The organism is Paralcaligenes ginsengisoli, from assembly GCF_054781135.1.
The window spans coordinates 402267-457457 of sequence record NZ_BAAGUZ010000002.1 but is presented as its reverse complement, the minus strand read 5'-3'; the positions used below and the strand labels follow the sequence as shown (position 1 = coordinate 457457).

Here is a 55191-nt window from a genome sequence, read left to right as displayed (position 1 = left end):
TCGGCCTTCTTTGCACGAACCCTCAGATAGGGTTTGATGTCGTTAAGCATTTGCAAACGAAGGCCGTCGTGGTGTCGCGCGCATGTCGATTATTAGGGGTAAGTCGCTCTGGGTATTACAAGTCCCGCCAGGCACCGACACGCTCGATTCGAGATGTACGCGAAGAGGTCTACGTACGGGCTGCTTTTAACGCCAGCCATGAAACCTACGGCAGTCGCCGTATCGTCTTGGCCGTACGCAGCCAGGGACTGAGCATTGGGCGCTATCGAGTCCGTAAGCTCATGAGGCAGGCACAGTTAACACCTCGCTGGAAGCGTCGGTTTGTCACCTCCCCTAACAGCCACCCGAATGTACGAGTGGGCCAGAACCTCCTTAATCGGCAGTTCTCAGTACAACAACCCAATCAATCATGGGTCTGTGACATTACGCATGTGGGCACCGGACGAGGATGGCTTTATCTGGCGGCGGTGCTCGATCTGTACTCACGCAAAGTCGTCGGATGGGCCAGCTCCACCAAGCTGGGCGGCAGCCTGGTCATACAGGCCTTGGATATGGCCATGGTTCAGCGCCATCCTCCTCGTGGCCTGGTACTGCATTCTGATCGAGGCTCACAGTTCACCGGTGATGCTTACCAACAGTATTTGCACCGATACGGCATCCAATGCAGTATGAGCCGAGCCGGAAACTGTTGGGATAACGCCGTAATGGAACGGTTCTTTTTAAGTCTGAAGCGTGAATGGCTCTGGCCGCAACGCTATGCCAATCAAAGTGAGGCCGCTAAAGATATCGCTCGGTATATCCATCTGTTCTATAACCCCATTCGTATGCATTCCACATTGGGTTACTTGGCGCCCGATGTTTATGAGAAAGTAGAAGCCAGAAAAACTCGCCTGAAACTGTCCACTAAAACTTGACCACTACAAACAACCGCTCCCTTGAATCCCGATCCAGGCTGCGGCCGCGGCGGACTCAAGCTCGCCCACCCCGCCTGGGCCGCCACCCCCGCTTGCGTTGACGTTTTTTGTGCGGTCGCAGGCTGACGTTTTTTGCATGACCACAGGCCGGTGCGACCATGAGGGGATTGCGCGGGTGCCAAGCCCGCTTCTAAGCGGTGTCTTTCAGGATGGCTTGCAGAAATAGGCGGGTGCGGGCTTCCTTGGGGTTTTTGAAGATCACGTCGGGCACGCCGGCTTCGATGACGCGGCCGCCGTCCATGACGACTACGGTGTCGGCAACTTCTTTGGCGAAGGCCATTTCATGAGTGACGACCATCATGGTCATGCCTTCTTTGGCCAGCAGCTTCATTACCTGCAGCACTTCGCCCACCAGTTCGGGGTCGAGCGCCGAGGTGGGCTCGTCGAACAGCATGACCTTGGGCTCCATGGCCAGGGCGCGGGCAATGGCCACGCGCTGTTTTTGCCCGCCCGATAAACTGGCCGGCATGGCCGATGATTTTTCCGCCAGGCCGACCTTGGCCAGCAGCGCTTCGCCCAGCTGTTCGCTTTGCGCGGCGCTCATGCCGCGCAGCGTCTTGGGCCCGATGCTGACATTGTGCAATACGCTTAAATGCGGGAACAGGTTGAACGACTGGAATACCATGCCGACTTGGGTGCGCAGGCGATTGAGGTCTTTCTCGGCCAGCATGGTGCCGTTGTTGGTGAGGCGCTGGCCGCAGATATCGATGGTGCCTTGCTGGGCGATTTCCAGGCCGTTGCAGCAACGCAGCAGGGTGCTTTTTCCCGAGCCGCTGGGGCCGATGACCACCACGACCTGAGACAAATCGACCTCGAGGTCTATGCCTTTCAGTACCAGGTTGCTGCCGAAGGATTTATGCAACTGGCTGATTTTAATCATGGCGGGCGTGGTCATTGCACCATTCCTCCGGCTTTGAGGTGGAGTTCGATACGGCGCAGCGCCAGGGTGGTGACGGAGGTCATGACCCAGTAAACCAGGGCGATGACCAGGTAGGTTTCCAGTGATCGATAGGAAACGCTGATGATCTTTTGCCCTTCGTGCATCAGGTCGTGGATGGTGACCAGCGATACCAGTGCCGAGTTCTTGATAAGCGCAATAAATTCGTTGCCCAAGGGGGGAATCATGCGCACGAAGGCTTGGGGCAGGATGATTTTCATCATGGCCTGGGTCGACGACATGCCCAGGGACCGCGCGGCTTCCATTTGCCCGCGGTCGACCGATTGGATCGCACCGCGCACGACTTCGGACACATACGAAGCGGAATACATGCCCAGTCCCAGCATCCCGCAAGCGAAGGCCGGCAGCAGTATACCGAAGCGCGGCAAACCGAAAAACCAGATGAAGAGCTGGACCAGCAAGGGGGTGCCGCGAAAGCAGGACAGATAAACGCTGCACACGCCGTACAGCACCTTGCGTTGCGGATTCAAATGGCCTATGCCGATGAGCAGCCCCAGCACACAGGACAGCAGCAGGGCGCATACCGTGACCTCGACGGTGACGGTGGCGCCATGCAGCAGCGATACCCAGTCGGTCAGGACCGGGGTGAAGTCGAAGTTCATTGAGCGGCCTCGAACCACTTGTCGACGATTTTCTTGTAGGTGCCGTTGGCCTTGATGCGTTTCAAGGCTTCGTTGAAGCTCTTGGTAAGCTCGGGCTGGTCTTTGCTGACGGCGATGCCGTATTCCTCGGTGGTGATTTGCTCGGGTAGAACCGTCAGGGCGGGGTTGTGCTGCGCATAGAGCTTGGCCGCGGGCTTGCCGGTGACGGCGGCATCGGCGCGTCCGACATTGACCAGGTTAAACATTTCTTCGTTTTTCTCGACCTCGACGCGCGTTACCTTGGGGTAGTTGTCTTGCAGGTATTTCACCGATTTGGTGCCGACCTGCACCGAAACTTTTTTGCCGTCCAGGTCTTTGAGGGTTTTGATCGGGCCGTCTTTTTTCGTTAGAACGACCAGGCCGCCGGCGTAATAGGGGTCGGTGAAATCGACCACCTTTTTACGCGCGTCGGTAATGTAGATGGCCGACTGGGCGGCATCGGCACGGCCCGACACAATCGCCGGGATCAAGCCCTTGAAGTCAATGTCGGTCCATTCGATTTTCTTGCCCATTTCTTTGGCCAGGGCTTCGGTAATCTCGATGTCGAAGCCGGTTCGATGGCCGTCTTTGGTGAATTCCATGGGTGGAAAGGTGGGGTCGGTGACGATGCGGATGGTATCGGAGGCGGCTTGGCTGACGGCCGCAAAACAGCCGAGTGTCAAGGTCAGGAATGCGGCAAGCAGGGTTTTGCGGGATGTCATGGTGGCTCCTTGGGCAAAGAACAAATCAATAATGTGCAAGAAACGAATAAAGAGTTTTACCGCCTTGTGGATATGCATGGCAAGGCAATTCCTTTTCTACTGGTCCGCGCTTGGGCGCTGTTATTTAAATAATCGGCCGGCAAAGCATAAGCTTAGCCAGATTTCCTGGAAAAGAAGAGCCTCATGCCTGAAAGAATGATGTAAATGGGATAAACCCCTAGGCTGGACGCCAGGATATTGAGGGACGCGGGGGATCTTGAGAATGTGCTGGCAAGGGGCGACCTTTTTTGCGGTCGCCCGCCATCGACGCGCCTATCGTTTGTCGTCGGAATGAATATCCAGCGCTTCCAGGAAGCGCGAGACCATGTTGTAGGTGGCGATGGTGGCGGTGAGCTCCACAAGCTGCTTGGCGTCGAAATGGGGCTGGACCGCGCCGAAGACTTCCTTGGGCACCTGCACATGGCGGGTCATGGCATCGGTGTAGGCCAGCACCGCGCGTTCGCGCTCGCTGAACAGCGTCGAGCTTTCCCAGTCGTTCAGGGCGTCGAGCTGGGCCTGGCTCATGCCTTCTTTCAACGCGATGGGCGCGTGCTGATCGGCTTCGTAGGGCGCGCCGTTGAGCAGCGCCACGCGCATGATGATCATTTCGCGCAGTTGGCCCGGGATCGAATTGCGCAGCCGGATACCTGTCAGGTGATTGAGCCAGCCTCGTGCTATGTCGGGGCTGTGCAGCAGCATTTGATACAGATGCAGGACACTGCCGCGTTCGGCAACGATTTGATCTACCAGTGGGGCGGCTGCCGGGCTTGTGAGGTCGGCATAGGGAAGGCGGGCCATGTCTGTCCTTTCGATGGGAATATATAGGGTAAGAAGAATTGATTGCGTTGGGTCCGCGCCGGCCCGGTCAGCCCCTGCCGTGTATGCGCCGTACACCCAGGGATACCGTATAGCAAATAATGAAATAGACCAGTCCGGCGAAGAACAGGGCCTCTACCACGTCGCCATTGCGTTCGCCGATTCCGTAGGTTTGTCCGAAAAAATCGGCCAGTGCTATCACGTACACCAGCGAAGTATCCTGGAACAGGATGATACCTTGGGTGAGCAGCAGCGGCACCATGTTGCGAAAGGCCTGAGGCAGGACGACGAGCCACATCGACTGCCCGTAGGTCATGCCCAGGGCGTAGGCGGCGTGTTGCTGCCTGCCCGAGACGCTTTGAATGCCGGCGCGGATTATTTCCGAATAATAGGCGGCCTCATACAGGGCAAAGGCCACCAGCGCCGACACCATGCGCATATCGGTTGCGGCCGATATGCCCAGCAGCGACTGGAACAGGTCTGGAACGATCAGGAAGAACCACAGCAGCACCATTACCAGGGGCACCAGGCGAAACACGGTAACGTAAGTGGCGGCCGCAACGTTCAGTATTCGGTAGGAGGACAGCCGCATCAGCGCAACCAGCGTGCCCCAGACAATGCCCGCCGCCATGGCAACGAAGGTGATCTGCAGCGACACCAGCATTCCGCGGCCAAGCAGGTTGAACGCGTTTGGATTCAGCCAGGTGAAATCGAGTCCGAAAATCATCGAGGTTTATTTCCTTAACGACATGCCAGGGACGCGGCACGCTCTTTCCACCATCCACATGACGGCCATCACGCATACGCTGATGACGGCGTACAGCAGCGTGACGGCGGTGAACGATTCGTATGAGTGCGCGGTGTAATCGACCAGTTGACGGCCTTGCGCGGCCAGTTCCATGAGCCCTATGGTTGAGGCGATCGCCGAGTTCTTGAAGATATTCAGGAACTCGGAGGTAATGGGAGGAAGGACAATGCGAAACGATACGGGCAGCAGTATGTAGCGGTAGGTTTGCATCATGGTCAGGCCCATGGCCAGCCCGGCGTATTTCTGGCCGCGGGGCAGCGAATTGATGCCGGACCGGACCTGCTCGCAGACGCGTGCCGCCGTGAATACGCCCAGGCATGCGACGGCGGCGATGAATTGCTGGGTAAAAGGGGGCAAGTGCTTGAAATCGACCCCGTACGGCATGATTTCGGGAATGGCAAAGTACCAGATGAAAAACTGCACCAGCAACGGCACGTTGCGAAACAGTTCGACATAAGCAGCGCCGATTGCGCGCAAGCTGCGGCTGGGCAGAGTGCGCATCACGCCCAGCAGGGTTCCCAGCGCCAGCGCAATAAGCCATGCCGACAGGCCCAGCGCCAGGGTTACTTCGAACCCCGATAGCATCCAGTCGAGAAAAGTTTGGTTCTTGGAGGCGTGTTGCAGGAATACACCCCAATCCCAGTGATATGACATAGTGCGCTCGCAATACGGTACGGTGCCGGACCCGCCCGGCACCGGTGACAGGATGTTGTCTGTTTAGTTTACGGCTTTGTCGTTGGGTTCGGCATAGGCTTTCTTGACCAGATCGCTCATGGGCATATTGAAGTTCACGCCCTTCGGAGGCACCGGGTTCATGAACCATTTGTCGTACAGCTTGGCCATTTCGCCGTCTTTCATCATGCCGGTTATCACGCCGTCGACTTCTTCCTTGAAGACCGGATCGCCTTTCTTCATGAAGAAGGCGTAGGGCTCGACGGACTGCGATGTGCCCACGACTTCCCAGTCGTTGGGGTTCTTGGCCAGCGTGCGCGCGCCCGACAGCAACACATCGTCCATCATGAAGGCCGACACGCGTCCCGACTGCAGTATGAGAAAGGCCTCGGCGTATTCCTTGGCGCTCTGTATGGTCATGTTGGCGTTGTCGTCGTCATTCATTTTGCGCAGAATCTTTTCGGACGTGGTGCCAGCCAGCGTCACCACCGACTTGCCATGGATGTCCTTGAAATCCTTGATGCCGCTTTTCTTGTTGACGAGCAGACGGGTTCCGGCGACGAAATAGGTATCGGCGAACTGAACCTGTTCCTGGCGCGACTTCAGGTTGGTTGCCACGCCGCAGGCCAGATCGACCGTGCCGTTCTGGACCAGCGTAAGGCGGTTCTGGGGCGTCAGCGGCATGAGGCGCACCGGCAGGTCCGGCTTGCCCACATCGGTCTTGATCTTGGCGATGATCTTGTTGCAGATGTCTTGCGCGAAACCGATGGGTTTCTGGTTCTCGTCATAATAGGAAAAGGGGATCGACGAAGTTCGGTGGCCGATGACCAGAATGTTATTGCTTTTGATCTTGCTGAGTGTGGGGCTTTTGCTGACATCTATCGCGGCCTGGGCGCAGGCCGCAACGGAGAGCAGGCCTAGCGCTGTGCCCAGCAATGCCGCCTTGAAGGATGATTTTGCTGCGTTCATGGTTTGTCTCCTGTTTTACGGAAAGTAAATTCTTTGGATTTGTTGCCGTGTTGCACGGCTTTATTTCTGCGGTAAGACTTCTTTTATCGTCTGGGTGAGGCGATTTACGATTTCACTGATGTCGGCGCCGGTGCAAATAAAGGGAGGGGCAAGCAATACGTGATCGCCTTGTTTGCCGTCGATGGTGCCGCCGGACGGATACATCAGCAGGCCGTTGGCCATGGCCTGGGTTTTTAGCAGGGCATGGAGTTTCTGTTTCGGGTCGATCGGGGCCTTGGTGTTTTTGTCTTGCACGAACTCTATTCCCGTGAAGAGTCCGCGACCGCGTATATCGCCCACATTGGGGTGGGCATCGAGCGCGTCGTGCAGTTCGGCGCGCAGCTGAGTACCGCGTGCCTGTACGTTGGCCAGGAGATTGTCGGCCTGTATGGCCCGTTGAACCGCCAATGCCGCGGCGCAGGCGGTGGCGTGGCCCATATAGGTGTGGCCGTGTTGGAAAAAGCCGCTGCCGGCGACGATTGCGTCGTAGATCCGGTCGCTGGCGACCATGGCGCCTATGGGCTGATAGCCTGCGCCCAGGCCTTTGGCAATAGCGATGATGTCGGGCACGACCTGGTCTTCGGCGCAGGCAAACAGGTGGCCGGTGCGGCCCATGCCGGACATGACTTCGTCGAGGATCAGCAGGACGCCATGGCGGTCGCAGACTTGCCGGATGCGCTGCAGATACGTCTTGACCGGAGGCAGGGCGCCGGCGGTGGCGCCCACCACGGTTTCCGCCACAAAGGCCGCCACGTTTTCAGGGCCGAGTTCAAGTATTTTTTGTTCCAGCTCATCGGCCAGGCGCGCGGCGTACTGCTCTTCGGTTTCCGTCGCGAGCTGGTCGCGGTAGGCGTAGCACGGCGAAACGTGATGGGCGGGAACCAGCAGTGGCAAGAACGGTTCGCGGCGCCAGGCGTTGCCGCCAATGGCCAGGGCGCCCAGGGTGTTGCCGTGATAGCTCTGCCGCCGTGCGATGAAGTGTTTGCGCGCAGGCTGCCCGATTTCCACAAAATACTGCCGGGCGAGCTTGAGGGAAGCTTCTACGGCTTCCGATCCGCCGGATACAAAGTAAACATGGTTCAGATCGCCGGGCGAGTGCTGTTGCAGGAAATCGGCCAGCTCTTCGGCGGGCCGCGTGGTGAAAAATGAGGAATGGGCGTAGGCAAGCTGGTCCAGCTGCTGTTTGATGGCCTTGATGACGGCGGGGTGGCCGTGGCCGAGGCACGATACCGCGGCGCCGCCGGAGGCGTCGATGTAGCTTCTGTTGTGCTGATCGAATAGTTCTATACCTTGGCCCCGAACGGCAAAATCGAGTTGTTGTTTGGGATTTCGGTGGAAAACGTGCGTCATGATTTGCTCTAAAGATGAATTCAACAATTGTTTCTTATATAATATATAAAGAAACAAATAAATCAATACGATTAATCCCTCGGCATATGCGGCCTGCTCAGTGACGGGTGCAGGTTGTTACGATTTTGACGGCGGCATTTTTATGCGCTCGACTCTAATAGCGCTATCGCTTGCACCTGTTCAGGCGATTCGTGGCATGCTCATTGCACCCGCTTTCGCGTGGGCTGGTTTTGCCATGGAGACGACAGCCATGGCTCGATATTCCGGGTTTTTTCGCCAACCGTTGTTTTTTTACATATCTTATGAACGAGAATAATCCACCGCAACATCTCGACGAACTGGTTGCATTGGTGCAGCGGGAATTCCCGCGCATGACGCAGCAATTTCAGGTGGGCGCGAAGTATCTGATCGATTTTCCCGCCGAAGTGCCTATCGCCTCCATGCGCAAGATTGCCGGGCAGGCGGGGGTGCAGCCGGCTACGCTGGTGCGCTTGGCGCAGCATCTGGGATTCGAGGGCTGGGAACCCCTGAAAGAGGTGTTTGTGCAGTCTTTTCGGCAAACGCCCAAGCTTTATACGATGCAGGCCAGGAAAGTGGTCCGGTCCAAGAATCCGCGCACGATGGTGGGCAAGACTTTGGCTTCGCAAGCGCGCAATCTGGCCTTGCTCGATGAATTGAACGGTGAGCGGCTGCCGGGGGCCGTCGACTTGTTGCTCAAGGCTCGTCGAGTGCATGTGGCGGGCTTCAGATCCTGTTTTGCGCCGGCCTTTGCATTCCATTATTTGTACCGCTTGTTCCGTCCCTCGGTGCTTATGTTGCGCGGCGATGCCGGCACGCTGGAAATGGAAGTCCGTGCGCTGGATGCGGCGGACGCGGTCGTAGTGATAAGTTTCGCGCCGTATTCGCAAGAGGCGTTGCAGGTGGCGCAGGCGGCGCACAAAGCGGGTTGCAAGGTGCTTGCGATATGCGATAGCGTACTTGCTCCCATGGCCCACGAGGCTGATGGAGTGTTGTTGTTTTCAACCGAAACACCATCGTTCTTCCCTTCTGTGGCAGCCGCGCAGGCGCTGATCGAGGTGCTGATCGAACAGTTGATGGTCAAAAGCGGCAAACAGGCGGTCAGCGAGATCGAGCTGGCCGAAACACAATTGCATCAGACCGGTGCCTATTTATAATATTTACAGGTTACAAGCGGGTTTTTTTTTATGTTGTCCTTGATTCAGCTGTCGGGTTCTCCTTATGACGTGGGCCAGTCGCTGGGGAAGTTCGGCGCCGAAGCGGCACACGCCCATCTGGTTTCGTCCCATGCCTGGCAAAGTGTAATGGCATGGAAAGGCACGCTGCAGGCGCGCGCCATGTCGGCGATGGTGCGAGAACATTTTCCTTCGATCTGGAATGAGCTCGACGGATTGGCCGCAGGGCTTGAGCTGCCGCTCGAAGAAGTGGTGTTGTGGAATTGCCGCGGCGATGTCTGGGCCATGGCTCCCGATGGCTGTACTACGGTGCAAGTACCTTTGGCGCGCGGCCCGCGCATTACTCATAATGAAGACGGCGATCCGGCGTTTGCGGGGCATTGCGCTATTGCCGAAATCGCAATCGACCAGGGCTCGCATTTTGCGTCTTTTGTGTATCCGGCTTCTATTCCCGGACATACTTTTGCGGTAACGGAAACCGGCCTGGTCATGACGGTGAATAATCTGCGCTGGCGCCAGGTGGCCGTGGGCGTACCGCGCATGGTGTTGACACGGGCGGTGCTGGATCAGGGCAGTGTGCCTGCGGCGCTGAGTTTGTTGCGCACCATCCCTCGGGCGGGAGGCTTCCATTTAAGTCTGGCGCAGCGCGGGCAGCCGGATTTGCTAAGCGTGGAGTTCAGCACGATGGGTGTTTCCAGCCAGCCTGTGCAGATTCCCTCTTTGCACGCCAATCATGCAATACATGCTTCGATGCGTGATTTTCCGCAGATTATTACGAAGTCGTCGCTGTGTCGCCAGCAGTCGGGCGATGCAATGCTGGACACGGTACAGGATCCTCTGGCGATCCTGGCGGATCAGCGCAACGCGGACTTTCCTGTTTATCGCAACGCGCTCGATGACAGCGACGGTGAAAACACCATGGCCACTGCCGATATGCACGTCGGGGCCGATGCGGTGCGCTGGCAGGTTTATGAACGTCCCGGAGGGCCGGCGCGTTTCCAGTTGATCGATGCCCGGATCCGCTAAGGGATCAATCTCGGTATCTACTGTTTGGCCAGGCGGCCCAGGGCGTCTCCCGTGACCCTGACGATACGCCAGTCGGGCAGGATTTCGGCGCCATGGCGTTTGTAGAAATCGATGGCATTCTGGTTCCAGTCCAACACCGTCCATTCGAAGCGGCCGCAATCCAGTTCGATGGCAAGCCGAGCAAGGTGCCTTAAAGCCATGCTGCCCAGGCCTATTCCCCGATGCGCCGGTTGAACGTAAATATCTTCGAGATAGAGACCGCGTTTGTCGAGAAAACTGGAGTAATTGTGAAACCACATAACGTAGGCGACCGGCCGGTCCGGCTCGGCTTCGGCATGGATGACCAGACAGTTCGCCGCGGGATGCCGGCCGAAAAGACTGTTGCGCAGGCTGTCTTCGTTCGCTTTGAATATTTCAGTCAGTTTCTCGAATGTGGCCATTTCGAGCATCAGCGCGTGTATGTGAGGGATGTCCTGTTCGCGGGCGGGCCGCAGATGGTAATGCTCCTGCATTGATCCGTGCTTGGCCGGCGCGTAGCTGGCCGGCGCCTGAGGCTGGTAACCGCTGTTTACGTCTTTCACACCTGTTCCTTTGTTTGGCGCTATGCTTGGGTTGAGGCTTGTTTTGTTATTGTATTGGAAGGGCGCGATCTTCCGTTCGTCGAGTCGGCAGGGAACCGTTTTCCGGCGCGCGAGTCATAGCAGGGGCGGCTCTTGTGTCCGTCCATGGCTTATACAACAAGGAGTTTAAAGTATGTCTTTATCGAATCGTGGATGGCAGCAGGCAATCGCTGCCGGTTTGGTTCTGACTTCGGCTTATTCCGTGACCGCAATTGCCCAGGAGGCCAGTGCTTCGGGCGAGGTGCGCCGCGTCGACGCCGCCGAAGGGAAAATCACAATCAAGCATGGTGCGATCGCCGATCTGCAATTACCGGCCATGACGCTGGTGTATCAGATCGATCCCGCCTTGCTCAAGGGCATACAGGCGGGGGACAAGGTCAGCTTTACCGCCAAGCGCGACAATGGCAAATATGTGGTGACGAAAATCAAGAAGTAAGCGGCACCGCAAAAATCATCCCCGCCTCCGCCGTGCCTGGATCGTCGCGGCGCAATGGGCGGCGACCCAGGCATCCAACTGATCGGCTACAGCACATACCGTGCCAGGTCCTGGCTGTTCGCGGCTTCTTCCAGCTTGTCGTTCACGTAAGCGGCATCGATGGTGACATTGCGGCCGCTGCTTGCGGTGGCGTCGAACGACAAGTCTTCGAGCAGCTTTTCCATGACGGTATACAGGCGTCGGGCACCAATGTTCTCGGTGCGTTCGTTGACGTCGAAGGCCAGTTCGGCCAATCTTTTTACGCCTTCGTCAGTGAACGTAAGCGTAACGTCTTCGGTGGCCATCAGCGCGCTGTATTGCTTGGTCAGCGAGGCGTCCGTGTCGCACAGTATGCGCACGAAGTCTTCCGCCGATAAAGAATCGAGCTCGACCCGGATCGGAAAACGGCCTTGCAGTTCCGGTATCAGGTCCGACGGGCGCGACAGGTGAAAAGCGCCCGAAGCGATGAACAGAATGTGGTCGGTGCGCACTACGCCGTATTTGGTGTTGACGGTGGTGCCTTCGACCAAAGGCAGCAGATCGCGCTGCACGCCTTGGCGCGACACATCCCCGCCCGCGTGCTCCTGGCGCGAAGCGATTTTGTCGATTTCATCAAGAAAGACAATGCCGTTCTGTTCGGCATTCGTGACGGCAACCGTGCGCAGATCTTCTTCGTTGATGCGTCGCGAAGCTTCTTCTTCGGTCAATAGCTTGAAGGCCTCTTTGATGGGCATTTTGCGTGATTTCTTTTTGTCGCGCCCCATGCCTGCAAACATGCCTTTGAGCTGCTCGGTCATTTCTTCCATGCCGGGAGGCGCCATGATTTCCATTTGCGGCGCCATTTGAGCCACTTCAATCTCGATTTCCATATCGTCGATTTTGTGTTCACGCAGTCGCTTGCGAAACGTCTGCCGCGCAGCATTGTCTTCGCGTTCAGGTTCGCCGTGGGCGTTGCGCGGCGGCGAGACCAGCACATCGAGTATGCGATCCTCGGCGGCGTCTTCGGCCAGGCTGCGTACGCGGCGCATTTCAATGTCGCGCGTCTGCTTGATCGAGATTTCAACCAGGTCCCGGATAATTGTATCGACGTCGCGGCCCACGTAACCGACTTCGGTGAATTTGGTGGCTTCGATCTTGATGAATGGCGCGTTGGCGAGCTTGGCCAGGCGGCGCGCGATTTCGGTTTTGCCCACACCGGTGGGCCCGATCATCAGGATGTTCTTGGGCAGAATTTCGGTGCGCAAAGGTTCGGGCACTTGCTGGCGCCGCCAGCGGTTGCGCAGGGCAACGGCAACGGAACGCTTGGCGCGGTTTTGCCCGACGATGTTTTTATCGAGTTCGGAGACGATTTCCCCGGGAGTCATGGTGGTAGCTGACATGGTGACAGGTGTTCGGCGTTTAAAGGGTTTCGACGATGTGGTTTTGATTTGTGTAAATACACAAATCGCCGGCGATTTCGAGCGATTTCTTGACGATATCGGCTGGCGCCATGTCGGTGTTGTGGAGCAGGGCGAGGGCGGCCGATTGCGCGTAGGCGCCGCCCGAACCAATGGCTGCCATGCCGTGTTCGGGTTCGAGCACATCGCCGTTGCCGGTCAGCACCAGGGTATGTTCGCTGTCGGCCACGATCAGCATGGCTTCGAGGCGGCGCAGCGCGCGATCGGTGCGCCAGTCGCGAGTCAGTTCGACGGCGGCTCGCATCAGGTGGCCTTGGTGTTTTTCGAGCTTGGCTTCGAAGCGTTCCTGCAGGGTGAATGCGTCGGCGGTCGCGCCGGCGAAACCTGCCAGCACCTTGTCGTGATACAAGCGGCGGATTTTGCGCGCGGTGGCCTTGATGACGATGTTGCCCAGGGTCACCTGGCCGTCGCCGCCCAAGGCCACTTGATTGCCGCGGCGAACGCTGATGATGGTTGTGGCGTGAAATTGTTCCATGGATTTCTTCCTTTGAACCTAGCAGATGGGGGTAAAAGCCCAAAATTCAAGGGGAGGTGGGATCCTTCCCGATACGCTGCTTTGCGCGAGTGCGGGGTTTGTAATGACGGGGCCGAGGTCGAGGTCGGTGACGGGACGGGTTCTAAATTCGCGGCCCCGGCTGAGCATCCCCCTCCGGTTCCCCCACTCACCTCCGGGGGATCGCCCACCCTCTCTGCTCCTACTGAAGCTGGCACAGGGCGTAGAACGATAATCTGACCTTTTGTGCGCTAGGAGCCCATAACCGTTCGTCTACGGCCGAGCGGAGAGGATAGGGCAGCTCGCTTCAGCTCGCAACTACCCCGGACCGAACCGGCTGGATCAGCCCCAGCGATGCGAACCCGCCCGGAATCAATCTCCGTAGAGCTTTTGGCGCATTTCGCGCCGTTCCTGGGCTTCGAGCGACAGCGTGGCGGTGGGACGGGCCAGCAGGCGGGCCAGCCCGATCGGCTCGCCGGTTTCTTCGCACCAGCCGTATTCGCCCGAATCGATTCGCGTGATCGATTGTTGCACCTTCTTGAGCAGCTTGCGTTCCCGGTCGCGGGTGCGCAGCTCAAGCGCGTGCTCTTCCTCGATCGTGGCGCGATCGGCCGGATCGGGCACGAATTGCGTCTCACGCAGGTTTTCGGTAGTGGTACCCGCATTACTGATGATGTCTTGTTCCAGTTGCCGCAAGCGGTCTTTGAAGAACGCCAACTGGGCTTCGTTCATGTAGTCCGATTCAGGCATGGCCAACAGTTCTTTTTCTGTCAGCAGGTGATTCTGAACGGCGGTGGCTGCAGATTTGCTTACCATGGTGTACCCCTTTTTATATGTGATGTTGGCTCTCGTAACCCGTGTCGCTATCTCCGGCGACGTGGTTCGCTATGAGGCCAGGCATTGTTCTAAGCCCCGGGTAAAAATTTCTTCGGGGAGTTTATGGCCGATAAATACCATTTTGGTATTAGGTTTTTCACTGGACATCCAGGGCTTTCCGGGCTCCGCCCCCATCATCATGTGCACGCCTTGGAACAGCATACGACGATTGATGCCTTTAAGATACAAAATACCTTTGTATCGAAGCAGATCAGGCCCATAAACCTGGACGATACCGCTTAGGAATTCTTCCAGGCGCTCTGGATCGAAAGCCTTGTTCGAGCGGAAAACAAAGGCGCCGATGGTGTCATCGTGGTGGGCATGATGATGATCATGGTGGTGATGTGCGCAGTGCTCGTCGTCGCAATCGTCGTCATGGTCATGGTCGTGATGATCGTGATCGTGAGCTGCATCCGGGTGCTCTTCGGCAAGGAACTCGGGATCGATGTCGAGGATGGTATTGAGATTGAAGCCGCTGATATCGAGGAGCGCCTTGATATCGGTTTCGCCAAAATTGACGGGAGTGATCGAGGCGCGCGGATTCATGTGCACCAGGCGCGAGCGCAATGCCTGGTAATCGACTTCGTTGACCAGGTCTTTCTTGGAAATCAGGATGCGATCGGCAAAACCGACCTGTTTTTGCGCTTCTTCCTGTTTGTCGAGGGTTTCCATGCCGTGTTTGGCATCGACGACGGTAATGACGGCGTCCAGGCGGTAGTAGTCGGCAATGTCGTCGTCCATGAAGAAAGTCTGGCACACGGGGCCTGGGTTGGCCATGCCGGTGGTTTCGATCACGATGCGCTCGAACGTAACGGTGCCCTCTTCACGCTTGATGCGCAGGTCGTTCAGGGTGCGCATCAGGTCGCCGCGCACTGTGCAGCACACGCAGCCGTTGCTGAGTTCGATGATTTGCTCGTCGCTATCCTGCACCAGAAGATCGTTGTCGATGCTTTCGGGTCCGAATTCGTTTTCGATGACCGCAATGCGGCGACCGTGGTATTCGGTCAGGATGCGTTTCAGCAGGGTGGTTTTACCTGCACCGAGAAAGCCAGTAAGAATGGTAACCGGTACCATTTTGTCCGGATTGGGAGCGGTTTTCATCATGGGCCTCGCTACTCGCGGGTCAAAAAATAGAAGACGCTCAAATCAGTGTGGCGGCTACCGTTAATTTTGTACCGCGAAAAAAATTCAACATGCGATTACAGCACAGCATGCGTTTTAGAGCAAATAAAACCCCGTTTGCTTACTCTTTAGTGGAAATCATGCAATTAAATCAAGCGATTAGTGACATCAGTGGGCATGCGCCGGTTTGGCGGGCGTCAGGGTGTGGCAGCGCTTGCACAGGGCGCGCAGCTCGGTTTCATGGCTGGCCAATATGAAGCCGGCGCCCGCCACTTTCTGGGCCAGTTGATGGCTCAGGGCCGGATCGCTGAGTTCGGCGACGGCACCGCATTGGGTGCAAATGATCAACAGATCGTGCGGCTCGCCGGCGGCATCCAGGCAGGCGGCCCAGGCATTGATGGCGTCCAGCCGGTGTATCAGTCCTTCTTCAACCAGGAAATCCAGTGCGCGGTATACCGTGGGAGGCGCTGCGCCGCTTTGTATATGCCGTATTTCATCCAGCAGTTCGTAAGCCTTCAGGCTGCGTTGCTGGCGCAACAGGATTTCCAGAACCTTGCGCCGAATGGGCGTAAGGCGTTTGCCGCGTTGCAGGCACAGGGATTCGGCTGTGTTCAGCTGTTTGGCAATGGCGGCGGGTGTGAGGCGCGGATCTGGCATAGGAATGGATTGACGGCAATACCGGCCCCGGCCGCGGAATTGAACGACAGGGCATCCGGTGCTTGAGGTGTCATCGTCAGCGTAGTGTTAGAATAGTTATGTTATAACATAACAAACATACTCTTCAATTCTTCGCATCGCCATGCCGTCTCCTCCTGTTCATTCCAGCCATCCGCCCTCCTACCGCGGCTCGGGGCTTCTCGCGTCGTGCGGCGAGCGTGTGGCGCGTGTGACCCTTGTTGTCGTGCTCATGTGGGGGCTGACAGGCTGGGCCATGGGTTGGTGGCCAGGTTGACGCCGCAATGAGCACGGTAATCGAGCTGGATCAGGTGTCGCTGGGATGGCGCGATCGGGTTGCCGTGCGCGATGTCAGCGGCGCTTTCGAACGGGGCTCCCTGACGGCGATTGTAGGCCCCAACGGGGCCGGAAAATCCACTTTGGTCAAAGGCATCATGGGCGTGCTCAGCCCCTTGCGGGGCCAGATTCGCCTGATGGACGACGCGCGCAACGAAATGGCCTGCCTGCCGCAGGTGGGCGAGCTGGATCGGAGTTTTCCCATCAGCACGTATGATCTGGTCGCCATGGGGGCATGGCGTCGTGTCGGCGCATGGGGGCGTTTCGATGCCGTTGAGCACGAGCGAGTGCGGCAGGCGCTTGAAACGGTCGGCCTGGCCGATTTTGGGGCACGCATTATTGGAACCTTGTCCGGTGGGCAACTGCAACGCGCGCTGTTTGCGCGCCTGTTGCTGCATGATGCGCAAACCTTGCTGCTCGATGAGCCTTTTGCGGCCGTGGACCGGTCCACGACCGACGACTTGATGGCGCTGCTGCAGCGCTGGAACAACGAGGGCCGCACCGTGATTGCCGTCTTGCATGATCTGGACATGGTGCGGGCGTCTTTCCCGCGCGCCTTGCTGATGGCGGGCCAATCGGTGGCCTGGGGGGCCACCGCCGAGGTCCTGACCCCGGAAAACCTGCATTTGGCCCGCCATTTGTGCGCGGGGGACTACTAAAATGTGGTTGTACGACTGGTTATTCAGGCCGTTTGTCGAGTATGGCTTCATGGGCCGCGCCTTGGCGGGTTCGTTTGCGCTGGCGTTTGCCGCGGGGCCCTTGGGTGTATTCCTGGTGTTGCGTCGCATGAGCCTGATGGGCGATGCGATGGCGCATGCGATCCTGCCGGGTGTCGCCGTGGGGTTTCTGACAGCGGGCCTGTCCCTGAGTGCCATGACCATTGGGGGCATGGTGACCGGCCTGGTCGTGGCCATGCTGGCGGGCGCCGTGGCGCGCATGACCCCCTTGCGCGAAGACGCCAGCTTTGCTGCCTTTTATCTGATTTCTCTGGGGCTGGGAGTATTGCTGGTGTCGCTGCGCGGTTCGAACATGGATCTGATTCATGTCTTGTTCGGCACCGTCCTGGGGCTGGACGATGCCTCCCTGCTGCTGGTTACCATCAGCAGCAGCATCACTCTGCTGATGATGGCCATCATTTTCCGGCCGCTGGTGGTCGAGTGCCTTGATCCGGGCTTTCTGCGCGCGGAGCGCGGCGCCGGGTCGCTCAGCCATATGGTGTTTCTGGTATTGCTGGTCATGACCCTGGTTGCGGGTTTTCAGGTGCTGGGTACGCTGATGGTCGTGGGCATCATGATGCTGCCGGCCACAGCGGCACGTTTCTGGGCGCGTTCGGCGGGCCGGCAAATGGTGCTGGCCGGCGCCATAGGCACTTTTTCGTCTTATTTTGGTCTGTTGATTTCCTACCACGCCAATGTGCCGGCGTCGCCGGCGATTATTCTGTCTGCCGGCGCGATCTATTTTCTGTCGGTTGCCCTGGGGCCGCTGGGTGGTTTATTGCAGGCGGCGCGACAAATGCGCGCCAGGCATCGCCGTTTGTCCCGGATTTCGGAGTAGCCCGATGTTCAGTCTGTTTTTACAGTACGGAGAGTCCTTATGTCGAGAAAGCTTGTAGTGGATGCACGCGTCGCGGCGCGCCGCCGTTGCGTGCTGGCAGCGCTGGCCAGTGTTGCCCTGCTGGCCGGTTCTCTGGCCCGTGCCGCCGAACCGGCGCCGCTTCGGGTGGTGGCCAGTTTTTCGGTGCTGGGCGATATGGTGCACGAGATCGGAGGCGACCATATCGCTTTGACCACGATAGTGGGTCCCAATGGCGATGCGCATACATTCGAGCCGACGCCCAAGGATTCAAAGGCCTTGGCGCAGGCCCGGATCCTGTTCGTGAACGGGCTGGGCTTTGAGACCTGGATGCCGCGCCTCGTGAAGGCCTCGGGCTTCAATGGCCTGGAGGTGGTGGCGAGCAAAGGGGTGACGCCGCGCACTTTGAGCGATGCCGAGCAGGCACTCGAAGCGGCGGAAGAGCGGCGTGAGAAGTCGAGCCATGCCGGGCACAATGCCAAGGTCAAGGCGCACGGACATCATGCGGCCGAAAAGGTTGACGATGAGCCGTCCCGCGAAGCGGCTTATGGCAACATCGACCCGCATGCCTGGCAGAGCCTGGCCAACGGCCTTATCTATGTGCAAAATATTACCGCCGGATTGAGCAAGGTCGATCCGGCGCATGCGGCCGATTACAAGGCCCGCGCAGAGATCTACACGGCGCGAATCAAAAGCCTGGATGCCAAGCTCAAGCAGGCGCTGGCGGCGATTCCCGAGGCGCGGCGCAAGGTGGTGACATCGCACGACGCGTTTGGCTATTTCGGGCTGGCATACGGCGTCCAGTTCATTTCGGCGGTGGGCATTTCCAACGAGGCCGAACCCTCGGCCAAAGAGGTGGCCAGGCTGATTGATCAGATCAAGAAGAATCACATTCCCGCCGTGTTCGTCGAGAACATCACAAGCCCCAAGCTGGTCCGGCAGATTGCCCGCGAAACGGGCGCCAAGATAGGCGGGGTGCTGTATTCCGACGCCCTGGCCCCAGGTGATCAGCCGGCCAGCACATACCTGGGCATGTTTGAATGGAATGCGGGGAAACTGATCTACGCATTGGATCCCAAGCAGAAATAATATGCCGGGCTCCGTGGGATGGTTCGTCGCAAAAATTCCGTGGAGGTGTTTTGCGACAAGGTTCCACAGGCTTGCTTTTCGCGGGAGCTACGGCTTGTGCGCGTCTATCTCTTGCGATTGGCGCGCGGATGCGCCTGGTCGTACACCTTGGCCAGGTGTTGAAAATCGAGCTTGGTGTAAATCTGGGTCGTGGAAATATTGGCGTGGCCGAGCATGTCCTGCACGGCGCGCAAGTCTTGCGCCGACTGCAATAAATGGCTCGCGAAGCTGTGGCGCAGGATATGGGGGTGCACGTGTACCGGCAGGCCAGTTTTGGTGGCCAGCTTATTGAGCTGCAACTGCACGACCCGGGGCGAAATGCGTTTGCCGCGGGTGCCCAGAAACAGGGCGGCGGCGTCGCCGACTGCGCTTGTCGCGGAATCCGTGCCGGAAGGTCGCGGTGCGGCGGCAGAATCCTTGGTGCGAACCGGTAAGGGCGCAACGGCGCCGGGCGGCACAAACTGATGCCGTACCTCCAGCCATGTGCGGATTGCGGCGATTGCCTTGCCGCCTAGCGGTACATTGCGTGTCTTGCCCCCTTTGCCTTTGACGATGACTTCGTGCTCGTCGGGCAGAATCCAGCTTTGCGATTCGTAGCCCTCGGCCCGCGTGTAGCGCACGTCGAGGCTGACCAGTTCGGCCAGCCGCAAGCCGCTGGAATACAGCACTTCGAACATGGCCTGGTCGCGGCGTTCCGTGGGCGTGTTGGGGTCGGGCAAGCCGGGATGGTCCAGCAGTACCTGGGCCTGCTCGACGGACAGGGCTTTGGGTAGGCTGCGCGGAGCCTTGGGGGCGCGTATGCCGGCAACCGGGTTGCTGGCGATTCCGCATTGCGGCGACCACCATTGGTAGAAGCCGCGCCAGGCGGCCAGCGCGCGAGCCAGGCTGCGCGGTTTCAGCCCCTGTCCGTGCAAACGGGCAATCGATTGCCGGATGTGGCTTTCAGTGACGCGTTCGATGGGCGTGTCGGGCAGGCACTCGACGAGATGGCGCAGATCGTGGCGATATCCGTCGAGGGTATGAGAGGAATAGCGGCGATTGGCCCCCAGGTGCGTCAGCCATTGCTCCATGGGTGCGGGCAGGGTGGACATGGGCTAGGCCCCGGCACCGCATGAATCATGCAAGTTCGATGGACTCATGGAGTGCCTCGGGGGTTCATGCCTCGCCTTTCAGGCGACTCAGGCCGGCGCTGGCCAGCTCGTTGATGGTATCCAGGAACGATGTGCCCATGTCGTCGGTGAAGCGGGCAGGGTCGTCCGAGCCCAGGACCAGCAGGCCGAAGGGGGTGTCGGCGCCGATCGGCTTGAGCGCGATGATAGCCAGCGATGCCGGAGCCGTACCCAGCCATCCTGCCGCCTCCTGGTCTTGTAGCGGACCGCAGTAAGGACGGGTCAGGGCCGCCGCATAGTCTTTGATCGAGTTGCCGACGTCCTGGGTCAGCTCGCTGTCGACCAGCCTGGGCAAATCCCACAGGCGCAAGGCGACGCTGGGCAAGTCGAAGAGATCGCTCAGATTGCGCACAATGTGCCCGGGGATCTGAACCGGATCGGTCTCGGCCAGCATTTTGCAGCACCAGGAATGAAGGGACTTGCCGATCTTTTCGTTGCCGGCGGCGTTGCCGATCAGGCCTGAGAGCCGCCATTCAAGTTCCTTGGTTTTGGCGCGCAAGGTCATGATCTGGCGCTCGCCCAGCGAGATCGCACGGGTTTCGTGGGGATGCGGTACCCGCAGATTGGCGAACAGTTCGGCGTGATCCTGAAGGAAGTCGGGATTTTCTTTTAGGAACAGGGCGATGTCTTCGGCGGAAATGCTCTCGGCGCTCATAGTGGTGATGGCTCTTTGAAGTTAAAGGTGGCGGTCAGGGCGTCGATGTCGATCTGGCCTTTGAATACGGTGACTGCCGGACCGCTCATGGTGAGTCCGGCGCCATCCCAGGCAACCGTGAGCGGCCCACCCCGGGTATGGACCTGAACCGGGCTGTCGAGCAGGCCGCGGCGTATGCCGGCCGCCACAGCCGCGCAGGCGCCGGTGCCGCAAGCCAGCGTTTCGCCGGCACCGCGCTCATAGACCCGCAGCTTGATGGTGTGGCGGTCTACGATCTGCATGAATCCGGCATTGACTCTTTTGGCAAAACGCGGATGCGCTTCGATAAGCGGCCCCTGGGTGGCAACTGGAGCGGTATTGACGTCGGCCACGACCTGCACCGCGTGCGGGTTGGAAATGGCCACGAGCGACAGTTCCACCGCGCTGCCGTTGGGCAGCGGCAGCGTCCAGATTGTATCGATGCCGCTGGGCGCGGATTGCAGGCCCTGGGTATCGAACGGCAGAGCCTCCGGCTCGAAACGAGTCTGGCCCATTTCTACCGTAACGTCGCCATTGTCGGTCTGGTTGAGTACGAGCAGGCCGGTGGCGATTTCCGCGCGCAGCGGATTGCGCCCCGACAGGCCCTGTTCGTGCACGAAACGCACAAAACAGCGCGCTCCGTTGCCGCAATGTTCGACCTCGCCGCCGTCGGCGTTGAAAATCCGGTAGCGGAAATCGGCTTCGGGGTGGCTGGGCGCCTCGACCAGCAAAAGCTGGTCGGCGCCGATGCCGAAATGGCGGTCGGCCAGCGCCCGCGCGCGTTCGGGCGTCATTTCCAAATGTTGACGCACTCCGTCGAGCACGACAAAGTCGTTGCCTGCTCCGTGCATTTTCGAGAAATTCCAGATCATGTTCGAGATTATCGCCTAATAGAATCTTTTTTCGCCCTCGGGGCGGGTTTTAAATCGTCGGTGCACCCAATAATACTGGGGAGGGTCCGGCCTGACCCAATTTTCGATCAGGTGGTTGATGCGCCCCGTGGCGTGCTCGAGGCTTTCTTCGCCCGGAAAGTCTTCGAGCGGCGGCAGCACCTGAACGGTATAACGGCCGGTTTCGAGGTCCAGCTTGCTGACAATGGGTACGACCGCCGCCTGCCACGATTTGGCAATTTGCGCCGTCGCTGGAATGGTTGCGGCCTGGACGCCAAAAAAAGGCAGGAACAGGGCGCCTTGGCGGCCGAAATCCATGTCCGGCAGGTAATAGATTGGCACACCGGCGCGCAACTGTCGAATCAGGCCGCGTACGCCGTCTTTGCGGCTGACCAGGCGCACGTCGTTGAAGCGGCCGCGGCCTTCGCGCACCAGTTGATCGACGTCTCTGTCGCTTTGCGGCGTATACAGGGTAGCGGAATGCAGCAGGAACTCCGACAGGCGGGTGGCGGCGGCATCAAGGGCGATGAAGTGCGGCGCCAGCATGATGATGCGGCGTTTGGCCGCGAGCAACTGTTCCAGGTGTTCCAGCCCCGTGATATGTATGGTTTCGCGAATGGTTTCCGGCCGGCCGAACCAGAACAGGCCGCGATCAATGACCGACTGCGCGAGCAAATAGAAGTGCCGCCGCAGCCAGGCTTCCCGTTCAGCGGCGGAGCTGTCGGGAAAACACAAGGCCAGATTGGTCCTGACGATATGAGCCCGGGATCGCAGAAGTTTGGGCGTGAGCCAGCCGAGGGCTAGCCCCCAGCGTCGCCGGGTGGCGCTGCCGCACCGGCCGAAATAGGAAAAAATCGCTCTCAGCAGATTCAGTTTGTTGAATGTCATGTTTCATTGGATCTGAGGGGGTGGCGGGGCGCCTTTTGGTGTTTTGTAGCGGTTATAGCTCCACAGATATTGCCTGGGACAGCGGCGGATCAGGGTTTCCATGGCTTGGTTAATCAGGGCCGCCTGTTCATGCGCATCGCCAGGCAAAGGTTCGGGCAACCGCAGGTAGTGGATGCGCCAGCCCTTGCCCCAGGGCAGGCGTTCGCCCGCCGTCAGGATGACGGCCACGCCGGTCTGGACGGCCAGTTTGCCGGCCAGGGTCATGGTATAGGCGGGTTTACCGAAAAAAGGCGCCCAGACCCCGTCGCCGCTGCCGGGTGCCTGGTCGGGCAGCATGCCGACGGCCTCGCCGCGTTTCAGGGCTCGAACGAACTCGCGCACGCCCTGCAGATTGGCCGGCACGGCATTGAGCTGCGGGGTATTGCGGGCGCTTTCCATGACCGGCGCCAAAAAGGCTTTGCGCGGCGGCCTGAACATGACGGTGATGGGGCCGTGGCGCGTCAGATAGCGGGCGGTCACCTCAAAGCACCCCAGGTGAGGGGTCAGGTACAAGATGCCGCGTCCCTCGCTCAGGGCGGCGTCGACCACGGCGTTGTCGCTGGTAACCACTTTGTCGAGGCTTTGCCGGTTGCGCAGCCAGACCTTGGGCAGTTCCATGATCATGGCGCCTGTTTCGGCCGCAGCCTGGCGAGCGAAGGCCGCGCCCGGGTAGCCTGCCTGCCGGGCATTGCTTTGCAGGCGCCGACGGTATTTTCCCGGGAAGGCATACACCAGGCGGCCGCCGATGCGGCCTATGCCATGCAGTATGGGCAGAGGCACGGCGGCGAGCAAGCGGAACAAGGCCAGCAGCATAAAACGACAATAACCCTTTTAGAATCAGTGTAAAAACGCATTTTTCTGTATTTTCGCTTAAAATACATTTCATCGCTGAGTTAACCGACAACTTGCGGAGCGATGGTCGTGCCGTTTGCAAGAATGGCCTGGCCTAAAAACCGCTAAAGCGTCGCGCCCCGTTTCAATGCTATACGCTACCCGAGGTGCAACGCATACCGTTCAACCTCAAGGCTGTTCATGCAGCCATTTCAAGGAACGTATTGCCGTGGCAAATACTGATTTTCTCTTTACCTCCGAATCGGTCTCCGAAGGCCATCCCGACAAGGTCGCCGATCAAATCTCCGATTCCATCCTCGACGCCATTTTTACCCAGGACCCTCACGCCCGAGTGGCCGCCGAAACATTGTGCAACACGGGCCTGGTCGTGCTGGCCGGTGAAATCACCACTACGGCCAATGTCGACTACATCCAGGTTGCGCGCGACACCATCAAGCGCATAGGCTACGACAATACCGAATACGGTATCGACTACAAAGGCTGCGCGGTGCTGGTGGCCTACGACAAGCAGTCGCCCGACATCGCCCAGGGCGTGGATCGCAGCCCGGAAGAGCTGTTGAACCAAGGCGCCGGCGACCAGGGCCTGATGTTCGGCTATGCCTGCGACGAAACCCCCGATCTCATGCCCGCCCCTATTTGGTATGCGCATCGCCTGGTGCAGCGTCAAAGCGAGTTGCGCAAAGACGGCCGTTTGCCGTGGCTGCGCCCGGATGCCAAGTCGCAAGTCACTTTCCGCTATGTCAACGGCAAGCCCGCCGAAGTCGATACCGTGGTGCTGTCCACCCAGCATGCGCCCGATATTTCGCAAAGCGAGATCAAAGAGGCGGTAATCGAGGAAATCATCAAGCCCAGTTTCCCCGACGGCCTGCTTACTTCCAAAACCAAATACCTGGTCAATCCTACCGGTGTGTTCGTCATTGGCGGCCCACAGGGCGATTGCGGCCTGACGGGCCGCAAAATCATCGTCGACACCTACGGCGGCGCCTGCCCTCATGGCGGCGGCGCTTTCTCGGGCAAGGATCCTTCCAAGGTCGACCGTTCGGCGGCTTACGCGGCGCGTTATGTGGCCAAGAACGTCGTGGCGGCGGGCCTGGCGCGCCAGTGCCAGGTGCAGGTCAGCTACGCCATCGGCGTGGCCGAACCCATTAATATCACTGTTTATACGGAAGGCACGGGCATTATCCCCGACGAGCAAATCGCCCGCCTGGTCCGCGAACATTTCGATTTGCGCCCGCGCGGCATTATTGAAATGCTCGATCTGCTTCGCCCCATTTATGCAAAAACAGCTGCTTACGGGCACTTCGGACGTTCCGAGCCCGAATTCAGCTGGGAAGCCACCGACAAGGTCCTGCTCCTCAAGCAGGCCATCAAGCTGGCGGTGTAATCCGGAGCGCACCCCTTTGTCGGGGTGCGCGTTCGGGCAGTGCCTGGAAGGAGTTTTCATTTTGGCTGACACGATCTTCAATCCCGATAGCAGCCGTAGTCTCAAGCCCAGCGATTCGCCTTGCGTGGCGGTGTGCTCTACCTTGTATGACGAAATATGCCGGGGTTGCGGACGTACCACCATGGAAGTCGCCAACTGGGTTTTCCTGTCCGATGAGGAAAAAAGCGCGATCTGGCTGCGCATCAAGGCGCAGGGCTACCCACGACGCAAGGGCTGAAAAAAACGGCGCGACTGCGCTACAATTCGACTTTCCTGAGGAGCGCTGCGACGGGTCTGGGCCGCATAGTCCACACGCCCGCTAGGCTCAGGAAACGTTTCTCGATTCAACGGCGCTCATCATCTCCTGTACCGCAGGCGAAGGTGGGCAGTTCCGTATCTTTGCTCCTTTCCCCGTACAGGTTTATTGGATTAGAACCATGAACACTGTCGCTGAAACTGTTTTTTCCGATTACAAAATTGCCGATATCGGCCTGGCAGGCTGGGGCCGCCGCGAAATCGCGATCGCCGAAACCGAAATGCCCGGCCTGATGGCAACCCGCGAGGAATACGCGCGCGCGCAGCCCCTGAAAGGGGCGCGTATTGCCGGCAGCTTGCACATGACGATTCAAACCGCCGTGCTGATCGAAACCCTGGTTGCCCTGGGAGCCGAGGTACGCTGGGCGTCGTGCAATATTTTTTCAACGCAAGACCATGCTGCCGCCGCGATCGCCGCCGGCGGCACGGCCGTGTTTGCCGTCAAGGGCGAAACGCTTGAAGACTACTGGCAATACACGCATAAAATCTTCGAATGGCCGGGCCAGCAGGCCAATATGATTCTGGACGACGGCGGCGACGCCACGACGCTGCTGCACCTGGGCACCAAGGCCGAATCGGATCCGGCGGTGCTCAACAAGCCAGGCAGCGAAGAAGAGCGCGTACTTTTTGCGGCCATCAAGGCCCAGCTCAAGACCGATCCCAAGTGGTATTCCACGCGCCTGAAAGAAATCAAGGGTGTTACCGAAGAAACCACGACCGGCGTGCATCGCCTGTACCAAATGGCCCAGAAAGGCGAGCTTGCCATTCCCGCCATCAATGTGAACGATTCGGTCACCAAGTCCAAGTTCGACAATCTTTACGGCTGCCGTGAATCGCTGGTCGATGGCATCAAGCGCGCCACCGATGTCATGGTTGCGGGCAAGGTTGCCGTGGTCTGCGGTTTTGGCGATGTGGGCAAGGGCTGCGCCCAAGCCTTGTCGGCCTTGCGCGCCCAGGTCTGGGTTACCGAGATCGATCCGATTTGCGCTTTGCAGGCTTCCATGGAAGGTTATAAAGTCGTCACGCTCGACGAGGCGGTGGGCCATGCCGACATCTTTGTGACGGCCACCGGCAACTATCACGTCATTACGCGCGAGCATATGGATCGCATGAAAGATCAGGCCATTGTTTGCAATATCGGCCACTTCGACAATGAAATCGATGTGGCAGCCATAGAAGATCTGCAATGGGAAGAGGTCAAGCCCCAGGTCGATCACGTGATTTTCCCCGACGGCAAGCGTATCATTTTGCTGGCCAAAGGCCGTTTGGTGAACCTGGGTTGCGCCACCGGCCATCCTTCATTTGTGATGTCGGCCTCGTTTACCAATCAGACCATTGCCCAAATCGAGCTCTACACGCGCGGCGAGGCTTATAAAACCGGCCAGGTTTATGTCTTGCCCAAGCATCTGGACGAAAAAGTGGCACGCCTGCATCTTAAAAAACTGGGTGTGCAACTGACCCAGTTGCGTCCGGATCAGGCCGACTACATTAGTGTGCCGGTAAACGGTCCGTACAAAGCGGATCACTACCGTTATTAAACTCGGGGCATTCATGCCAAGGTGCGGCGTTGTCTGCCGCATTTTGCGGCTGATGCCTTAAAACGGAGCGTCAAAGATGGAAATCATTCTGGTCTGGATTTTGAACGCGGTTGCGCTGCTGGTCGTGGCGTATATCTTGCCTGGCATTACTGTTTCGTCGTTCGGGTCGGCGCTCATTGCCGCGCTGGTATTGGGCCTGCTCAATACGCTGGTCAAGCCGGTGCTCATATTGCTGACGCTGCCGATAACCATAGTCACGCTGGGCCTGTTTTTACTGGTGCTCAATGCGCTGGTATTCTGGTTTGCGGGTTCAATCCTGAAAGGCTTCCACGTCAACGGCTTCTGGTGGGCTGTGCTGGGGGCGTTTGTCTATAGCATCGTTTCGGGGCTGTTGTCGAGGTTGTTGGGTCAATGAGTTTCAAACACGCCATCAGCCTGGAATTTTTCCCTCCGCGCGATATTGCGGCACAAGAAAAACTGGTGCGCTCGGCCAAGCAGTTGCTGGCCTTGCAGCCCAGTTATGTCAGCGTCACTTTCGGCGCCGGGGGCTCGACCCGCTCGGGTACGGCCGACACGATAAGCCTGATGCAGAACCTGGGCTACGATGCGGCTCCGCACCTGTCTTGCATAGGTTCCAGCCGCAAAGTGCTGACCGAAATCCTGGACGCCTACCGCGCCGCGGGAATCCGGCGCATCGTGGCCTTGCGCGGCGATATTCCGTCGGGCATGGGGGGCGACGCGGGCGAACTGCGCTATGCCAGCGATCTGGTGAGTTTCATCCGGGAACACAGCGGCGACTGGTTTCATATCGAGGTTGCGGCTTATCCGGAAATGCACCCGCAGGCGCTCACGTCTTTCGACGATCTGAACCATTTTGTTACCAAGGTGCAGGCCGGGGCGAATAGCGCGATCACGCAGTATTTTTTCAATGTCGATGCGTATTTCGATTTCGTGAATCGGGCACAGGCCAAAGGGGTTTCAATACCTATTGTGCCGGGCATCATGCCGATTACCAATCATTCGCAGCTGGTGCGTTTTTCGACCATGTGCGGAGCGGAAATTCCACGCTGGATCCGTCTGCGCCTGGCTGAATTTGGCGATGATCGTGCGTCGATCAAGGCGTTCGGGGTCGATGTGATTACGCAGATGTGCCAGCGTCTGCTCGACCAGGGGGCGCCGGGTTTGCATTTTTATACGCTTAATAACGCCGATGTAACCCAGGCCATTCATCGCGGTTTGCGCTGAACTGTAGATACCGTTCTTAAGACGCGGGGGCGGCGGCCCTGGTGGCCGCCCCTCTGGGCCGTCTTAAACCAGTATAGGCGCCGGTACTGCCCAGCCTTTGTCTGTGAGGATGGCGTCGAGCCGGATGTCGTGTGCCGCGGGGACATAGCTTTGGTTCGACAGGTCGCCGCATGCCCAGGCAATGCCTATGGTCGTGCAGCGATGGGATTGCGACTTGAGCGCGGCCAGGGTGCGGTCGTAATAGCCCTTGCCGTAGCCGACGCGATCGCCCTGGCGGGTGTAGCCCAAAGTCGGCACCAGCATCAGATCCGGAGGCGGAGCGGGTGCGCCCTGCGGTTCGGCAATCCCGTAGGATCCGGTGGCCATGGGGGTGTCGGGTGTCCACAGGCGGAATTCCAGCGCTGCGTTCGGGGCAGCCACCACCGGCAGAGACACCGTAAGGCCTTCCTCCTCCACCCATTGATGCAGCAAGGGTTGGAGCTCGGGTTCTTCTTCCAGGGACCAGAATGCGGCAATGTGCCGGGGTGCGGGCCGGTTGGCCTGCCGCAGGGCGGCGCGCGTTGTGGCCAGCCATGTAAACAGGCGCCCTCTGATGAGCAGGGCTCCCCGATGCCGATCAATGGGACTCATGTCGGTGCGCAACTGTTTTAGTCGCGCCCGGAGAGGGACTGCGGTATTCTCTATGCTGTTATTCATGGGTGATGTTATCGGGGTCGGGACACGATGTTATTGAAGCAAAGACAAAGGTATCAGAAAAAGCAAAATCTTTCCGGCATAACCTTTCGCACGCTGTCGCGCAGGAGCTGGTGGCTTGCGCTTTCGTTGGGTCTGGCCGGCTGTGCGGGTGCAAAGCTGCCCGACAACACCGCCAGCGCCACCACGGCGCCGCCGTCCTTGCAAGCCTCTCTCGAGCCGATCTTGCCCTCGGCGCCTGCGCCCTTGCCTTCACTAGCGGCATCGCCCGGCGCCGAGCAGGCGCTGATTGATTCGCGTGCCGCCATGCAGAGCCGGCAATGGGACAGGCTCGCCGCGTTGGTGCCACAGGCCAAGGGCGATCCATTGCTGGGCGATTACCCCACTTACTGGTATTTGCGCCAACAACTCCAGGATTCCACGGTACCGGCGCCTACCGCCGAGCTGCAGCAGTTCCTGTCGACCACCCATGATGAATATCTGGCTGATCGCCTCAAGGCCGACTGGATTCTTGCCGCGGCCCGCACCGGCGACTATGCAACGATAAATCGCCTGGGCCCTGTGGTGGTCAGTAATGCGCAAGTCGAATGCGCCCGCTTGCAGGCGCAGGCCATGACGGGGCAGCGGGTGTCCGCGGCACAGGCGGTGGCGGCGTTCGCGCCGGGACGCACCTGCTGGGCTTTGCTTGATTTGCTCGTTACCAGCAAAGTGGTGGGATGGTCGCAGCTCGAGCCCATGTTGCGCGCCGCAATCGAAAACAATAAAACCGGCGATGCGCAGCGACTGGCCGATGAAATGTTTTCCCCGTCCGAAATGGTCGCGTATCGGGCGCTTATGAAAAACCCCAAGCAGTGGCTCGCTTCGCAGAAGGCGCCTGGATCGCAGGCGCAAATCGAACTTGTCACGCTGGCCCTGGCGCGTCTGGCACGCAGTTCCGATCGAGACTCCGCGGCCGACTATGTCGAAAGCAAATGGTCCAGGGTGTTGCCCAAGGCCAATATCGAATGGGTATGGGGGCAGTTCGGGCTGATGTCCGCGCTTAATCTCGAAAACCAGGCTGTGCAGTGGTATCGGCGTTCGGGCAATGTGCCCATGACCGACTACAACCACGCCTGGGAAGTTCGCATCGAGTTGCGGCAAGGCAAAATCGATTGGCAAAGAGTGAAGCGCTCTATCGGTAAAATGTCGGCTGCGCAGCAGGCCGAGCCGGTCTGGACCTACTGGTACGGACGCGCCCTGGCGGCGCAGGGCGATCAGGCGGGAGCCAAGGCGCGCTATGTGTCGATAGAAAAAGATTTGAATTTTTACGGCCAATTGGCCAATGAAGAGCTGGGCCGGCCCATACCAATTCCGCCCGCTCCGCCCGCGGTAACACCCTTGGAGCTGAACGTCGCGAGATCCAACACGGGCTTGCTGCGGGCCATCAAGCTGTTTCGCCTGGGATGGCGTCCCGAGGCAGTTCCGGAATGGAACTACACGCTCCGCGGCATGAGCGACCGTCAACTGTTGGCCGCTGCCGAGCTTGCCCGCCAGGAGCAGATTTTTGACCGGGTGGTGAACACCTCGTTGAAAACCAAACAGGAAATCGACTTCAAGCAGCGGTTTATTGCGCCTTTCGAGGGGCGTGTTACCGAAAAGGCGCGCTTGATCAACCTGGATCCGGCCTGGGTATACGGGCTGATACGCCAGGAGTCGCGGTTTATTACCGATGCCCGCTCAAGTGTCGGGGCTTCGGGCCTGATGCAGCTTATGCCGGCGACAGCCCGTTGGGTGGCGCGCAAGATCGGCATGAACGACTTTACGCCTTCGTCGGTCAACGATTTCGACACCAATACGGTGCTGGGCACCAATTACCTGAGCATGGTGCTGCGAGACCTGAACGGCTCGCAGGTGCTGGCCACGGCGGGTTATAACGCCGGACCCCGGCGCTCGGTGCTATGGCGGTCCAAACTCAGCGGCCCTGTAGAGGGTGCGATCTTTGCCGAAACCATACCCTTCACCGAAACGCGTTTGTATGTCAAGAATGTGATGTCCAACGCCGCTTATTACTCCGCCATGTTCACGGGCCAGCCGCATTCCCTGAAAGCGAGGCTGGGGGTGATTTCCCCCGAGCCCAATGAGAAGGTCGATTTGCCGTAGACCTGGCGGGCACAAGGCCGGCCTTACGGGATCCGCCCGCCACATACCACTGAATAATGAGCACACGCCAGACCGACAATGACTCTTGTACCCAGGGCCTCGACGTTTATATCGTCGGAGGCGCGGTGCGGGATCGCTTGCTGGGCCTGCCTGCCGGCGACCGCGACTGGGTAGTGGTGGGTGCCTCGCCGGAATTGATGGCCAGGCGCGGCTTCATTCCGGTGGGCGGCGATTTTCCGGTTTTCCTCCATCCGGAAACCAAGGAAGAATATGCGTTGGCGCGCACCGAGCGCAAGTCGGGGCGCGGCTACAAGGGTTTCACATTCTACGCCGGGCTCGATGTCACGCTGGATGCCGATTTGAAGCGGCGGGACCTGACCGTCAATGCCATCGCCCAGGCGGCCGACGGCCATCTGGTGGATCCCCTGGGCGGGCAAGCGGATCTGAAGGCGAAGGTACTGCGCCATGTCGGACAGGCCTTTGTGGAAGATCCTGTGCGCTTGCTGCGCCTGGCCCGCTTCGCGGCGCGTTTCCACGATTTTTCCATCGCGCCTGAAACGCTGGTGCTGGCGCGCAAACTGGTGACTGATGGCGAGGTGGATGCACTGGTGCCGGAACGGGTGTGGCGTGAAATGGTCAAGGGCCTGATGACGGGGCATCCGGGCCGCATGTTCCAGGTGCTTGAGTCCACGGGCGCCCTGGCCAGGGTTATGCCCGGCCTGGTGTTCAACGATGAGATCGATGGGCAACTGGCAGCGGCGGCGCGCGCGGGCTTGCCGCTTGCCTCGCGCTTTGCCTTGCTCTGCCGCTTGTCGGCGCGGCCCGAGGGCCTGGCCGCACATTTGCGCGCTCCGACCGAATGCCGGGACTATGCGCGCCTGTTGCCTGTGGTAGTGGCGGCGGTCCATGATGCGCGAAACGGCAGCGCTCCTGAAGGATGGCTGGACCTCCTCGAACACTGCGACGCCTTGCGCAAGCCGGCGCGTTTCCTGGATCTGCTCAATGCCTCGGCCTGTGTGGCGATGGTTGATCTGGCTGCCTGGCAAGAGCGCGTGGCGGCGGTTCGATCGGTTGACGCGGGAGCCATTGCGAAGGCGTGTGGCGGCCAGGCCGGGCAAATCAAGGCGGCATTGCGCGAGGCGCGCTTGGAAGCGCTGGAGAGTAGTCGGGGGGTTGCTTAATGCGGCTTGGTTTGGTTCGGCGCGCTTTTGGCTTCGTGCGCTGCGATGGGCGGGTATGGATTCCGGCCAGATCGTCGCTTTGCTCCTCAACCTGGCCTCCACCCACACCCGCCCATTTACAGGCGATGCCGACGGTCGCCGGATGCGAAGCCCGTCAACGGTCCGGTGACGCCGCGGCCTATGGCCAGCACTTTGAACAATTCCCCCATTTCAGTCTCGGCAATCAGTTTTTGCACAGGCGCCATGGCCCTGGCGTATTGCTGCGCATCACTGGGATCGAGCTGGGCAAGTAACTGCGGTAGGCCGGCATTCATTAAAAACCGCGCCTGCGACGTATAGCCCAGCACGTCCAGGCCCGCTGTCAACGCGGCATCGGCCATGGCGGTGAAATCGACATGAGTCGTGATGTCCTGCAAACCGGCGTGCAGCAATGGTTCGCTATGCGCGTGATGGCGGAAGTGACACATCAGCGTGCCTGTCGCCCGCTGCGGATGATAGTACTCGCGTTGCGGAAAGCCATAGTCTATAAGCAGGGCGGCGCCGCGTTCGAGCCAGCTTCCCATCTGCCGGATCCAGGCCTCGGCCTGCAGGTTGATTTCCGATTGATACCCCGCCAGGGCGGGCATGCGTTGTGCCACGGTCTGTTGCAAGGCCTGCGAAGCAAGGCGTTCGACATAGATGAACGGCACCGCCGGGGGGGGCGCATCTGTCGGTGACCGATTGATAGCCTGGGCATCGGCGTTGGGCAATGGGCCGGATTGCGGCTGTTCGGTGCCTCCTGCGTGTCCGGCATGGGCCAGCCGGGTAGCCCGTTGCGCCAGCGTCATGGTGCTGATGTCGCCGTCGATGGCGCTCAGGCTGACCCCGATTTCATACAGTTTTTCGTTCTGCCCCCAGCGGAACAAGGTAGCGGGCATCGCGTCGAGCACCTCGTTGGCAATGACACAGCCTGAGAATGTTTCGGGCAAATGATCCAGCCATGTAATGGGTGCGCCCGATCCGGCCAGGTTCTGTTGCTGGCGCGCGCGCAGATCGGCTGAGATTTCAAGTATCTGGTAGTCCACATCGATGCCGAGCTGCCGCAAGGCGGGGATCAGTGCCGCTGCCAGAGCTCCCGAGCCGGCGCCGAACTCCAGCACCCGGTTCGAATCGCTGGCGGCCAATATTTGTGCCGTCTGGCGGGCCAGCGTCTGGCCGAACAGGGGGGTGAGTTCCGGAGCGGTTGTGAAATCGCCTGTGGGCAGGTCGCCGGAAAACTTGGTATTGCCGGCGGCGTAGTAGCCCAGGCCCGGGGCATATAGCGCCAGGTTCATCCATTGCTCGAACGGCAGGAAGCCCAGGGTTGCTTCTTCGATGTTCCGGATCAGACAGGCCTCCACCGCCCGCTGGTGCTGGCGCGATGCGGGATCCAGCGCGGGCAGGCCCGAGGGAATGGCGGGGTGAGGGTTAATCGTCATGGTTGTCCGGTCGAGTACTTTTATTGGCAGAATGTTTGAAGGTGTAGAGCGCGTAGCACATGGCAATCAGGAAGGCGAGCAGAAGCGCTATGGTTACCGCCACGATGAAATTGCCGAATGCAATCCACAGGGGGAGAGTCAGCAGCATGGCTAATAACAGAGGTTTGCGGACAAGCTGTTTCATCGGGATCGGTAAAAAATCGAATGCAGTGGGCGGGCCGGGGAGGCCTGGCCTGGCTGCCTTGCATTTTATAGCGCAAAAAAAAAGCCCCGCGTGGAGCGGAGCCTTTTGGCGGTGCGGACCCGGATTGCGCCGAGTCCATTGCGCCGTGGTTTAGCTGAAGCTTCGGGCTTTATGCGCGCCTGTGGCAGGGGCGCTTTTGCCGCGGCTGGCGCCTGGCCTGGCACCGAAGCCAGGACGGGCGGGAGCACGCTCTCGTGTGCCGGGACGGCTGTCGGGCTTGCTTGCGCCTTTGTGAGCGAAGTCGCGATTGGCGCTGGCCGGCCGGTCGCCAAAAGAGGGGCGGGCATGCGCCGGCCTGTCGCCGAAGCTGGGTCGATCGGTGCGGGCACGCGTTTCACGTTGCGGCGCATCGGAGCCGGGGCGGGCGCCAAATGCCGGGCGGTCGGCGCGTGGCCGGTCGTTGTAGCTGGGGCGTTCGCTACGAGGAGCGCGGTCGGCAAAGCCGGCACGTTCGCCGTTACCGCTGCGTGCGGGGCGGTCGCCGCCAAAGCCCGAACGGGCTTCGTATGCGGGCTTGTCGCCAAACCGGGGCTTGCTTTCATAGGCCGGCTTGTCGCCAAAACGCGGCTTGCCTTCGTAGGCCGGTTTGTCGCCGTAAGGGCGGCTTGCACCAGGCTTGCGATCGTAGCTGGGCTTGCCACCGCCAAAACCACCACGGCCGCTGAAGCTCTTGCCGTTGCTCTTGCGATCGGTGTAAGTGGGGCGCACGGTTTTCTTGGGCTCGAGGCCTTCGATTACCTGGGGTGGAATAGGCTGGCCAATAAAATGTTCGATGCGGCGTATTTTGTGGCGTTCCGAGTGAACGGCCAGGGTAAAGGCCAGACCGCTGTTGCCGGCACGGCCGGTACGGCCAATGCGGTGGGTGTAGTCTTCAGGCTGCATCGGTAAATCGTAGTTGATGGCATGGCTGATGCCTTGCACGTCGATGCCGCGGGCGGCCACGTCGGTTGCCACCAGGATACGCAGTTGGCGCTTTTGCAGCATGCCCAGCGTGCGTGTACGTTGGCGCTGATTCATGTCGCCATGCAATGCCGCAGCCGAAAAGCCCTGGCCTGAAAGGCGGTCGGCCAGATCGTCGGCGCCGCGCTTGGTGGAGGTAAAGACAATCGCCTGGTCCAGATTGGCGTCACGCAACAGATGATCGAGCAGGCGCATTTTATGGCTGTTGTCGTCGGCGTAGAGCAGGTTCTGGGTAATGTTGGTGTGTTGTTGCTTGTGGCCCGAGACTTCGATCTGCAGGGGGTCGCGCATCATTTTGCCGGCCAGGCGGGCGATCGTGCCGTCCAGCGTGGCCGAGAACAGCAGCGTTTGGCGGTTTTCGGGAATACGGGCAACAATGGCTTCAATATCTTCGATAAAACCCATGTCCAGCATGCGGTCGGCTTCGTCCAGCACCAGGGTGTGCACGGTCGACAAGTTGACGCGTTTGGATTGCAGATGGTCGATCAGGCGTCCCGGAGTGGCTACCAGCACGTCAACGCGGCGCGACAGGGCCTTGAGCTGAGCGCCGTAGGGCATACCGCCGACGACAGTCGTGGTGCGCAGATCTTTGAGGTGAGCGCCGTAAGAGCGGGTTGCGGCATCGACTTGCATGGCCAGTTCGCGGGTCGGAGTCAGTACCAGAACCTGCACGCCGGTGCCTTTGTTGGCGGGCGTCAGGGAAATCCGGTTAAGCGCAGGCAACATGAAAGCGGCGGTTTTCCCGCTGCCGGTTTGCGACGAGACCATCAGGTCGCGGCCTTCCAGCGCCTTGGGAATGGCGGCGGCCTGGACTGGAGTGGGTTCGGTGAAGCCGGCTTTCAGAACGGCGGACAAGAGGCTGGGTACGAGACCCAGGGTTTCGAAAGACATGTGTGATCCTTTGCCGACTGAACGGCGCATACACATAGCGCCGTCTCAAATGAGATATGGCGCAGGTTGATTGGAGCATCGTGCCGACCGAATCAACCTGGAGTGCAGCGTGTACCGTAGTAGCAGGCGGCGAAAGGCTCGGGGGTCAGGGAGCGATGGCGTTCGACATGGGTGCTGATAAGTCAGTCAACTGCTGAGACACAGCATCTAAGCTGTAAAAAAATGTCGACGCGTCAATGTTGCAGTGCGGAAATTATAAGCGTGTTTGCGAATAAGGGAAACCCCCCATGTTGTAACCACACGACGTTCGGCCCTGAAAAAATTGGATTGCCTTTCAGGGACGGTGGGCGGGCACAAGGCTCGCCCGTTGCGGTAATGACAATAGGCGCCAGCCGCGGGCGGCCACCAGAGGTACTCCTACGCTGCGGCGGTTCCTGTCCAGTCGATGGGAGGCTGGCCTTGCTGGGCCAGCCATTCATTGGCCAGCTTGAAATGATTGCAGCCTATGAACGGCTTGGGCGGCCGCAGGGCCGATAGAGGCGAGGGGTGGTTGGACGCGAGGACCAGGTGGGGTCCATTGCTGGGTAGAAGCTGCCGCTTGGCTTGCGCATGCGACCCCCAGAGCATGAATACCTTGGGCTGCGGGCTGCGGGCCACGCGGCTGATGAGGGCGTCGGTCACGGCTTCCCACCCTTGCCTGGCGTGCGAAGCCGGTTGGCGCGCCTCAACGGTCAGAACCGTATTCAGCAGCAGCACACCCTGCTCGGCCCAGGGCGACAGGTCGTGGCCCATTCCCGTAGAACCAGATGGTTTATTGTTCTGGGTCTTGCCTGCATTGCGGTTGCGGGCACCATCGAAGCCCGGGTATTCGAGAGCCAGTTCTTTGAACATGTTTTGCAGGCTGGGCGGGCACGGGCAGGTATCGGGCACCGAAAACGCCAGACCTTGCGCCTGGTTCGGGCCGTGGTAGGGGTCTTGTCCCAGGATGACGACCCGGACCGTATCGGGTTGTACGTAATCGAGCGCGTGGAAAGGATAGCGTGGGTAGATTTCCGCGCCCGCGGCAAGCCGGGCGGCCAGAAATGCCGACAATTGCCGCAAGGCGGCCTTGGGCTCGGGCATGCGCAGGGTTTCCTTCCAGACCTCGTCCAGGTTTTGCAGATGGGTCAGCAGTGGACTGTCCAGCGTGTTTTGCGCTAGGGCGGGATCAAGGGTATTGGGCATGCTTGCGGGGTCCGTCGCGACCTGGTTGCTGGGCAACATGGCGATCAATCTGGCATGGTAGCCGGCAATTTGCTGGTCGATCCGGCTTTTTTGCTCTTGCCAGGCGTCGATTTGCGCCGTGGTGCGAGGCGGTGCGCAAGCCCAGATCGCTTCCGGAAAGTGGCTGTCGCCCTGCCAGCGTGGGATGACATGCCAATGCAGGTGCGGCACCATATTGCCGAATTGGGCCAGATTGATTTTGTCGGGGTTCAGGGATTGCCGCTGAGCTTGTTCCACCCGCCACACGATCTCCATGAAGTCCTGGCGCTCGCGCGGGGACAGGTCGCTCATTTCCTTGACGTGATCGCGCCAGATTACCCGGGTAAAGCCGGGGTGGTTCGAATCGGCCACGGAGATCACCTGCATTTGAGCGTTTTGCCAAAGCAGGTCGTCGCCGGGGTTGCGGCACAAGGGGCAGTTGCCGGTTGTCGTCATGGCTATTTGTGGCTGCTGATAATTAGATGTGCAAGAGGATTGCCGGTATCAATTTTTATCCTTGCCCAGCGCTTTTTCAAGAGTTTCAACGATGTGTCTGAGGACAGCCACGCGGGCGTGCTGTTTGTCGTTGGCCGACAGCACGTGCCACGGCTCCTGGGGTGTGTCGGTGCGCGCCAGCATTTCGTCGGCAGCCTGCACGTAGCTGTGCCATTTCTTCCGGTTGCGCCAGTCGTCGGGAGTGATCTTGAAGTTTTTGAATGGAGATTCTTCGCGCTCATGAAAGCGCCGGAGCTGCTCGTCGGCGGTCACGGCCAGCCAGAATTTGACGATGATGGCGCCATTATTGCTGAGCTGGGCTTCGAACTGATTGATTTCGGAGTAGGCTCGCTGCCAGTCTTGCGGTGCGATAAGTTTCTCGACCCGTTCGACCAGCACGCGCCCGTACCAGGAACGATCGAAAACCGAGACTCTGCCTGGCAAAGGTAAGGAACGCCAGAACCGCCACAAATAAGGGTGGGCGAGCTCCGCGTCGCTGGGGGCGGAAATGGGATGGATATGATACTGGCGGGCATCGAGCGCGTGTGTCACGCGGCGGATCGCACCGCCCTTGCCGGCTGCGTCCTGGCCTTCGAATGCCAGTATCAGGGACCGTGTCTTGAATTTATCGTGCCGCACCAGCCCGGCCAGCCGGCTTTGCCAGGCGGCCAACTGCTCGTCATATTCCTTGCCATCGAGCCGGGCTGTGTAGTCCAGGTTTTCCAGCCGCCGAGGTGTTTTTTTGTTCACAGCCGCCGCCTCGGCCGCCGAGGTCATTTTCTTTTGCGGACTCGGCTCGGAGCGGCTTGCGGGCCGTTGCCTGAGGGCTGCCAGGACGGCCTGGCCGGTGGCAACGGCCCGCACATCGGGATCGGCGCTGGGGATGATCTGCCAGGGAGCATGATCGGCCTGGGTCAGGGTAATGGCGAGCTCTCCGGCGCCGCGCAGGCGATTGAATTTTTTCCGGACTTTCAGTTCGCCGGGGCGAACCTGCCAGGCGGTGTCCGGGCTGCCCAGGAGTTTGTCGGTCCGTTCTTTCTGGGCGTTGCGCGAGAGGTGGTACCAGAGCTTGACGATTTGCACGCCATCCTGGGCCAGCATCGATTCAAATTCCTGAATTGCCTGGGCGAGATTCTGGATTTTGCCCTGGTCGGGCTTTCTTTTGGCGGCTTCTTTAAGCAATGGCTGGTACCAGGAGCCGAATACGATACCGGTGCGGCCTTTGGCCGGCAATTGTTGCCAGTAGCGCCATAATGGCGGGTAGCGCAGTTCTTCGGGTGTGGGAGCGCCAAACGCCATGGTTCGGATATGACGGGCGTCCATCCATTCATTGATCAGGTTGACCGCGGCGCCTTTGCCGGCGCCATCGATGCCGGCGATCACAATCAGCAATGAACGCTGGGCCTTTTGCAGGCGCGCATACTGCGCCTTGAGCAAGGCCGTGCGAAGTTTCGCTTCAAGCGGCCCAGCCTGTTCTTTGCTTAGCCTGGGATCCGATTCGGCGGCGGTAAACATGGACATGTCCCCAAGTGTTTTATAGGCGGATGTGCCATTCTATGCCGGTGCGAGGCTTATATACATTGCCAGCTCTTTATTCCGAGGCAAAAAGGTCGCGCAGGGCAATGCCGGGTTCGGGGGCGCGCATGAAGGCTTCGCCTATCAGGAACGCGTCGACCTTGTGTTCGCGCATCAGCGCGACATCGTCCCGTGTGAGTATGCCGCTTTCGGTGACTACCCGCTTATGGTCGGGGATGGCCGGCAAGAGATCGAGCGTGGTTTGCAGGGATGTCTCGAATGTGCGCAAATTGCGATTATTGATGCCCAGCAGCGGTGTTTGCAGTTCGAGCGCCAGATCCAGTTCGGCACGATCATGCACTTCAACCAGCACGTCCATGCCAAGCTCAATGGCCACGCCCTCGAGTTCATGCAACAGGTGCGGACTGAGGGCGGCGACGATCAGCAGGATGCAATCGGCCCCGAGCGCGCGGGCATGGATGATCTGGTAGGGGTCAATGATGAAATCCTTGCGCAGGACCGGCAGGGAGCATGCCGCCCGGGCTTGCCGCAGGTAATCGTAGGAGCCTTGGAAAAACTGCACATCGGTGAGCACCGACAGGCAGGCGGCGCCGTGCGCGGCATACGAGGCGGCGATGTCGGCAGGGACGAAGTTCTCGCGTATCACCCCTCTGGAGGGCGAGGCTTTTTTGATTTCGGCAATGATTCCGGGCTTTCCCTGGGCGACCTTTTCATCGATGGCCCGTACGAAGCCGCGCAAATCTTTGCGACTCTTGGCTTCGCGCAAAAGGTCCGCCTCGCTGCGCATCTGCCGCGCCGTGGCGACTTCTATTTTCTTGGTGGCGAGAATCTTGGCGAGAATATCGTTCATGCGCTGTATTTCCGTGTATAGGTGCAGAACTCTTCCAGTTTGGCCCGCGCCGCCCCATTGGCAATAGCTTCAAAGGCAAGAGCCAGGCCTTCCTTGATGGAATCGGCCTTGTTGCCGGCATAGATGGCCAGGCCCGCATTAAGGCCTACGATATCACGAGCCGTGCCGGCACGGTTTTCCAGGGCTTCGAGAACCATCTGCGCGGATTCTTCGCGATTGTTCACTTTGATCGAGCGGTTGGATACCATGGACATGCCGAAGTCCTCGGGATGGATCTCATATTCGCGGACTTCGCCGTTCTTGAGTTCGCCCACCAGCGTGGATGCTCCGAGCGAGGCCTCGTCCATGCCGTCCTTGCCATGCACGATAAGAACATGCTTGGAGCCCAGGCGTTGCAATACGCGCACCTGGATGCCGACCAGATCGGGATGGAATACGCCCATGAGTTGATTGGAGGCATTGGCCGGATTGGTCAGCGGCCCGAGAATATTGAAAATTGTCCGGACCGCCAGTTCCTTGCGGACTGCCGCCACGTTTTTCATGGCCCCGTGATGGGCCGGCGCAAACATGAAGCCTATTCCGGTTTGGGCAATGCTCTGGGCAACCTGCTCGGGATTCAGCGCGATATTGGCGCCCAGTGCTTCCAGCACATCGGCGCTGCCCGATGAGGACGAGGCGCTGCGGTTGCCGTGCTTGGCGATTTTGACGCCCGCGGCGGCGGCCACGAACATGGCCGCGGTGGAAATATTGAAGGTATGCGAGCCATCGCCGCCGGTGCCGCACATATCGAGCAGGTTTTCCGGATCGGGTGTGGCGACCGGCAACGCAAATTCGCGCATGACCTGAGCGGCTGCCGTGATTTCGCCCACGGTTTCTTTTTTGACGCGCAATCCCATCAGCAGGGCGCTGGCGATTTGCGGCGACATTTCACCACGCATCAGCATGCGTGTCAGGTGCAGCATTTCGTCGTGGAAAATTTCGCGGTGCTCTATGCAGCGTGCCAGCGCTTCGGCGGGAGTTATGGTCATGATTATGTTCTCCGTTGGGTCATAGCGTAAGAAAATTGCGCAGCAATGCGTGGCCGTGCTCGCTCAGGATGGATTCTGGATGGAACTGTACTCCGTAAACCGGCAGGGTTTTGTGACGCACACCCATGATTTCGCCGTCTTCGGTCTCGGCGGTCACCTGCAGGCAGTCGGGCAGCGTGTCGCGCTCGATGGCCAGGGAGTGGTAGCGGATCACGGTATACGGAGAGGGTAAATCCTTGAACACATCGGTGCCGGTATGGGTCACGGCGGATGTCTTGCCGTGCATGATCTGCTTGGCGCGCACGATTTTCCCGCCATAGGCCGCACCTATGGCCTGGTGCCCCAGGCAAACGCCCAGAACCGGCACCTTGCCGGCGAAATGCCGGATCAGTTCAATGGAAATCCCCGCTTCGGCCGGCGAGCAGGGGCCGGGCGATACGCAGATGCGATTGGGTTTAAGAGTGGCGATCTCGGCGACGGTCGCCTGGTCGTTGCGTATGACTTTGACGTCCTCGCCCAGCTCCCCGAAATACTGCACCAGGTTATAGGTGAACGAATCGTAGTTATCGAGCATCAACAGCATGTGGTTTCTCCTTGAGGCGATGCCTGTGCAATCAGATGGGTTCGTCCAGGCCGAATTGCACTTGTTCTGCGGCGCGCAGCACGGCGCGGGCCTTGGCCTCGGTTTCGAGCCATTCTTTTTCAGGGTCGGAGTCGGCCACAATGCCCGCCGCTGCCTGTACGTACAGCATGCCATCCTTGATGATGCCGGTGCGGATGGCAATGGCGACATCCATTTCGCCGCCGTAGCTGAGATAGCCGGCGGCCCCTCCGTAGATGCCGCGACGCACGGGTTCGAGTTCGTCGATGATTTCCATGGCCCGCACTTTGGGCGCGCCCGTGAGTGTGCCGGCCGGAAAGGTGGCGCGCAGCACGTCCATATTGCTCATGCCTTCGTGCAGGGTGCCGCTGACATTGGAGACCAGGTGCATGACGTGCGAGTAGCGCTCGATGGCCATGGTGTCGGTGACCTTGACCGAGCCGATTTCAGCCACTCGCCCGACATCGTTGCGGGCAAGATCGATCAGCATGACATGCTCGGCGCGCTCTTTAGGGTCAGCCAGAAGCTCTTTGGCAAGCTGCGCGTCTTCCTCGGGCGTGGCGCCCCGTTTGCGGGTGCCGGCCAGGGGGCGGATTGTAACTTCGGATTTCTGGTGGTCTTCCTGAGCGACGATTTCCTGGCGCACCAGGATTTCGGGCGATGAGCCCACGACGTGGAACTCGTCGAAATTCCAGTAGTACATGTACGGCGAGGGATTCAGGGACCGCAGGGAGCGGTAGAGCGACAGGGGTGAATCGCGAAACGGCTTGGCAATCACCTGGCCTATCTGGACTTGCATCAGGTCGCCGGCGGCAATGTATTCTTTGGCCTTGAGCACGGCGGCGATGTAGTCCTGTTTTTTGAAGTCGCGGCGGCTATCGGTTTGCATGCTGGCGTAAGCATAAGGGATCACCACCGGCGTGCGCAGTTTTTCACGCAAGTCCCTCAGGCGGCGTTTGGCCAGCGCATAGCTCTCGGCCTGTTGCGGGTCGGCGTAGACAATCAGGTAGGTGCGGCCGGCCAGATTGTCGACGATAACGAGCTCGTCGATATGCAGCAGCATGATATCCGGGGTGCCGCCCTCTTGTCCGGCCGGGAACGGCTTGACGGCGGGTCCGAGCCTGGGCTCCATATGCCGAACCGTATCGTAGCCGAAATAGCCGGCCAGGCCGCCTGAAAAGCGCGGCATTCCTGGGCGGATCGCTACTTTGAAACGCTGCTGGTAACTTTCGATAAAACGCAGGGGATCGCCTTCGTGCGTTTCGACCACTTCGCCCCGGTGCAGGACTTCAGTAAGGTTGCCCGAGGCGCGAATCACGGTTTTGGCGGGGAGCCCTATGAATGAATACCGCCCAAAACGCTCGCCTCCCACCACCGACTCGAGCAGGCAGCTGTTACGCCCACCTTCGGGGCCGGCATGGGCGAGCTTGAGATAGATGGCCAGCGGCGTATCCAGATCGGCATAGGTCTCGGCAATGAGGGGGATCCGGTTATAGCCTTGGGCGGCAAGCGCTTTGAATTCGATTTCTGTCATTTTGGTCTCGATGTGGTGCTGCTTTACATACAGGCCGGACAGGAATCAAAAAAGCCCGGCCAATTCTGGTTCCGGGCTTTGTTTTTCGGGTAATGCTGTCGGCACGAAAAGACGGAGTCTTGAAGGCCGGGAGAGGATTACCGCCACCCAGAACACAAACACCACCAGCGCCAATAGGCGCTGGGTGCAGGGTAATAAGACAGGGCAGCAGTCATGTTGTTTGGTGTTGTTGAGTCTGGCTTCGGTGGTCAGCCGCCCACCGGGCGGCCGCTTCGATAGACGACACTATATCATCGACTGCAAGAGTTCGCACGTCCTGGCCCTCGTTATAGCCATAGGGCACGGCCAGGACGGTGATTTTTGCCGCGCGCGCGGCTTGTGCGTCGTTGATGGAGTCGCCTATGGCCAGGGCCTGTGCGGGGTCGACCTGCAGCAGTTTGCAGGCGTGCAGCATGGGCATTGGGTGTGGCTTCTTCTCGGAGCACGTGTCGCCGCAGACGATATGCTCGAAAAAGTCGGCAATGCCCGCACGTTCCAGCAGGGGCCGTGTGAATTCGGTGGGTTTGTTGGTGACGATGGCGAGCTTTACGCCCTGTTTTCTGAAAGATCGCAGGCCTGCAAGCGCGCCGGGGTACAGGACGGCCCTGTTGCCGTTGCACTGGCGGTAGTGGCGCGCGAACGACTCCAGGCCGAGGCGATTTTTTTCCGGGGTGGCTGCCTCGTCGCCGGCAGTATTCGACAGGGCGCGGCGGATCAGGTTTTCGGTGCCTTTGCCGACATAGGTAGCGATGATGGCCTGGGGTAGCGGCGCCAGGCCCAGGTCGGCGCGCATGGCGTTGGTGGCGTCGGCAAGGTCGGGGATGGTGTCGAGCAAGGTGCCGTCCAGATCGAGAAGCGCTGCTGAAAAAGACATGGAATATCCCGGTAAACACAGTCGATACTGCAAATATTTTCCCGAATCGATAAATTCGGGGCTGATCCCGCCGTTAATTGTAAATGGGATTGCCCGCAGTCTGGGGCGACGGCGGCTTTGCGGCCATGCCGGAATATTGAAAACGTGCCGGATTGACATGTTTTTGTAACAAGCCCTGATTACAGTGGCGCGGCTTGTTCGCATACCGGCTTGCTGGATGGCGGGTCTAGGTGCTGCTGTAGCCGGAGGGCTGTCCGCCTGGCGTGTGTATCGGTAGTGCAAGGCGGATTATTCTCAAGGTTGATTCAACATTGTCATGGCAGCAACACTGATCAAGTATGAAACAGTCTTCCCCAGTAGCGGGGCCGGACGCGAAGAGAGCGTGCAAATGCTGGCAAGTTTTCACCGGGTTCTGCGTGAACAGGCGTTGACGCCGCTGTATCAGCCTATTGTGGATCTTCGTACCGGCGAGATCATGGGATACGAAGGATTGATTCGGGGGCCCTCCGACTCCCCTTTGCATGCGCCCAGCACGCTTTTCAAGGTTGCGCGCGGTTGCGGCAAAACCATCGAACTCGAGCAGCTATGCAGAAAAGTCCATATCGACAAATTCGTATCGCTTGGGCTGTCGGGCAAATTGTTTCTAAACGCCAGTCCCGATGCCTTGCTGTTGCATGCTCGCGGCGATTGCGCCGCATTGCTGGGTCCTCGGTTTGGCAGCATGCCTCCGGAAAATATCGTCATCGAGTTGACCGAATCCGACCCTACTTCGAATTATCAATTGCTGCGCCAGGCCGCCTCGGACTATCGCAGGCTGGGCTTGCGCATTGCCATCGATGATCTCGGCGAAGGTTTTTCCAGCTTGCGCATGTGGTCCGAATTGCGGCCGGAGTATGTCAAGGTCGATAAATACTTTGTTCAGGGCCTTGATGGCGATGCGATCAAACGCCAGTTTGTCCGTTCCATTTTCGAAATCGCCCGGCAATCCAGATCCATGGTGATTGCCGAAGGGATCGAAACCGATGCGGAATTGGCCGCGGTGCGCGATCTGGGCATACAGTATGGTCAGGGTTATTTGCTGGCGCGACCGAGCTTGAATCCCTCTTCCGTCCTGCCGTCCGCCACGCTGCGCCTGTTTGGGCCCGCAAGGTCCGTTGGGAGTTCGCCGAGCAGCGAGGTCGGCAAAAGCGTCGCGACCGTCAGGAAGATTCTGCGTGCCGTTCCCGCCGTTGCCGACTCGACCCCGACCAACGATGTGTATGAAATCTTCAAGCAGCAGCCCGACCTGCCGGTGCTGGCCGTTCTTCGGGACGGTGTGCCCATTGGCTTGATTCAGCGTCTTCGCATGCTGGATCGTCTGGCTCGTCCCTATCATCGCGAACTGTATGGCGCCAAGCCTTGCGCCCAGTTCATAGAAAACCAGCCCTTGATTGTCGATCATAAAACCAGTCTGCAAGATCTCGGCCATTTGTTTACGGAAGCCAATCCGCATCATTTATCCGAAGGCTTCATCATCATTGAACAAGGCCAGTTCATCGGCGTGGGCACGGGTTTGGACCTGATCCGTGAAATTACCCAGTTGCAGATCCATGCGGCGCGATATGCCAATCCGCTCACGCAATTGCCGGGCAATGTGCCGATCAACGAGCATATCGAAGCCCTGCTGTTGAACGAAGAGCCGTTCGCGGTGTGTTATTGCGATCTGGATAACTTCAAGCCCTTCAACGATCTTTACAGCTATTACAAAGGCGATGAAGTCATACGGATAACGGCCGGCCTGCTGCGCGCACACACGGACTCCGAGGCCGATTTTGTCGGGCATATTGGAGGCGACGATTTCATTGTGGTGTTCAAAAGCAGGGATTGGCTTGAACGTTGCCGGAAAATCCTGGGTGAATTTTCCGGGGCCACGGCGCATTTATATAAAGACAGCCATTTGGCGGCCGGTGGATACATTACAGAAAACCGGCAAGGCACTGCCGTTTTTCATGGTCTGGTCGGAGTCTCGCTGGGTATCGTCCAGATCAATACGGCGCTGCCGTATTCCAGCCATCAGATTGCCGAGTTTGCGGCGGCGGCCAAATCCGAGGCCAAGAAAATCTCCGGGAACTCGCTTTTTGTCGAACAGCGTCTGCTGATCGACTATGTTCTTGCCGAGACAAGGCGGCAATCCGAAGAGGTTGTTCGGGACCTTGTCCCGAATTGATGGCCTAGACCGAAAGCGATTCGCCTTTGACGATCTCCGCGCGCAGGCTGCTGATGATCGCCTGGTAGTCGGGGTGGCCGAAAATCGCCGATCCGGCTACAAAAGTATCGGCGCCGGCCGCGCGTATGGCGGCGATGTTGTCGATCTTGACGCCGCCATCGACCTCCAGGGCGATGTGCTGGCCGCCATTGTCGCGCCAGGCCTTGATCTTTTGCCGGGCTTGCGCAAGCTTGACCAGGGTGCTGGGAATGAATCGCTGGCCGCCGAAGCCAGGGTTGACCGACATCAGCAACACCATGTCCAGCTTGTCCATGACATAGTCCATCCAGTTCAGCGGTGTGGCGGGGCTGAATACCATTCCCGCCTGGCAGCCGTGCTCTTTGATCAGGGCCAATGTGCGGTCGGGGTGGCGAGACGCTTCGGGGTGAAAAGTGATGATGTTGGCGCCGGCCTTGGCGAATTGCGGGATAATGGCGTCGACCGGTTCAACCATCAGGTGCACGTCGATCGGGATCGTGGTGTAGGGACGTATGGCCTCGCACACCATGGGTCCCATGGTCAGATTGGGCACAAAATGGTTGTCCATGACGTCAAAATGTATCAAGTCGGCACCGGCGGCCGTCACCTCTCGCACTTCTTCACCCAGGCGGGCAAAATCAGCGGCCAGAATGCTGGGGGCAATACGATTGGCGGAGGTAGACATAGGCGTAAACTAAATCCCTGGTTCAGAAAAGGAGTCGAGAATAGTGTGCCATTATTGCAGCTTGGCGTTGAATGCCCTTTTATACCGCTGAATCGTCTAATTCGGAACTTACTCGTGAAACCTTACGACTTGACCGTCACCGTCACGCCCAGCTACTTGCCGGAACAATCCGAACCCGGCGAAGAGCAATTCGTGTTTGCCTATACGGTGCGCATTACCAATAAAGGCGAGCATGCCGCCCAGGTCATCAGCCGCCACTGGATCATCACCGATGGCCAGCAGCGCGTGCAGGAAGTCCGGGGCCTGGGAGTGGTGGGGCAGCAGCCTCTGCTTGCACCCGGAGAAACATTTGAATACACCAGCGGCTGTCCTTTGCCCACGCCTATCGGTACGATGCGAGGCACCTATCATTGTGTCGGCGAAAATGGCATTCCCTTTGAAGTCGCCATAAGCGAGTTCGTCCTGGCCATGCCCCGCACCTTGCATTAAATCGTATTTCGTATCACTGGGGTCATTGTTCATTCATGAAAAGAATTCTGCTGTCTTCTGTCCTGCTGGCCCTTTTGGCGGCGTGCAGCACGGTACCTGTCGGCAACGAGGCGCCGGTATCCGGTGCCGGCCACGCGCCGGGCATTGCGGAACAACCTTTGCGGGTGCCGGATCTGGCTGCCATGCACGACACCGCGCCCCGCGCCCTGGCGGGCAGGTTCCAGCCTGCCACATGGGCGGCCCTGCCGGGCTGGCAGAGCGACGATCTGTCCCATGTATGGAAAGCCTTCGTCAATAATTGCAAGGGGCTGATGCGGCCCGTGTCGGGCTCTTTGGCATTGCCCGCGCGCGCCACGCCTCGCGCCTGGCAGCCGGTGTGCGCCGCGGCGCAGCGGTCGGGCATGACGGCGGCAACGCCCAACGCGGCCGAAGTGCGCCGGTTCTTGCAGGACCAGTTGCAGCCCTGGCGCCTGCTCGATGGTACCGGGCACCCAGCGGTCAATACGGTCACCGGCTACTACGAGCCTCTGGTTCATGCTTCGCGCACCCGCGAAGGCCCGTATCAATGGCCTCTTTATGCGCCGCCCGATGATCTGTTGACGATCGATCTGGGCTCGGTATACCCCGAGCTGGCCGGCAAGAGGGTACGCGGCAAGCTGGTCGGCAAGCGTGTGGTGCCCTACGATACCCGGGCGGAAATCGCTTCGTCGGCCAGGCAGCCGCCGGTCATCGTCTGGGTTAACGATCCTGTCGAGGCTTTTTTCCTGACAATCCAGGGTTCGGGCCGTGCCTTGCTGCCTTCGGGCGAAACCATACGCCTGGCCTATGCCGACCACAACGGCCGGCCCTATGCCTCGATAGGTAAATGGCTGGCCGACCAGAAGCAAATGCCGCTGGCCAAGGCGTCGATGCAAAACATCAAGGCATGGGCCATGCAGAATCCCGGCCGCGTACAGGAAATGCTGAACGCCAATCCGGCGCTGGTGTTCTTTAACGAAGAGGCGGTAAGCGATGCCGACCTGGGGCCGCGCGGCGCCTATGGCATTCCCTTGATCGGAGAGCGCGCGATTGCGGTCGATACCAGTTTCGTGCCGCTGGGTACGCCGGTGTTTTTAAGCACCAGCTATCCTGCGACGAATCGTCCGCTCGAACGCCTTGTGTTTGCGCAGGACACCGGAGCGGCCATTAAAGGTGCGGGCCGCGCCGATTTTTACTGGGGCTTTGGCGACGAGGCCGGTGCTCGGGCGGGGCGCATGAAGCAGCGCGGCGAAATGTGGGTTTTATGGCCCAGGCAGGCGGGAGCTCCCTCGGCACGATGAGCAAAGAATCTATCGTTGTTTGCGGCAGCGGTATCGTCGGCCTGGCATGTGCCCTGGGTTTGACCAGGGGCGGCCATGACGTCGCGCTGATCGGGCCGCGGCAAGCGCTGCCGCCGCCCGCGGCCGATGTCTACTGCCCGCGGGTGTATGCCATTTCCGCCGCCAGCCAGCAATTCCTGGCTGGGCTGGGTGTCTGGAGCATGCTTGACGCCGGACGCCTGACGCCGATCGAGGCGATGGAAATATATGGCGACGCCCATGGCCGGGTAAATCTTCAGGCCTGGCAGGCGGCGCAAACAACTTTGGCCTGGATAGTCGAATCGAGCGAACTCGAGCGTGTGCTGCAACAGGCGGTGCAGGTCTATGGAATACGCTGGCATGACGACAAGTTTCGCGAGCTGCAGGCTGGCACGGTTCTGGGCGAATCTGGCCAGCGCTTTGCCGCTGATCTGCTGATCGGGGCCGATGGCGCCAAATCGCCGGTGCGCGCGGCGGCGGGCATCCGCCTCGATTCCAAGCCCTATCATGCGATCGGCCTGGTGGCGCACTTGAATGCCGAGTTGTCCCATCAGCAAACTGCTTTGCAATGGTTCAATGCCGAAGGGGTTCTGGCTCTGCTGCCCATGCCGGATACGGCGGAAGGTCATCAGGTTTCCATGGTCTGGTCCATGCCGCAGCGATTGGCGCAAGAATTGCAGAAACTGCCCGAGCCTGAACGTCACGCAGCGCTGGAAGCGCGGCTGCAGGCCGCAAGCGGCAATCGCCTGGGACGCCTGCGGGTACGCAGCGCGCTTTTGGGTTTTCCTTTATTCCTGGAGCAAAGCGGCATGATTGCGCCCGGGGTGGCATTGGCCGGCGACGCAGCGCATCGCGTGCATCCGCTGGCGGGGCAAGGTTTGAATCTGGGCCTGGCCGATGTGCAGACGCTGTTGCGTGTATTGGCAGAAAAAGAAGCCTATCGCCAGGTCGGCGATAGGCGTGTGTTACAACGCTACCGCCGTGCCCGTGCCGAACCGGTTCTGGCCATGAGCCTGGCGACCGACGGCTTGCATCGCTTGTTCGCAGCCCGGTCGGCGTCGGCGGCCTGGATGCGCAATGCGGGTATGCAGTGTGTCGATCGTTTGCCTTTCATCAAACGTCTTTTGATCGGCGGCGCGTCAGGTCAGTAATTTTTAGGGCGCGGGTGATGCGCTGGAAAGGAGAATTTATGAATATGCGTTTATCGGGCTGGCTGGCCGCAGTGGCATGCAGCGGCCTGGGATTGTTCAGCTTGCCCGGGCAGGCTCAGGCCGCGCCGGTACCCGGAGCGGCTCCTTTGGCCGAGTCGGTGCCTGCCTCGCAAGGGAGTGCTGTGCTTGACGATATCAAGAAGGCATTTTCCGCCCGATTCCCGGAAGTGGATGTGACCGCCGTCAGCGCCACGCCGTTCGACGGTTTGTACGAGGTGCAGATTGGCATGGATGTGGTGTATACCGATGCCACGGTCAGCTATTTGCTGCAGGGCTCACTGATCGACACCAAGACTCGTGTCGATCTGACGTCCGAGCGCCTGGCCAAGCTTTCAGAGGTTCCGTTCGCGTCTTTGCCGCTCGATTTGGCAATTAAACAGGTCAAGGGCAGTGGTGCGCGCAAGATGGCTGTTTTTGAAGATCCCAATTGCGTCTATTGCAAGCGCCTGCATCAGACACTCAAGGGCGTCGATAACATTACGGTGTATACCTTTTTGCTGCCGATCCTGACTCCCGATTCGGCGGACAAGGCGCGCAATGTCTGGTGCGCCAAAGACCGGGCCGCCGCGTGGAGCGACTGGATGGTCGATGGCAAGGCCCCTGCGCAGGCGCAGTGCGATACGCCGATAGACCAGATTCTGGCGCTGGGTAAAAAGTTGATGGTGCAGGGTACTCCGGCCATTATTTTTTCCGACGGTACTCGGGTGAATGGGACCTTGCCTCTGGATGTTTTGCAGCAGAAGCTTGCTAGTTTGAAGTAAGTTGATTTGTGTTTCCGTGGGGGCTGCTGGTATTTTGAGTCGCGGCAACGGCCGTCCGGTCTGGCCCGGCCCACCTCGCCCGGTCCCGGCTTCGCCGGGACTTCCCGCGAGCGGAATCCGGGCCGGGGCGGTCGCGAACTCGCGGGAGCGAACAGCCCCCGGCTGTTCGCAAACGTCCCGCTCAAACAACGCTCCCTTGCACCCCCGTCCCGGATTCCGCTCGCGGCGGGCTCAAGATCGCCTGGCCAGACCGGACGGCCGCTGGCGCCGGCGTGTGCTGTGCGGGGGATATGCGGGGGATATGCGGGGTGCGGATGGGGTGTGTTTCGGTCGATGGCGAGATGTGTGGCTTGGAAGTTTTTTCGCTTCCTGTATTTAAATAGTGCGCTATTAAATAGCTTGACATTAAATAGTGGTATTGCTATTATTTGGCACCATGAACGCGAAACAGTTTTCCAGATCGTCTTCCAAGTCCGGTACGGATCAGTCGCTGTTGCTCGACAATCAGTTGTGCTTTGCGTTGTATTCCACGGTGCTGGCAATGAACAAGGTGTATCGCAAAGTGCTGGCCGATCTTGATCTCACATACCCTCAGTATCTGGTGATGCTGGTGCTGTGGGAATGCGACGGTATTACGGTATCCGATATAGGCCAGCGCCTGTTTCTGGATTCTGCAACGCTTACGCCTTTGCTCAAGCGCCTCGAGGCGGCGAAGCTTGTTTCGCGCACGCGCGATATCAACGACGAACGGCAAGTCATTGTGGCCTTGACGGCGGCGGGGCGTAATTTGCGCAAGAAGGCGCAGAAAGTGCCCGATAGCGTTATTTGCGCTACCGAATGCTCGCCCGCGGAACTCGTGGCGATGACGCAGCAGTTGGGTGCGTTGCGACAAAAGCTCGTGAAAAATGTATAAGCGGTTTTTTCTGCCCCTGATTCGTGCGGGCGGAAAGATTGTGGGTTTGCAGTCCTTGCTTGTTTTTTGAATTTTAAATAGTTTGCTATTAAATTGTTGGCTATTTAAATAGACGATTAATGGCCTTGTTTGCGGTCTGTCATTCAGGCTGAATCTTTATCTCTTGAAGGAGCACCACCATGTCAATCGAAAAAGTCCTTTATCGTTCCAACGCCACTGCGACCGGAGGCCGAGACGGCCGCGGTGTTTCTTCCGATGGCGTACTGGATGTCAAGCTTACGACGCCTCGTGAATTGGGTGGCGCCGGAGACAAGGGAACGAATCCCGAGCAACTGTTCGCCGTGGGCTACTCGGCTTGCTTTCTCGGCGCCATGAAGTTTGTGGCGAATCGCGAAAAAATTGCCTTGCCGGCCGATGTATCGGTTAACGGCATTGTCGGCATAGGGCCTATTCCCACCGGCTTTGGCATTGAGGTCGAGCTCAGGATCTCGCTGCCCGGGCTGGAGCGCGCGCAGGCCGAATCGCTGGTTGCGCAGGCACATATTGTTTGCCCCTACTCGAATGCCACACGCGGCAATATCGATGTGACTTTGACCATTTTGTAAGCGGTTTCGGATACGCCGTGCGGCGTATCCATGGACGCCTGGATCGCCGTGTCGGATCCAGGCCAGTGAGGCTGCCGGCGCCTCGGCTCGCGGTTTATTTATGCAAGTATCCCAATTGCTGCGATAACGCGGCGGCGGCATGCAGCAAAGCCTGGACGACCTTGTCCGGGTGAGCTCCTGTCCAGCGAAACTCGGGAATCAGAAAGCCCAGGCTACCGACTATCTCACCCTCGCCGTTGAAAAACGGCGCCGCAACGCCCACCGTATTGGGTGTGCGGTGCGAGTGCGTAATGGCATGGCCGTCTGCGCGGATGCGTTGCAGCGATTCATTTATCTCGGTTTCGTCCGGAATCAGACCCAGTACGGGAGAAAGTTCCTTTTTGGCTATGGCCCGGCTGATTTCCTCTTCGCTCAAGTGTGCCAGCAGCACCCGTGCCGTTGCTCCCCATACCAGAGGTTCCAAAGCGTTGAGCCGGATGTTGTAGCGCATCGGATCGGCTGGCGAACCGCTGGCGGCATGGAACATTTTCAGTTGCTGGCGTTCCAGCAAGGTCAGAAGCGAGGTTTCGTTAAATTGCGCCGAGAGTTCCTGCAGATAGGGCTCGGCCAGCTTGCCATACGACATCCGTGTGCCGAGCTTGCCTGCCATCCGGTACAGCTCCAGGCCCGGGCCGAACACACCGGCCGATTCGTGACGCGCGTATTCATTCGCGCATAAAGTGGCCAATAGCCTGTGAACCGAACTGCGCGGCAAATTCAGGCGCTGTGCCAGGCTCTGGGCAGTTTCACCTGGATAATCCACCAGGCACTGCAGCAATAGCAATATTCGTTTGACGGTGCTGGTTTCTTTCACTTCATTTCCCAAGCCGGGCGACGCTGCGCGCGCCGGGCCAGACCTGGTCTTGCCTGTTTCTTCCATTACCGCCTGCTCTCTCTTTGATTGGTCTCCACGAATTGTAGGGACTCGTTATGCAACCGTCATTTCCTGGCATTGACAAACCAGGTCATCGCGTCAATAATTATCATTAATTGAACCATTGTCTCATTGAATGGACATTATAGTGAAATAATAGCAGCAGAGACAGAGCGGTTCAAACGCCGCCGCGTCATTACAACAAGGGAACCGGATATGGAATTGAACTTCGCAGGACGCACGGCGTTGGTCACTGGCGCCAGCCAGGGCATAGGACGGGCCACGGCGCGTATGCTGGCCCTGGCCGGCGTCAATGTGGTGGGGGTGGCGCGGCGCAAGGAATTGGTGGACAAGCTCGCGACCGAAGTCGCCGGGCAAGGCCGCGGCAAGATTACCGCCCTGGAGGCGGATTTCTACGATGAAGACGCTCCCGAGCGGGTAGCCGCCGAGGCACAGCGGCTGCTGGGCCATGTGGATATTCTCATTAATGCGGCGGGCGCGAGTCGGCCGGTGCAGTTCGATGCCACTCGAGAGCAGTGGACGGAAGGCATGGTACTGAACTTTTTCCGCATTCGGGAACTGACGCATGCGATCATCCCCGGCATGCGCCAGCAAGGATGGGGCAGGGTTATCACATTCACCGGCACGTCGGAACCGCGAATGCTGAATGCCGCCTTCACCGCCAAGGCGGCCGTGCACGTATGGTCCAAGGGGCTGTCGCGCGAAGTCGCGGCAGACGGCGTTACCATGAATTGCCTGCAGCCTGGACGTATCCGCAGCGAGCAAATACTGCGGCGCTATCCCACAGCGGAAAGCGAACGCGAATACGCACAGGCTGAAATTCCCCTGGGCCGCTTCGGCGAACCCGAGGAAATCGCCGCGGTGGCGGTTTTCCTGGCATCACCCCTGGCCGGCTATGTCACCGGCACAGTCATCCCGGTCGACGGCGGCTCCAGCCGCTTCGCATTTTGACGATGAATGCCCTGCCCACAAAACCCGAATTGAATGCGCCCACGGTGCTGGAGAATCTGGCTGGGCTGGTGCATTCGGTGCGCTACGACGAGTTGCCCGCGGAGGTCGTCACGACCGCCAAGGCACTGATCGTGGATACGCTCGGTTGCGCCTATGGAGGCATGCACAGCGATGTCGGCACAGCAGTCCGTCGCATGGCCGCCGATTGCGGCGGTTCGGCGCAATCCACGCTGATAGGAATTGGCGGAAAAACCTCGGCGGCATTGGCCGCTTTCGTCAATGGCAGCCTGCTGCGCTATTTGGACAGCAACGATTATTACTTCGCGCGGGATCCGGCGCATCCCAGCGGCAACCTGGCAGTGGCGTTGGCGGTGGGTGAACGCGAGCACCGCAGCGGCAAGGATCTTCTGGCCGCACTGGTGGCGGCGTACGAAGTGCATTTGCGCTTATGCAATTTTGCGGGCGAACCATCGCTGTGGCGGCGCGGCTGGCATCATGGCACCAATGCGCAGTTTTCAACAGCGGCATTGGCTGCGCGACTCAGTTGGGACGATCCCTTGCGCACGGCGCACGCCATGGCCATAGCGGGCACCCATCAGAACACGCTGGCGCAATTGCAAAGCGGTGCGGTTTCCATGATCAAGGCAACAGCCGAAGCCTGGGTCGCCAAGGCCGGCATTGAGGCCGCGTTGCTGGCGGGCCATGGCGTAACAGGGCCGCTCCCCTTGATGGAAGGCGCGAACGGCTGGGCAGCCAGTGTGGCCGGCCACGTGGATTTCGAGGCGCTGACCGCGCCGGTTTCAGATGGTCATCGATATTATTTGCTGGAAACCAGTGTCAAGCCATACCCTGCGGTCGCCACGGCGCTGGCGCCGATACGTGCGGCGATTGAACTGCATCGCGCCGCGGCGCCTCGCCCGGCCGATATCGAAAGAATAGTCGTACACCTACCAGGTTTTGCCCTGGGGACTCCGTCGGCCCATCCCGGGCGTCGATATCCCGCCAGCATTGAAAGCGCCCAGCACAGTTTTTACTATTGCACGGTTATCGCACTGCTGGACGGCGCGTGCGGCGAGGCGCAATTCTCGGATGCGAGGCTGACCGACGCAACGGTGCGCGAATTGCTCGCCAGGACGGAGCTGGCGGAAGACCCCGCTTTGAATGACTTGTGGCCGCAGGCCGCGGGTGGCGCCGTGGATCTTCATATGCGCGATGGCACAGTGCGTAGTCATCGTTGCCCCTATCCACCGGGCCACCCCCGGTTTCCCCTGGATGCCGGTGAGTTGGCCGACAAGTTTTACGGCTACGCGGCACCGGTTCTTTCCCGGCGCCGCGCGCAGGCGCT

General features: G+C 59.4%; 55 protein-coding genes, 1 pseudogene and 1 riboswitch (2 of these 57 running past the window's edge). Of the genes and pseudogenes, 23 read left to right on the top strand and 33 right to left on the bottom strand.

Features of this window, described 5'->3' with window-relative positions:
- Nucleotides 1–914, top strand: a protein-coding gene (locus tag ACYVIS_RS02305; protein ID WP_460873145.1) for an IS3 family transposase whose coding sequence is annotated in 2 segments (ribosomal slippage) — nt 1 and nt 1–914 — 1194 coding nt in all (it extends 279 nt beyond the left edge of the window). Because the reading frame shifts where the segments join, the coding sequence is not laid out codon by codon here.
- Between the two features lie 190 nt (nt 915–1104).
- Here the strand turns inward: ACYVIS_RS02305 and ACYVIS_RS02300 are convergent.
- The 8 genes from ACYVIS_RS02300 to ACYVIS_RS02265 form a co-directional block, all read right to left on the bottom strand.
- Nucleotides 1105–1869, bottom strand: coding sequence for an amino acid ABC transporter ATP-binding protein (locus ACYVIS_RS02300; RefSeq protein WP_305072052.1), 765 nt, complete (start codon nt 1867–1869; stop codon nt 1105–1107).
- Entirely contained in the window at nt 1866–2534 is a 669-nt protein-coding gene (locus ACYVIS_RS02295) for an amino acid ABC transporter permease (protein ID WP_232742155.1), read from the bottom strand. Before ACYVIS_RS02295 ends, ACYVIS_RS02300 begins: the two co-directional genes overlap by 4 nt.
- Complete coding sequence (locus ACYVIS_RS02290) at nt 2531–3274, bottom strand: transporter substrate-binding domain-containing protein (RefSeq protein WP_232742156.1); 744 nt, start codon at nt 3272–3274, stop codon at nt 2531–2533. Before ACYVIS_RS02290 ends, ACYVIS_RS02295 begins: the two co-directional genes overlap by 4 nt.
- Before the next feature lie 312 nt (nt 3275–3586).
- On the bottom strand, nt 3587–4111 hold the full coding sequence (locus tag ACYVIS_RS02285; protein WP_232742157.1) for a carboxymuconolactone decarboxylase family protein: 525 nt from the start codon (nt 4109–4111) through the stop codon (nt 3587–3589).
- Nucleotides 4112–4178: 67 nt separating this feature from the next.
- On the bottom strand, nt 4179–4856 hold the full coding sequence (locus tag ACYVIS_RS02280; RefSeq protein WP_460873144.1) for an ABC transporter permease subunit: 678 nt from the start codon (nt 4854–4856) through the stop codon (nt 4179–4181).
- Nucleotides 4857–4862: 6 nt separating this feature from the next.
- Nucleotides 4863–5591, bottom strand: a complete 729-nt coding sequence (locus ACYVIS_RS02275; protein WP_460873143.1) for an amino acid ABC transporter permease — start codon at nt 5589–5591, stop codon at nt 4863–4865.
- Nucleotides 5592–5654: 63 nt separating this feature from the next.
- Complete coding sequence (locus tag ACYVIS_RS02270) at nt 5655–6578, bottom strand: transporter substrate-binding domain-containing protein (RefSeq protein WP_232742160.1); 924 nt, start codon at nt 6576–6578, stop codon at nt 5655–5657.
- A 60-nt stretch (nt 6579–6638) separates the two neighbouring features.
- The gene (locus ACYVIS_RS02265; RefSeq protein WP_460873142.1) at nt 6639–7967 is read right to left on the bottom strand and encodes an aspartate aminotransferase family protein; all 1329 of its coding nucleotides are present in this window, start codon (nt 7965–7967) and stop codon (nt 6639–6641) included.
- Nucleotides 7968–8269: 302 nt separating this feature from the next.
- Between ACYVIS_RS02265 and ACYVIS_RS02260 the strand changes: the two genes are divergently transcribed.
- Nucleotides 8270–9142, top strand: a complete 873-nt coding sequence (locus ACYVIS_RS02260) for a MurR/RpiR family transcriptional regulator (RefSeq protein WP_232742162.1) — start codon at nt 8270–8272, stop codon at nt 9140–9142.
- Between the two features lie 30 nt (nt 9143–9172).
- The gene (locus tag ACYVIS_RS02255) at nt 9173–10186 is read left to right on the top strand and encodes a C45 family autoproteolytic acyltransferase/hydolase (protein ID WP_460873141.1); all 1014 of its coding nucleotides are present in this window, start codon (nt 9173–9175) and stop codon (nt 10184–10186) included.
- 17 nt (nt 10187–10203) lie between these two features.
- Here the strand turns inward: ACYVIS_RS02255 and ACYVIS_RS02250 are convergent, their stop codons facing one another.
- Entirely contained in the window at nt 10204–10698 is a 495-nt protein-coding gene (locus tag ACYVIS_RS02250) for a GNAT family N-acetyltransferase (protein WP_460873191.1), read from the bottom strand.
- Between the two features lie 241 nt (nt 10699–10939).
- On the opposite strand from ACYVIS_RS02250, the gene ACYVIS_RS02245 reads away from it, so the two are divergent.
- A complete protein-coding gene (locus ACYVIS_RS02245; protein WP_232742164.1) occupies nt 10940–11242 on the top strand; it encodes a copper-binding protein in 303 nt (100 codons plus the stop codon).
- Between the two features lie 86 nt (nt 11243–11328).
- On the opposite strand, the gene hslU is transcribed toward ACYVIS_RS02245, so the two are convergent.
- The 5 genes from hslU to ACYVIS_RS02220 all read right to left on the bottom strand — a co-directional run bounded on the left by hslU (nt 11329) and on the right by ACYVIS_RS02220 (nt 15886).
- On the bottom strand, nt 11329–12660 hold the full coding sequence (gene hslU, locus ACYVIS_RS02240) for an ATP-dependent protease ATPase subunit HslU (protein ID WP_232742165.1): 1332 nt from the start codon (nt 12658–12660) through the stop codon (nt 11329–11331).
- 19 nt (nt 12661–12679) lie between these two features.
- The gene (hslV, locus tag ACYVIS_RS02235) at nt 12680–13213 is read right to left on the bottom strand and encodes an ATP-dependent protease subunit HslV (RefSeq protein WP_232742166.1); all 534 of its coding nucleotides are present in this window, start codon (nt 13211–13213) and stop codon (nt 12680–12682) included.
- A gap of 390 nt (nt 13214–13603) precedes the next feature.
- Nucleotides 13604–14047 carry an RNA polymerase-binding protein DksA gene (gene dksA, locus ACYVIS_RS02230; protein WP_232742167.1) on the bottom strand — a complete coding sequence of 148 codons (444 nt, stop codon included), beginning with the start codon at nt 14045–14047 and terminating at the stop codon, nt 13604–13606.
- A 69-nt stretch (nt 14048–14116) separates the two neighbouring features.
- Nucleotides 14117–15208, bottom strand: coding sequence for a CobW family GTP-binding protein (locus ACYVIS_RS02225; RefSeq protein WP_232744749.1), 1092 nt, complete (start codon nt 15206–15208; stop codon nt 14117–14119).
- Nucleotides 15209–15397: 189 nt separating this feature from the next.
- Nucleotides 15398–15886, bottom strand: a complete 489-nt coding sequence (locus tag ACYVIS_RS02220; RefSeq protein WP_232742168.1) for a Fur family transcriptional regulator — start codon at nt 15884–15886, stop codon at nt 15398–15400.
- A gap of 302 nt (nt 15887–16188) precedes the next feature.
- Here ACYVIS_RS02220 and ACYVIS_RS02215 point away from each other — a divergent pair, with 302 nt between their 5' ends.
- The 3 genes from ACYVIS_RS02215 to ACYVIS_RS02205 are packed head-to-tail and all read left to right on the top strand — an operon-like array spanning nt 16189 to nt 18901.
- Nucleotides 16189–16899: a metal ABC transporter ATP-binding protein gene (locus ACYVIS_RS02215; protein ID WP_232742169.1), complete on the top strand. Its 711-nt coding sequence runs from the start codon at nt 16189–16191 to the stop codon at nt 16897–16899.
- A gap of 1 nt (nt 16900) precedes the next feature.
- Nucleotides 16901–17794 (top strand): metal ABC transporter permease, encoded by an 894-nt coding sequence (locus ACYVIS_RS02210; RefSeq protein WP_232742170.1) that lies wholly within the window; start codon nt 16901–16903, stop codon nt 17792–17794.
- A 39-nt stretch (nt 17795–17833) separates the two neighbouring features.
- Nucleotides 17834–18901, top strand: coding sequence for a metal ABC transporter substrate-binding protein (locus ACYVIS_RS02205; RefSeq protein ID WP_460873140.1), 1068 nt, complete (start codon nt 17834–17836; stop codon nt 18899–18901).
- Between the two features lie 104 nt (nt 18902–19005).
- On the opposite strand, the gene ACYVIS_RS02200 is transcribed toward ACYVIS_RS02205, so the two are convergent.
- From ACYVIS_RS02200 to ACYVIS_RS02180, 5 genes are all read right to left on the bottom strand, one after another.
- Nucleotides 19006–20031: a tyrosine recombinase XerC gene (locus ACYVIS_RS02200; RefSeq protein ID WP_460873139.1), complete on the bottom strand. Its 1026-nt coding sequence runs from the start codon at nt 20029–20031 to the stop codon at nt 19006–19008.
- A gap of 64 nt (nt 20032–20095) precedes the next feature.
- Nucleotides 20096–20764 (bottom strand): DUF484 family protein, encoded by a 669-nt coding sequence (locus ACYVIS_RS02195; protein WP_232742173.1) that lies wholly within the window; start codon nt 20762–20764, stop codon nt 20096–20098.
- Entirely contained in the window at nt 20761–21654 is an 894-nt protein-coding gene (gene dapF / locus ACYVIS_RS02190; RefSeq protein ID WP_460873138.1) for a diaminopimelate epimerase, read from the bottom strand. The genes ACYVIS_RS02195 and dapF overlap by 4 nt, the downstream gene beginning before the upstream one ends.
- A 15-nt stretch (nt 21655–21669) precedes the next feature.
- Entirely contained in the window at nt 21670–22560 is an 891-nt protein-coding gene (locus tag ACYVIS_RS02185) for a lysophospholipid acyltransferase family protein (RefSeq protein ID WP_232742175.1), read from the bottom strand.
- 3 nt (nt 22561–22563) lie between these two features.
- Nucleotides 22564–23412 (bottom strand): lysophospholipid acyltransferase family protein, encoded by an 849-nt coding sequence (locus ACYVIS_RS02180; RefSeq protein ID WP_232742176.1) that lies wholly within the window; start codon nt 23410–23412, stop codon nt 22564–22566.
- Between the two features lie 247 nt (nt 23413–23659).
- Here ACYVIS_RS02180 and metK point away from each other — a divergent pair, with 247 nt between their 5' ends.
- The 5 genes from metK (at nt 23660) to metF (ending at nt 27972) form a co-directional block, all read left to right on the top strand.
- Nucleotides 23660–24835, top strand: a complete 1176-nt coding sequence (metK, locus tag ACYVIS_RS02175; protein WP_232742177.1) for a methionine adenosyltransferase — start codon at nt 23660–23662, stop codon at nt 24833–24835.
- 61 nt (nt 24836–24896) lie between these two features.
- Nucleotides 24897–25112: a DUF1289 domain-containing protein gene (locus ACYVIS_RS02170; protein ID WP_232742178.1), complete on the top strand. Its 216-nt coding sequence runs from the start codon at nt 24897–24899 to the stop codon at nt 25110–25112.
- Between the two features lie 31 nt (nt 25113–25143).
- Nucleotides 25144–25237: riboswitch (S-adenosyl-L-homocysteine riboswitch) on the top strand.
- Nucleotides 25238–25311: 74 nt separating this feature from the next.
- The gene (gene ahcY, locus ACYVIS_RS02165; RefSeq protein WP_232742179.1) at nt 25312–26727 is read left to right on the top strand and encodes an adenosylhomocysteinase; all 1416 of its coding nucleotides are present in this window, start codon (nt 25312–25314) and stop codon (nt 26725–26727) included.
- 76 nt (nt 26728–26803) lie between these two features.
- Nucleotides 26804–27142, top strand: a complete 339-nt coding sequence (locus ACYVIS_RS02160) for a phage holin family protein (RefSeq protein ID WP_232742180.1) — start codon at nt 26804–26806, stop codon at nt 27140–27142.
- Nucleotides 27139–27972: a methylenetetrahydrofolate reductase [NAD(P)H] gene (metF, locus tag ACYVIS_RS02155; protein ID WP_232742181.1), complete on the top strand. Its 834-nt coding sequence runs from the start codon at nt 27139–27141 to the stop codon at nt 27970–27972. The genes ACYVIS_RS02160 and metF overlap by 4 nt, the downstream gene beginning before the upstream one ends.
- A 63-nt stretch (nt 27973–28035) precedes the next feature.
- Here metF and ACYVIS_RS02150 read toward each other — a convergent pair whose 3' ends face one another.
- Complete coding sequence (locus ACYVIS_RS02150; protein WP_232742182.1) at nt 28036–28668, bottom strand: 5-formyltetrahydrofolate cyclo-ligase; 633 nt, start codon at nt 28666–28668, stop codon at nt 28036–28038.
- A gap of 27 nt (nt 28669–28695) precedes the next feature.
- Here ACYVIS_RS02150 and ACYVIS_RS02145 point away from each other — a divergent pair, with 27 nt between their 5' ends.
- The gene (locus tag ACYVIS_RS02145; protein WP_232742183.1) at nt 28696–30804 is read left to right on the top strand and encodes a lytic transglycosylase domain-containing protein; all 2109 of its coding nucleotides are present in this window, start codon (nt 28696–28698) and stop codon (nt 30802–30804) included.
- 56 nt (nt 30805–30860) lie between these two features.
- Entirely contained in the window at nt 30861–31985 is a 1125-nt protein-coding gene (locus ACYVIS_RS02140; RefSeq protein ID WP_232742184.1) for a hypothetical protein, read from the top strand.
- Between the two features lie 116 nt (nt 31986–32101).
- On the opposite strand, the gene ACYVIS_RS02135 is transcribed toward ACYVIS_RS02140, so the two are convergent.
- From ACYVIS_RS02135 to ACYVIS_RS02085, 11 genes and pseudogenes are all read right to left on the bottom strand, one after another.
- Entirely contained in the window at nt 32102–33442 is a 1341-nt protein-coding gene (locus tag ACYVIS_RS02135; RefSeq protein ID WP_232742185.1) for a class I SAM-dependent methyltransferase, read from the bottom strand.
- A complete protein-coding gene (locus tag ACYVIS_RS02130) occupies nt 33432–33626 on the bottom strand; it encodes a hypothetical protein (RefSeq protein ID WP_232742186.1) in 195 nt (64 codons plus the stop codon). Before ACYVIS_RS02130 ends, ACYVIS_RS02135 begins: the two co-directional genes overlap by 11 nt.
- A 150-nt stretch (nt 33627–33776) precedes the next feature.
- Nucleotides 33777–35573 (bottom strand): DEAD/DEAH box helicase, encoded by a 1797-nt coding sequence (locus ACYVIS_RS02125; RefSeq protein WP_232742187.1) that lies wholly within the window; start codon nt 35571–35573, stop codon nt 33777–33779.
- A 381-nt stretch (nt 35574–35954) separates the two neighbouring features.
- Nucleotides 35955–36761, bottom strand: a complete 807-nt coding sequence (locus ACYVIS_RS02120; RefSeq protein ID WP_370636018.1) for a uracil-DNA glycosylase — start codon at nt 36759–36761, stop codon at nt 35955–35957.
- A gap of 186 nt (nt 36762–36947) precedes the next feature.
- Nucleotides 36948–37235: pseudogene (locus ACYVIS_RS02115) on the bottom strand (HIT family protein); the annotation flags it as partial.
- Between the two features lie 48 nt (nt 37236–37283).
- Nucleotides 37284–38789 (bottom strand): polyphosphate:AMP phosphotransferase, encoded by a 1506-nt coding sequence (gene pap, locus ACYVIS_RS02110; RefSeq protein WP_460873189.1) that lies wholly within the window; start codon nt 38787–38789, stop codon nt 37284–37286.
- 76 nt (nt 38790–38865) lie between these two features.
- On the bottom strand, nt 38866–39660 hold the full coding sequence (trpC, locus tag ACYVIS_RS02105) for an indole-3-glycerol phosphate synthase TrpC (RefSeq protein WP_460873137.1): 795 nt from the start codon (nt 39658–39660) through the stop codon (nt 38866–38868).
- Nucleotides 39657–40688, bottom strand: a complete 1032-nt coding sequence (gene trpD, locus ACYVIS_RS02100) for an anthranilate phosphoribosyltransferase (protein WP_460873136.1) — start codon at nt 40686–40688, stop codon at nt 39657–39659. The genes trpC and trpD overlap by 4 nt, the downstream gene beginning before the upstream one ends.
- Nucleotides 40689–40707: 19 nt before the next feature.
- Nucleotides 40708–41271, bottom strand: a complete 564-nt coding sequence (locus tag ACYVIS_RS02095; RefSeq protein WP_232742191.1) for an aminodeoxychorismate/anthranilate synthase component II — start codon at nt 41269–41271, stop codon at nt 40708–40710.
- A gap of 31 nt (nt 41272–41302) precedes the next feature.
- On the bottom strand, nt 41303–42823 hold the full coding sequence (trpE, locus tag ACYVIS_RS02090) for an anthranilate synthase component I (protein ID WP_232742192.1): 1521 nt from the start codon (nt 42821–42823) through the stop codon (nt 41303–41305).
- Nucleotides 42824–43034: 211 nt separating this feature from the next.
- Nucleotides 43035–43736: a phosphoglycolate phosphatase gene (locus tag ACYVIS_RS02085; RefSeq protein ID WP_232742193.1), complete on the bottom strand. Its 702-nt coding sequence runs from the start codon at nt 43734–43736 to the stop codon at nt 43035–43037.
- A gap of 316 nt (nt 43737–44052) precedes the next feature.
- On the opposite strand from ACYVIS_RS02085, the gene ACYVIS_RS02080 reads away from it, so the two are divergent.
- Nucleotides 44053–45942: a GGDEF domain-containing protein gene (locus tag ACYVIS_RS02080; protein WP_232742194.1), complete on the top strand. Its 1890-nt coding sequence runs from the start codon at nt 44053–44055 to the stop codon at nt 45940–45942.
- 4 nt (nt 45943–45946) lie between these two features.
- On the opposite strand, the gene rpe is transcribed toward ACYVIS_RS02080, so the two are convergent.
- Nucleotides 45947–46645, bottom strand: a complete 699-nt coding sequence (gene rpe, locus ACYVIS_RS02075) for a ribulose-phosphate 3-epimerase (protein WP_232742195.1) — start codon at nt 46643–46645, stop codon at nt 45947–45949.
- 114 nt (nt 46646–46759) lie between these two features.
- On the opposite strand from rpe, the gene apaG reads away from it, so the two are divergent.
- From apaG to ACYVIS_RS02045, 6 genes are all read left to right on the top strand, one after another.
- Nucleotides 46760–47134 (top strand): Co2+/Mg2+ efflux protein ApaG, encoded by a 375-nt coding sequence (gene apaG / locus ACYVIS_RS02070; protein ID WP_232742196.1) that lies wholly within the window; start codon nt 46760–46762, stop codon nt 47132–47134.
- Nucleotides 47135–47169: 35 nt separating this feature from the next.
- Entirely contained in the window at nt 47170–48453 is a 1284-nt protein-coding gene (gene mltA, locus ACYVIS_RS02065) for a murein transglycosylase A (protein ID WP_232742197.1), read from the top strand.
- Nucleotides 48450–49622 carry a UbiH/UbiF family hydroxylase gene (locus ACYVIS_RS02060; protein WP_460873135.1) on the top strand — a complete coding sequence of 391 codons (1173 nt, stop codon included), beginning with the start codon at nt 48450–48452 and terminating at the stop codon, nt 49620–49622. Before mltA ends, ACYVIS_RS02060 begins: the two co-directional genes overlap by 4 nt.
- 38 nt (nt 49623–49660) lie before the next feature.
- Nucleotides 49661–50443 (top strand): DsbC family protein, encoded by a 783-nt coding sequence (locus tag ACYVIS_RS02055; protein WP_460873134.1) that lies wholly within the window; start codon nt 49661–49663, stop codon nt 50441–50443.
- Nucleotides 50444–50879: 436 nt separating this feature from the next.
- Nucleotides 50880–51356 carry a MarR family winged helix-turn-helix transcriptional regulator gene (locus ACYVIS_RS02050; protein ID WP_460873133.1) on the top strand — a complete coding sequence of 159 codons (477 nt, stop codon included), beginning with the start codon at nt 50880–50882 and terminating at the stop codon, nt 51354–51356.
- A gap of 179 nt (nt 51357–51535) precedes the next feature.
- Nucleotides 51536–51961, top strand: coding sequence for an organic hydroperoxide resistance protein (locus ACYVIS_RS02045; protein WP_232742200.1), 426 nt, complete (start codon nt 51536–51538; stop codon nt 51959–51961).
- A gap of 94 nt (nt 51962–52055) precedes the next feature.
- Here ACYVIS_RS02045 and ACYVIS_RS02040 read toward each other — a convergent pair whose 3' ends face one another.
- Nucleotides 52056–52814 (bottom strand): IclR family transcriptional regulator, encoded by a 759-nt coding sequence (locus ACYVIS_RS02040; protein WP_232742201.1) that lies wholly within the window; start codon nt 52812–52814, stop codon nt 52056–52058.
- A 276-nt stretch (nt 52815–53090) separates the two neighbouring features.
- On the opposite strand from ACYVIS_RS02040, the gene ACYVIS_RS02035 reads away from it, so the two are divergent.
- Together ACYVIS_RS02035 and ACYVIS_RS02030 are read left to right on the top strand one after the other, a co-directional pair.
- Nucleotides 53091–53846 carry an SDR family NAD(P)-dependent oxidoreductase gene (locus tag ACYVIS_RS02035; RefSeq protein WP_232742202.1) on the top strand — a complete coding sequence of 252 codons (756 nt, stop codon included), beginning with the start codon at nt 53091–53093 and terminating at the stop codon, nt 53844–53846.
- Between the two features lie 2 nt (nt 53847–53848).
- Nucleotides 53849–55191, top strand: the 5' portion of a protein-coding gene (locus ACYVIS_RS02030; protein WP_232742203.1) for an MmgE/PrpD family protein. The gene runs 73 nt beyond the window's last position; 1343 of the gene's 1416 nt are visible here — the first part of the coding sequence; it begins with the start codon at nt 53849–53851; its stop codon lies beyond the right edge, outside the window.

Excerpts from the sequence above, each read along its gene's own strand:
- ACYVIS_RS02300 (WP_305072052.1), bottom strand. The coding sequence starts at position 1,869 with ATGACCACGCCCGCCATGATTAAAATCAGCCAGTTGCATAAATCCTTC.
- ACYVIS_RS02295 (WP_232742155.1), bottom strand. The coding sequence starts at position 2,534 with ATGAACTTCGACTTCACCCCGGTCCTGACCGACTGGGTATCGCTGCTG.
- ACYVIS_RS02290 (WP_232742156.1), bottom strand. The coding sequence starts at position 3,274 with ATGACATCCCGCAAAACCCTGCTTGCCGCATTCCTGACCTTGACACTC.
- ACYVIS_RS02285 (WP_232742157.1), bottom strand. The coding sequence starts at position 4,111 with ATGGCCCGCCTTCCCTATGCCGACCTCACAAGCCCGGCAGCCGCCCCA.
- ACYVIS_RS02280 (WP_460873144.1), bottom strand. The coding sequence starts at position 4,856 with ATGATTTTCGGACTCGATTTCACCTGGCTGAATCCAAACGCGTTCAAC.
- ACYVIS_RS02275 (WP_460873143.1), bottom strand. The coding sequence starts at position 5,591 with ATGTCATATCACTGGGATTGGGGTGTATTCCTGCAACACGCCTCCAAG.
- ACYVIS_RS02270 (WP_232742160.1), bottom strand. The coding sequence starts at position 6,578 with ATGAACGCAGCAAAATCATCCTTCAAGGCGGCATTGCTGGGCACAGCG.
- ACYVIS_RS02265 (WP_460873142.1), bottom strand. The coding sequence starts at position 7,967 with ATGACGCACGTTTTCCACCGAAATCCCAAACAACAACTCGATTTTGCC.
- ACYVIS_RS02260 (WP_232742162.1), top strand. The coding sequence starts at position 8,270 with ATGAACGAGAATAATCCACCGCAACATCTCGACGAACTGGTTGCATTG.
- ACYVIS_RS02255 (WP_460873141.1), top strand. The coding sequence starts at position 9,173 with ATGTTGTCCTTGATTCAGCTGTCGGGTTCTCCTTATGACGTGGGCCAG.
- ACYVIS_RS02250 (WP_460873191.1), bottom strand. The coding sequence starts at position 10,698 with ATGCAGGAGCATTACCATCTGCGGCCCGCCCGCGAACAGGACATCCCT.
- ACYVIS_RS02245 (WP_232742164.1), top strand. The coding sequence starts at position 10,940 with ATGTCTTTATCGAATCGTGGATGGCAGCAGGCAATCGCTGCCGGTTTG.
- hslU (WP_232742165.1), bottom strand. The coding sequence starts at position 12,660 with ATGTCAGCTACCACCATGACTCCCGGGGAAATCGTCTCCGAACTCGAT.
- hslV (WP_232742166.1), bottom strand. The coding sequence starts at position 13,213 with ATGGAACAATTTCACGCCACAACCATCATCAGCGTTCGCCGCGGCAAT.
- dksA (WP_232742167.1), bottom strand. The coding sequence starts at position 14,047 with ATGGTAAGCAAATCTGCAGCCACCGCCGTTCAGAATCACCTGCTGACA.
- ACYVIS_RS02225 (WP_232744749.1), bottom strand. The coding sequence starts at position 15,208 with ATGAAAACCGCTCCCAATCCGGACAAAATGGTACCGGTTACCATTCTT.
- ACYVIS_RS02220 (WP_232742168.1), bottom strand. The coding sequence starts at position 15,886 with ATGCCAGATCCGCGCCTCACACCCGCCGCCATTGCCAAACAGCTGAAC.
- ACYVIS_RS02215 (WP_232742169.1), top strand. The coding sequence starts at position 16,189 with ATGAGCACGGTAATCGAGCTGGATCAGGTGTCGCTGGGATGGCGCGAT.
- ACYVIS_RS02210 (WP_232742170.1), top strand. The coding sequence starts at position 16,901 with ATGTGGTTGTACGACTGGTTATTCAGGCCGTTTGTCGAGTATGGCTTC.
- ACYVIS_RS02205 (WP_460873140.1), top strand. The coding sequence starts at position 17,834 with ATGTCGAGAAAGCTTGTAGTGGATGCACGCGTCGCGGCGCGCCGCCGT.
- ACYVIS_RS02200 (WP_460873139.1), bottom strand. The coding sequence starts at position 20,031 with ATGTCCACCCTGCCCGCACCCATGGAGCAATGGCTGACGCACCTGGGG.
- ACYVIS_RS02195 (WP_232742173.1), bottom strand. The coding sequence starts at position 20,764 with ATGAGCGCCGAGAGCATTTCCGCCGAAGACATCGCCCTGTTCCTAAAA.
- dapF (WP_460873138.1), bottom strand. The coding sequence starts at position 21,654 with ATGATCTGGAATTTCTCGAAAATGCACGGAGCAGGCAACGACTTTGTC.
- ACYVIS_RS02185 (WP_232742175.1), bottom strand. The coding sequence starts at position 22,560 with ATGACATTCAACAAACTGAATCTGCTGAGAGCGATTTTTTCCTATTTC.
- ACYVIS_RS02180 (WP_232742176.1), bottom strand. The coding sequence starts at position 23,412 with ATGCTGCTGGCCTTGTTCCGCTTGCTCGCCGCCGTGCCTCTGCCCATA.
- ahcY (WP_232742179.1), top strand. The coding sequence starts at position 25,312 with ATGAACACTGTCGCTGAAACTGTTTTTTCCGATTACAAAATTGCCGAT.
- ACYVIS_RS02160 (WP_232742180.1), top strand. The coding sequence starts at position 26,804 with ATGGAAATCATTCTGGTCTGGATTTTGAACGCGGTTGCGCTGCTGGTC.
- metF (WP_232742181.1), top strand. The coding sequence starts at position 27,139 with ATGAGTTTCAAACACGCCATCAGCCTGGAATTTTTCCCTCCGCGCGAT.
- ACYVIS_RS02150 (WP_232742182.1), bottom strand. The coding sequence starts at position 28,668 with ATGAATAACAGCATAGAGAATACCGCAGTCCCTCTCCGGGCGCGACTA.
- ACYVIS_RS02145 (WP_232742183.1), top strand. The coding sequence starts at position 28,696 with ATGTTATTGAAGCAAAGACAAAGGTATCAGAAAAAGCAAAATCTTTCC.
- ACYVIS_RS02140 (WP_232742184.1), top strand. The coding sequence starts at position 30,861 with ATGAGCACACGCCAGACCGACAATGACTCTTGTACCCAGGGCCTCGAC.
- ACYVIS_RS02135 (WP_232742185.1), bottom strand. The coding sequence starts at position 33,442 with ATGACGATTAACCCTCACCCCGCCATTCCCTCGGGCCTGCCCGCGCTG.
- ACYVIS_RS02130 (WP_232742186.1), bottom strand. The coding sequence starts at position 33,626 with ATGAAACAGCTTGTCCGCAAACCTCTGTTATTAGCCATGCTGCTGACT.
- ACYVIS_RS02125 (WP_232742187.1), bottom strand. The coding sequence starts at position 35,573 with ATGTGTATGCGCCGTTCAGTCGGCAAAGGATCACACATGTCTTTCGAA.
- ACYVIS_RS02120 (WP_370636018.1), bottom strand. The coding sequence starts at position 36,761 with ATGCCCAATACCCTTGATCCCGCCCTAGCGCAAAACACGCTGGACAGT.
- pap (WP_460873189.1), bottom strand. The coding sequence starts at position 38,789 with ATGTTTACCGCCGCCGAATCGGATCCCAGGCTAAGCAAAGAACAGGCT.
- trpC (WP_460873137.1), bottom strand. The coding sequence starts at position 39,660 with ATGAACGATATTCTCGCCAAGATTCTCGCCACCAAGAAAATAGAAGTC.
- trpD (WP_460873136.1), bottom strand. The coding sequence starts at position 40,688 with ATGACCATAACTCCCGCCGAAGCGCTGGCACGCTGCATAGAGCACCGC.
- ACYVIS_RS02095 (WP_232742191.1), bottom strand. The coding sequence starts at position 41,271 with ATGCTGTTGATGCTCGATAACTACGATTCGTTCACCTATAACCTGGTG.
- trpE (WP_232742192.1), bottom strand. The coding sequence starts at position 42,823 with ATGACAGAAATCGAATTCAAAGCGCTTGCCGCCCAAGGCTATAACCGG.
- ACYVIS_RS02085 (WP_232742193.1), bottom strand. The coding sequence starts at position 43,736 with ATGTCTTTTTCAGCAGCGCTTCTCGATCTGGACGGCACCTTGCTCGAC.
- ACYVIS_RS02080 (WP_232742194.1), top strand. The coding sequence starts at position 44,053 with ATGGCAGCAACACTGATCAAGTATGAAACAGTCTTCCCCAGTAGCGGG.
- rpe (WP_232742195.1), bottom strand. The coding sequence starts at position 46,645 with ATGTCTACCTCCGCCAATCGTATTGCCCCCAGCATTCTGGCCGCTGAT.
- mltA (WP_232742197.1), top strand. The coding sequence starts at position 47,170 with ATGAAAAGAATTCTGCTGTCTTCTGTCCTGCTGGCCCTTTTGGCGGCG.
- ACYVIS_RS02060 (WP_460873135.1), top strand. The coding sequence starts at position 48,450 with ATGAGCAAAGAATCTATCGTTGTTTGCGGCAGCGGTATCGTCGGCCTG.
- ACYVIS_RS02055 (WP_460873134.1), top strand. The coding sequence starts at position 49,661 with ATGAATATGCGTTTATCGGGCTGGCTGGCCGCAGTGGCATGCAGCGGC.
- ACYVIS_RS02050 (WP_460873133.1), top strand. The coding sequence starts at position 50,880 with ATGAACGCGAAACAGTTTTCCAGATCGTCTTCCAAGTCCGGTACGGAT.
- ACYVIS_RS02045 (WP_232742200.1), top strand. The coding sequence starts at position 51,536 with ATGTCAATCGAAAAAGTCCTTTATCGTTCCAACGCCACTGCGACCGGA.
- ACYVIS_RS02035 (WP_232742202.1), top strand. The coding sequence starts at position 53,091 with ATGGAATTGAACTTCGCAGGACGCACGGCGTTGGTCACTGGCGCCAGC.